Here is a 56227-nt window from a genome sequence, read left to right as displayed (position 1 = left end):
TGGCCCTGGTGGAGAAGCAAGCCGCCGCCCGGCAGATCAGCATCGAGAAGCAGCTGGACCCGCAAGCGGGCTACGCCCTGGGTGATGCGACCCGCATCCGCCAAGTGCTGACCAACTTGCTCAGCAATGCCATCAAGTACAACGTTCAGGGCGGACGGGTGCAGCTGAGCTCGCGGCGAGCCGATGAAGCTTATGTGGAGCTGAGTGTGACCGATACCGGGCTGGGCCTGAACCCGGCTCAGCTCGCCGCCCTGTTCCAGCCCTTCAACCGGCTGGGCCGGGAGCACAGCGGCACGGAGGGCACGGGCATTGGCCTGGTCATCTGCCAAAGGCTGATGGAGCTCATGGGCGGGCGGCTCACCGTGAGCTCCAGCGAGGGCCGTGGCTCGACCTTCACCCTGCGCTTCCCCCTGGCAACGCCTGCCAGCCCCTTGCCCGCGGCGCCCGCCCTGGAGAGCGCCACGCCGACTGCCGTGCCGAGCCGGCGCGTGCTCTACATCGAGGACAACGCTGCCAATATCGAAGTCATGCGCGGCATCTTTGCCCAGCGGCCCCAGTTCTCGCTCCAGGTCTGCGAGGACGGTGCCAGCGGCCTGGCCGCAGCGCTGGACGCGCCCCCGGATCTGCTGCTGCTGGACATGCAGCTGCCCGATACCGATGGACTGGCCCTGCTGGCCCGGCTGCGCAAGCATCCGGCCTGCGCCAGGCTGCCTGTGGTGGCCGTCTCGGCCAATGCCTTGCCCGAGCAGATTGAACTCAGCCGGGCCGCCGGCATCCGGCATTACCTGAGCAAACCCCTGGACGTCCGTGAACTGTTGAAGCTGCTGGACCAACTGCTGGCATAAGCCACTGCAGGGTCGTGTCCAAGGCATGCACAATAGGCACTCAAGCCCTCCCGACCATCATGAGCTCCACCGAACTCGCCCCAGCACCCACGACCGCCTTGGTCACCACCGCAGCCACCGACACGGTACGGCAATGCCTGACCTTCCGCGTTGGCGCCGAGGAATACGGCATCGACATCCTGAAGGTTCAGGAAATCCGCTCCTACGAGAGTCCGACCCGGATTGCGAATGCGCCCCCCTTTGTGAAGGGCGTGGTCAATCTGCGAGGGGTGATCGTCCCCATCGTGGACCTGCGTCTGCGCCTGGGTCAGGCCGCGGAATACAACGGCTTCACTGTGGTGATCATCCTGAACGTGCTGGGCCGCGTGATCGGCGTTGTGGTGGATTCGGTGTCCGATGTGCTGGAACTGGGGGCCGACACCATCAAGCCGCCGCCGGAGATGGGCGCCGCTATCGATGCCCGGCACATCACCGGGCTGGGCCGCATTGGCGACCGCATGCTCATCCTGCTCGATATCGAGCGCATGGTGGCCAGCCCTGATTTCGGTCTGGTCGACTGAGCGCATGCCGGGCCCCCAAGCCCGCAGCCCTGGCAGATTTGGACCGAGTTCCAGCATCCATGCGAGCTAGCGCGTTAGTGAACACCAACGCGGCGGTCGTTCACATAACTTCACCTCGGGCTTGCATACCCGCATTTAGCACTCTCTTTGGTGGAGTGCTAATATAAGCATGTCGGGAGCCCTGAGCTCCCACTGGCTGGAGGATATGGAATGAGCAACCCCACCGCACTGGCTGTTCGCGACCCCTGGGCCCTGGTGCCCTCGCTGGGCAATCTGGACGCCTATATCTCGGCCGTCAACCGCCTGCCGATGCTGACGCCCGAGGAGGAGCTGTCCTTTGCCCGCCGGCTGCGCGAGAACGGTGATCTGGAGGCTGCGGGCCGCCTGGTGCTCTCGCATCTGCGTCTGGTGGTGTCGATCTCGCGCCAGTACCTGGGCTACGGCCTGCCCCAAGGCGATCTGATCCAGGAAGGCAATGTGGGCCTGATGAAGGCCGTCAAGCGCTACGACCCCGAGCAGGGCGTGCGCCTGGTCAGCTATGCCATGCACTGGATCAAGGCCGAGATCCACGAGTACATCCTGAAGAACTGGCGCATGGTCAAGGTCGCAACGACCAAGGCCCAGCGCAAGCTTTTCTTCAATCTGCGCTCCATGAAGCACAGCCTCAAGGAAGAGGCGGCGGAGGGCCAGACCCACCGCAACACGCTCACCGAAAGCGAGCTTGAGCATGTGGCGCGCGAGCTGAACGTCAAGCGCGAGGAAGTGCTGGAGATGGAAACCCGCATGGCGGGCGGCGATGTGGCCCTGGAGCCCCAGGGCGAGGACGACGGCGAGCAGGCCTTCGCCCCGATCGCCTACCTGGCCGATGAGCGTCATGAACCGACCCGCGTGCTGGAGTCCCGCAGCCGCGACGAATTGGCCGGCAACGGCCTTGCCCGCGCCCTGGATGTGCTGGACGAGCGCAGCCGCCGCATCGTCGAGGAGCGCTGGCTCAAGGTGAACGACGACAACTCGGGCGGCATGACCCTGCACGAGCTGGCGGCCGAATACGGCGTCTCCGCCGAGCGCATCCGCCAGATCGAGGTGGCCGCCATGAAGAAGATGAAGAAGGCCCTGGTCGCCGCCTGATTTCGGCGCCCTGCCCCACCCAAGAAAAAGCCCCGGCATGCCGGGGCTTTGTTCATTCCAAGGCGGCCTTACTTCTCAGCCAGAAGCAGCTTGATATCGTCCACCAGGGCCTGGGCGCCCGAGCCATAGCGCGAGAACACGCGCACCCGGCCCTGGGTGTCGAAGATGAAGCTGGCCGCCGTGTGGTCGATGGTGTACGACCCTTCGGTCTTGCCCGGCACCTTGGAATAGAAGACCTTGAACTCCTTGGCCACGGCCTTGGTCTGCTCCTCGCTGCCGCGCAGGGCCACAAAGCTGGGGTCAAAGCTCTGCAAATAGGCCTTGAGCAGCTCGGGCGTATCGCGCTCGGGATCCACCGTAACAAAGATGCCCTGCACCCGCTCACCATCCGGCCCCAGGGCCTTCTTCACCTGGGCCAGTTCGGCCAGGGTGGTCGGGCAGACATCCGGACACTGGGTGAAGCCGAAGAACACGACCAGGACCTTGCCCTTGAAGTCGCCCAGGGTGCGCTCGCGACCATCCTGATCGGGCAGTTTGAGCTCGCGCGCATAGGCCGCACCGGTGAGGTCGATGCCCTTGAAGGCAGCTTGGCTGGTCCGGTCGCAGCCGGCCAGCAGGGCCAGAAGCCCGGCCGCGGCGGCCGAGAGCATGAGCCGGCGAGCCGGCTGGAGGGCGGAGTTTTTCATGGCATCAGGCCCACAGGGGCGTCAGATAGTGGTCCAGCAGCAGGGCAGCAAATAGCAGCGAAAGATGCCAGATGGAGAAACGGAAGGTGGCACGCGCCAGCTCGTCCGAGTACTGGCGCCACAGCCGCCAGGCGTAATGGCAAAAGCGCAGTCCCAGCACCAGGGCCGCGGCCAGGTAGATCCAGCCGCTCATGCCGGTCAGGAAGGGCAGCAGGGTTGCGGCCAGCAGCACCCAGGTGTAGAGCAGCACCTGCAGCCGGGTGAACTCCGAACCGTGAGTGACCGGCAGCATGGGCAGGCCAGCCTTGGCATAGTCCTCGGTGCGGTACAGGGCCAGGGCCCAGAAGTGCGGCGGGGTCCACAGGAAGATGATCAGGCACAGCATCAGGGCCTCGGGGCCCACCTCGCCCCGCAGGGCGGCCCAGCCCAGCACCGGCGGCATGGCCCCCGAGGCGCCGCCGATCACGATGTTCTGGGGCGTCAGTGGCTTGAGGATCACGGTGTAGATCACCGCATAGCCCACGAAGGTCGCAAAGGTCAGCCACATGGTCAGCGGATTGACCCAGACCCACAAAATGGCCGAGCCCACTGCGCACAGCAGGGCGGAGAAGGCCAGGGTCTGTGGCCGGCTGAGCTCCCCCTTGGCCGTGGGCCGCCAGGCGGTGCGTTTCATCTTGGCGTCGATCTGCTCTTCGATCAGGCAGTTGAAGGCGGCGGCCGCACCGGCCACCAACCAGATGCCTGCCGTGGCGGCAAGAATCACACCCCACTCGGGTCCGCTGGGCCAGCCGGGAATGGCCAGGGCCATGCCGATCACGGCGCAGAACACGATCAGCTGCACCACGCGTGGCTTGGTGAGCTGGTAGAACTGGCGCCAGCGCGAGGCCTGCGTCGCAACAAGAGAAGCTTGATTCATAGGGGACCGGGATGCACGGCGCCCTGCCTGAGGCGCGCCAACAGAAAACTCAGCAAGGTGAGCAGCGCCGCAGCGCCGCCGGTGTGGGCCAGGGCGGCCAGCAGGGGCCAGTCCAGCACCACATTGGACAGGCCGCTGAGCAGCTGCCACGCAGCAAGCCCCAGCAGCCAGACGCCCCAAGGCCGGGCCTCGGCGCCGCGGCGCCAGAGGCCGCAGGCCACCGCGACCAGCACCGCCAGCAGAACCACAGCCCCCAGGCGATGCGCCATGTGGATGGCCGTCAGCGCGGCGAACGGCAGCAGGCCACCCTCGGCGTTCTCGCCCAGTGCGCGCCAGAGCGTGAAGCCCTGTTCAAAGTCCATGGCCGGCCACCACTGGCCGGCATGGCACTGCGGAAACGCGTCGCAGGCGAGAACGGCGTAATTGGTGCTGACCCAGCCGCCAAGGGCCACCTGGGCCACGGTCAGCACAAACAAGACCAGCACCGCGCGACGCAGGCCCGAGCCCAGCCGCAAGGGCCGCGGCGCATAGGCCTGCGCCTGCCAGGCCAGCAGGACGAGCAGACCCAGGCCGCCCAGCAGATGCAAGGTCACAATGGCTGGAAACAGCTTCATGGTGACCGTCAGCGCGCCAAACGCGCCCTGCATGCAGACCCAGACCAGGGTCAGCGTGGACCACCAAGGCGAAACCAGGCTCGCGGCCTGACGACGCTGACGCCAGCTCTGGATGCAGAGCACCAGGATCAGAAAGCCCACACCGCTGGCCAGGTAGCGATGGATCATCTCGATCCAGGCCTTGCTGTGGGTGACCGGCCCGGTGGGCATGGCCGTCTGGGCGGCCTGGATCTCGCCACGCGCCCCCAGGGGGCTGAACTGCCCGTAGCAACCCGGCCAGTCCGGGCAGCCCAGACCCGAGTCGGTCAGGCGGGTGAATGCGCCAAAGATGACCAGATCAAAGGTCAGGAACAGGGTCAGCAGGGTCAGGGCGCGCAGGCGCTCCGGACTGCCGGCATGGGCCCGCGAGCGCAGGCGCAGCCACAGCAGGGGCGCGCCGCCCACCAGGGCGCCAAAGGCAAGCAGCTGGGCCAGCGGCGCCAGGTTGACCAGATCGACGGAAGCATCCATGAGAACCTCAGCGCCCCGGCAGGTCCCAGGAAGCGCTGGCCTTGAGCAAGCGGCTCAGATCGCGCTTGAGCTTGGAGGGCTCGGGCTCCGAAGGGGCTCTCAGCATCCAGCGCCCCATGGGGTCCATCAGAAAGAAGTGATCCTGCAGCCCCTGCCCCGCGGCCGGCTTGAGCCAGGCCTGCAGCTGTTCGCGCGGCAGGCGCAGCACCGTGACGCCCACGCCCTGGGCCAGCGCCTCACGCAGGGCGGCCGAGGGCTCAGGCGCGTCGTGAGGCAGCAGCAGCAGCTTGTCGACCTTGTCCCGCTCCTTGCCCAGCATCTCGCGCAGCTGCCGCTGGGTGTAGAGCCGCCCCTCGCAGGCGCTGTCGCAGGCCTGTTCCTGGACAAGGGTGAGCAGCCACTGGCCCTTGAGGCTCTCGGCGGGCACGCCCTGGCCCTTCAAGTCCTGCAGCTGCAGCATCGGAAGCTCGATCGGCGGATGGATCAGCTCGCCATAGGCCTTGCCCTGAGGCTTGAGCACATAGAAGGTCAGATAGGAGGCCACCACCGGCGCAGCGCAGGCCAAGACAACCAGCAGCATCCACAGGCGGCCGCGCAGCGTTCGCTGCGAGTCCGCCATGCTTGCGGGATCGGGCAGGCTGTGCACGGTCAGGGTCAGGCCCTGATCAGCGAGCTTGTCGGCGACGGGGACGGACGAGTTGGAACCAGACATAAAGACCCAGGATCAAGGCGCCTAGCGCGAACCATTGAAAGGCATAGCCGTAGTGTTTCTGCACACCGGCATCGGGCGCCGGCCAATCGCGGAGCAGGCCATCCGTACCCGCCAACGCATCCCCTTGTTGCAGCACGGTCAGCGGCAGCAAAGGGCGACGAATCTCGTGGGCAAATGCCACGGCGTCGAGATTCTGCCGGATACGTCCGCCCCCTGCCTCGCCAAGCTGATAAAGCCGGGTCGGGGCCTCGATCAGACGCCCCTCGATTTCCACCTCGGCGGGCTGCTGGGGCAGCTCGGGCAGGCGCTCGCGATCCCGGACGTCCCGCGGCAGCCAGCCGCGCTGTACCAGGACAGCCTCGGTGCGACCCGCCAGTTGCAGGGGCGTGATCACATAGAAGCCGGTGCGTCCGGCCATGGGCCGGTTCTCCAGGTAGACGGTATGCGCATCCAACCAATGGCCGCGCAAGCGCACCCGCCGCTGCAACTGCTCGCGGGCCAGCTGCGGCGCCGCGGCCAGCTCGACAGCAGACAGCGGCGCCCGCTCGGCCTGGGCTTGTTGTGACTGCAGCAGGGCGGTTTTCTGCGCGGCCCGATCCAGCTGCCACCAACCCAGCCGCAAGGCCAGCCCCAGGCCCAGCACGGTGGCCAGCAGGATCAGGGCTCGCCCCCTCATGCCTGATCGACCCTGGTGGAATAATCCAACGCCATGAAATTCGTCCTTCTGCTTGCCTTGCTTGGCATTGTCGGCGCCCTGGGGGCGGCGGGCCTGTTCATGCTGAGGCGCAGCAAGGGCCGCAACAGCATGGCTCGCGCCCTGGCGCTGCGCGTGGCCCTGTCGGTGGCGCTCTTCCTCTTCATCCTGCTGAGCTACTACATGGGCTGGATCAAGCCCACCGGCGTGCCTCTGGGCCGCTGAGCAAGGGCGTCGCTGAAACAAGAAACGCCGCGCAATGCGGCGTTTGCTTTATCACCCCCTCGACTCGCGAGAGCCCGGCAAAGCCGGCAGGGGGCGCGGCGCTTACATCCAGTAAACGACGATGTACAGGCCGAGCCAGACCACGTCCACGAAGTGCCAGTACCAAGCTGCACCTTCAAAGCCGAAGTGGCGCTCGGGCGTGAAGTGGCCCTTGTGAAGGCGCAGCGTGATGAAGAGCAGCATCAGCATGCCCACGAACACATGGAAACCGTGGAAGCCGGTCAGCATGAAGAAGGTGGAACCAAAGATGCCGGAATTGAGCTTGAGGTTCAGGTCGTTGTAGGCATGGGCGTACTCATAGCCTTGGACGACCAGGAAGACGGCGCCCAGGATCACCGTCATCCACATGAAGGCGATGGTCCTGCCCCGGTTGCCGGCGAGCAGCGCGTGGTGCGCAATCGTCAGCGTCACGCCCGAGGTCAGCAGCAGGGCCGTGTTGATGGTGGGCAGGGGCCAGGGACCGATGGTGCTGAAGGCCTCCACCGTGCCGCCAGGCGCGGCCGTTGCGCCGGCCGAAACGCTGGGCCACAGGGCCTTGAAGTCGGGCCACAGCAGGGCATGCTCATGGTTGCCCAGCGTGGGCACCGAGTGCACCCGCGCCCAGTACAGCGCACCGAAGAAGGCGGCGAAGAACATCACCTCCGAAAAGATGAACCAGCCCATGCTCCAGCGGAAGGAGACGTCGATGCGGTCGCTGTAAAGGCCGCCCTCGCTCTCGCGGATGGCATCACCAAACCACTGCTTGAGCACAAAGGCCCACCACAGCAAGCCAAAGAGCAGCGAGTAGGCACCCCACTGGTGGCCGTTGATCCACTGGCCCGCACCCAGGATCACGAAGAACAGACCGATAGAGGCCATCACCGGATGCCGCGAAGGGCCGGGCACGAAATAGTAGGGGGTTGCTCCGTGGGGAGTCGCTGCCGACATCTGTTTCTCCTCGAACTAAATCAATCAGTCCTGCTAGATCCTCGATCCGCTCATGCCCCGGCAATGCCGCTACCGATCACCCAGTTGACCAGCAGCACCAGCACCAGCACGAACAGCGCAGCCCCAATGACGCCGGTGATGATCACATGCACTGGGTTCAGTTGGGCCACATCCCTGTCATAGTCGGCGCGCTTGCGCACACCGAAAAAGGCCCAGGCAATTGCCTTGACCGTCTGCAAGAAGGAGCTCGGCCGAGCCGCGGCCTCCTTCAGATCCTGTCCCGGCCTCATAGCCGGGGCTCGGCCACCACCATGGCGGCCTGCTTCTGTCCCTTGCCGGCCACCTCGAAGAAGGTGTAGGACAGCGTGATGGTCTTCACATCCTTGGGCAGCTTGGGGTCGATGACAAAGGCCACCGGCCACTGCTTCTTCTCACCCGGCGCCAGGGTGTATTCGTTGAAGCAAAAACACTCCAGCTTGTTGAAGTGGGCCGTCGCCTGCTTGGGTGCATAGCTCGGTATGGCCTGCGCGGACATGATCTTGTTCTGCACATTGCGGAACTCGTACATGACCGTAGTCAGCTCGCCCGGATGCACTTCCACATGGTTCACGGCGGGCTTGAAGTCCCAGGGGCCGCGGGCATTGGCATCGAACTCCACCGTGATCTTGCGGCTGTAATCGATCTGACTGTTCTTCAGATCACTGGCCTTGATCGCGTGCTGACGCTCGGAGAGCGACAGCACATTGATGCCCAGCGCCGTGCAGATCGCGGTGTAGATCGGCACCAGGGCGTAGCCGAAGCCGAACATCAGCAACACGATCACACAGAGCTTGCCCACCATGAGCCGGTTTTCCCGGCGCAGGGCCAGAGACATCCAACCGGGTTTGGGCGTGCTGCTCATGCAAGAACCTCAGGCCCCCAAGAGGGCAATTTTGGCCACGAAGCCCAGAGCAAACACCGCGGCCACCGAGGCCAGAACCAAGGCAAGACGCAGATTGCTCTTGCGCTGCTGCGGATTGACTGCCATGCCCTGCTCCTCAGCCCACAACCTTGGTCGCGGTGGCGTCCAGCTTGGGCGGGTTCTCGAAGGTATGGAAGGGGGCCGGCGAAGGCACTTCCCACTCCAGACCCTCGGCCGCTTCCCAGGGCTTCTGCGGCGCCTTCTCACCCTTGCCGCGCATCATGGGCACAACCACGAAGAGGAAGAAGTAGACCTGCATCAGACCGAAGCCGAAGGCACCGATGGACGCGATCATATTGAAGTCGGCGAACTGCAGCGGGTAGTCGGCGTAGCGGCGCGGCATGCCGGCCAGACCGAGGAAGTGCATGGGGAAGAAGGTGATGTTGAAGAAGATCAGCGAGCCCCAGAAGTGGATCTTGCCGCGGGTCTCCGAATACATCACGCCGGTCCACTTCGGGCCCCAGTAGTAAACACCGGCAAACAGCGCGTACAGGGAGCCGGCCACCAGCACATAGTGGAAGTGCGCCACCACGTAGTAGGTGTCCTGGATCTGGATGTCGATGGGAGCCACCGCGCAGATCAGGCCGGTGAAGCCACCCATGGTGAACACGAAGATGAAGCCCACGGCCCAGAGCATGGGCGTCTCGAAGGTCATGGAGCCGCGCCACATCGTGGCCAGCCAGTTGAAGATCTTCACGCCCGTGGGCACGGCGATCAGCATGGTCGCGTACATGAAGAACAGCTGGCCCGTCACCGGCATGCCGGTGGCGAACATGTGGTGGGCCCAGACGATGAAGGACAGGATGGCGATGGAGGCCGTGGCATACACCATGGAGGCATAGCCGAACAGGCGCTTGCGGGCGAAGGCCGGCACGATCTGGCTGATGATGCCGAAGGCCGGCAGGATCATGATGTAGACCTCGGGGTGACCGAAGAACCAAAAGATGTGCTGGTACATCACCGGGTCACCGCCGCCTGCGGGGTTGAAGAAGGCGGTGCCGAAGTGGCGGTCCGTCAGCGTCATCGTGATGGCGCCGGCCAGCACGGGCATGACGGCGATCAGCAGATAGGCCGTGATCAGCCAGGTCCAGGCAAACATCGGCATCTTCATCAAGGTCATGCCCGGGGCGCGCATGTTCAGGATGGTGACGATGATGTTGATCGAGCCCATGATGGACGAGGCACCCAGGATGTGCATCGCGAAGATGCCGGCATCCATGGAGGGGCCCATCTGCAGGGTCAGGGGTGCATACAGCGTCCAGCCAGCAGCCGGTGCACCGCCGGGCATGAAGAAGCTGCCCACCAGCATGATGGCCGCGGGAATCATCAGCCAGAAGCTGAAGTTGTTCATGCGCGCGAAGGCCATATCGCTCGCACCGATCTGCAGCGGGATCATCCAGTTCGCGAAGCCCACGAAGGCCGGCATGATGGCGCCGAACACCATGATCAGGCCGTGCATGGTGGTGAGCTGGTTGAAGAGCTCGGGGTTCACGAACTGCAGGCCGGGCTGGAACAGCTCGGCGCGGATCAGCAGCGCGAGGATGCCCCCGACCATGAGCATGGTGAAGGAGAACAGCAGGTAAAGCGTCCCGATGTCCTTGTGGTTGGTGGCGAAGACCCAGCGGCGCCAGCCCGTGGGGGCATGGTGGTGGTCGTCATGGTGGTCGTGAACGCCGCCGTGGCCGTGGTGGTCAAGCACTGCACTCATCTTGCTTTCCTCTTTCTGGACGTTCAGACGCTTACTTGCGGGCAGCCACGATCTCGGCCGGCTGCACAAGCTGACCGGTCTTGTTGGACCAGCTGTTCTTGGTGTACGTGATCACGGCAGCGATCTCGGTATCGGACAGCTGCTTCCAGGCCGGCATGGCGCCATTGGCAGCACCGTTGAGCATGACCTGGATCTGCTTGCTCTTGTCGTCAGACAGGACCAGGGCCGACTTGTCCAAGGCTTTGATGGGGCCGGCGCCGGTGCCATCGGCCTTATGGCAAGCAGCGCAGTTGGCGGCATAGACCTTCTGGCCGCGGGCCACCAGGGCGGCCAGTTCCCAGACCTTGCTCGGATCATCGGCCTTGGCGGCCATTTCCTTCTTCTTGCCATCGACCCACTTGCTGTAGTCCTCGGCTGAGACCACCTTCACGTGGATGGGCATATAGGCGTGTTCCTTGCCGCAGAGCTCGGCGCACTGACCGTAGTAGTCGCCCACCTTCTCGGCCTTGAACCAGGTGTCGCGCACAAAGCCGGGGATCGCATCCTGCTTGACACCGAAAGCCGGCACCATCCAGGCGTGGATCACATCATTGGCCGTGGTGATGATGCGCACCTTCTTGCCCACGGGCACGACCAGGGGGTTGTCCACCTTGAGCAGGTAGTTGTCGCCCTCGGGCCTGCCGGCATCCGACATCTCGCGCTGGGCCGCGTCGAGGGTGGCCAGGAAACCGATGCCCTCGCCCTCGCCCTTCAGATAGTCATAGCCCCACTTCCACTGATAGCCGGTGGCCTTGATGGTGAGGTCGGCGTTGGTGGTGTCCTTCATGGCCACCACCACCTTGGTGGCCGGCAGGGCCATCAGGATCACGATGATGAAGGGCACCACGGTCCAGGCGATCTCGACCTTGACGCTCTCGTGGAAGTTGGCCGGCACCGCGCCGCGGCTCTTGCGGTGCTTGAAGATGGAATAGAACATGACGCCGAAGACGGCGATGAAGATGACCAGGCAAATGACCAGCATCATGTTGTGCAGCCACATCTGATCCGCGGCAATGCGGGTGACCGGCTCATGCAGGTTCAGCTGATTGACCTTGGGCCCACCCGGCAGGTCATTCACGGCCAGGGCAGCCTGGCTGGCCAACGTGGCTGCGAGGCCTCCCGCCAGTCGGCTGATACAGCGCCCCAGCGGATGCACTCGTGCGTTCATCATCGTCATGGTCGTCACTTCTGTTTCAAATTCAGCCCATGGGGTTCACGGCGCCGCATCACAGTGCAGCGCCACAAGCCCCTTCGCGTTTTCCACCGAGATCTGATCCATGTACACACCCGCGGGTGCTACATACAACTGTCGCGCCAGTCATCAGGACCTCTGACCTGCGTCAAGCACGAACCACAGATCAGCTGGCAGGGATCCGATCGATGCGGAATTTTAGCCCCTGCCCCCCTGATATCCCCGTGGTCTTTGCCCCGGCTAGGTGCATGTACTGATTAGGGTTTGGCCGAGCCCCGCACCATGTTGCGCATCTGATCCAGCGAGACGCGGGTTTCCCCGCTCACCGCCAGCCGTGGGGCCGGTTTAAAGGCGTGACCATAGACCAGTTCCAGACTCAGACGCAGGCGCCCGTCGGGCCCGCGCAATGACTCCAGCGCGTCCAGCAGACGATTGCGCCAGGCCCGGCCGCGCAGGCCCTCGAATCGCAGGGGCGAGAGATTGCCGCCCAGGGCGCGCAAATCCGCCAGGGCCTTGGCCGGATCGCCCCAGGTCAGGCTGATGCGCTCCTGGTCCATCACCGGGTCGGCAAAACCGGCATGCACCAACATATCGCCCACATCGTGCATGTCGATCCACTCCGGCCCGGCGCTGGCCCAAGCCAGGCGCTCGTAAAGCTGACGCAGCTCGCGCCAGCTGTCGGGCCCCAGGCAGGAGAACATCACGAAACCGTCCACGGCCAGGGCGCGCTGCCACAGGCGCAGCAGGGCCTCGGGATCCGGACTCAGGTGCAGATACATATTGGCCCAGAGCAGCTCGGCCGTGCCCTCGGGCACCTCACCGGGCAGCCAGACCTCGACCGGCTCGCGCCCGCGCAGGGCGGCCCAGAAGCCCCCCTTGCCTTGGGTCGCCTGGCTGCGCTCACGCAGGGCCGGCAAAGGCTCGCTGCGCAGCTGACGCGCCTGGGGATAGGCCTCGCGCAGCAAGGCCTCGCTGGCCCCCAAATGGGCCGACCACTGCAGCACCCGCTGCGGCTTCAACTTGATCAGGGGCAGGCGCTCGGCCATGCGGCGGGCGATATCGGCATGCAGCCAGGGCGGTTCAGCCAGGGTCGCAAGCCGCCGCAGATGGCGACTCAGGGCGGTGGCATCGATCTGCTGACTGGGCGGACGCTGGGCGGGCGCGGGGGCGGGGGACGACATGGGCGCCGAGTATATTGAGCCATGGAGCCCAGCGCCCTTCGCCCCTCCAAACCCTCGCTGCTCGAGCGGGCGCTGGCTCGCTGCCCTGGCCAATGCCTGGTGTGCCGCAGCTGGTCGAGGCAGCGCGTCTGCCAGCTCTGCCTGGATCGCTATGCACGCCCCGCCCTGCGCTGCACGAGCTGCGGTCTGCGCCTACCGGCGGCAACCCGGGGCGGGATCGAGCATGCACCCCCGCAATGCGGCCGCTGCCTGCGGCACCCCCCACCCCTGGACCGTTGCATCGCGGCCCTGGACTATGCCTTCCCCTGGGACCATCTCTTGCTCCGCTACAAATTCCAGCAGGCCCTGTCTCTGGGCCCGGCTCTGCTGCAATGCCTGGAGGCTGCGCTCGATCGCGAACAGGCGCAGGCGCCCGATCTGCTGCTGCCCGTGCCACTCTCGGCAGAACGCCTGCGTGAGCGCGGCTACAACCAGAGCCTGGAACTCGCCCGGCCTCTGGCGCGGCGGCGAGGCCTGACCTGCGAAGCCAGGCTGGTGCTGCGCCTGCGCGATACTGCGCACCAACTCAAGCTGCCCGCCGAGCAGCGGGCCGCCAATGTGCGGCACGCTTTTGCGCTGGAGCCGCAACAAGCCGGGCGGCTGCGCGGCGCCCATGTGGCCCTGCTGGATGATGTGATGACCACCGGGGCCACCCTGCACGAGCTGGCCCGCCTGCTCAGGAGAGCCGGCGCCACCCGCATCCAGGCCTGGGTCCTGGCGCGCACCGCTGAGTAGGCCTGCCCCCAACAACTCACGCCATGTTCAACATCGTTCTGGTCCAACCCGAAATACCGCCCAACACCGGCAATGTGATCCGCCTGGCCGCCAACACCGGCTGCAGCCTGCACCTGATCGAACCGCTGGGCTTCTCCATGGAGGACAGACTGCTGCAGCGCGCCGGTCTGGACTATCACGAGTACACCCCGGTCAAGCGCCATGCCGACTGGCAGAGCTTTCTGAGCGAGGCCAAGCCAGACACCGAACGCATGTTTGCCTTCACGACACGCGGCAGCCAATCTTTCGCCAAGGTGGCATGGCGCCCCGGCGACTGGTTTGTCTTCGGCTCAGAGACGGCTGGCCTGCCGCCGGCCCTGCGCGACAGCTTCCCGACGGCACAGCGGGTGCGCCTGCCCATGCGCCCGGATCAGCGCAGTCTGAACCTCAGCAACAGCGTGGCCGTCACCGTGTTCGAGGCCTGGCGCCAGAACGGCTACGCAGGAGGCGTCTGAGCCTTACTCGGCTTGCACACCGGCCGCCTTGATCATCTGCCCCCAACGCTCGCGCTCGGTCTTCATCAGACTCGCCAGGCCTTCGGGTGAACTCGCGGCGGCACTGAAATACTGACTCAGCATCTTGGCTCGCACCTCATCGCTCTTGATCACCTTGACCAGCTCCGCGGAGAGACGCTGCACGATGGGCGCCGGCGTCTTGGCGGGCGCCAGCATGGCTTGCCAGGAGATGGCCTCAAAGCCGGCGTAACCCAACTCCGCCAAGGTCTGCAGCTCGGGCAGGGAAGCGACGCGCCCCGCGCTGGTCACAGCCAGTGCCTTGAGCTTGCCGGCACGCACCTGCCCCATGGCAATACCCGGCACCATGAAACCGGCTTGCACCTGCCCGGCCAGTATGGCGTTCACCACCTGTGGGAAGCCCTGGTAGGGCACATGGGTCATTTCGAAACCGGCACGGGTGCGGAAGGACTCCATGGCCAGATGCGCCGCACTGCCATTGCCCACGCTGCCATAGTTGAGCTGACCCTTCTTCTCCTTGGCGATGCGCACAAAGTCCGCCACGCTGTTGACGCCCAGCTTGGGGTCGACCACCAGCACATTGGGGCTGGTTGCCACCAGACCAATAGGCTGCAGATCCTTGGCCGGGTTGTAGGGCAATTGCTTGCTCAGCAGGGGCGCGGTGACCAGGGGCCCTTGGATGGTGAACAGCAGGGTGTAGCCATCCGGCTCGGCCTTGGCCACGGCACCGGTGCCGATATTGCCGCCGGCCCCGGGCTGGTTGAGGATGACCATGGGCTGACCCAGGGCCTGTCCCAGAGGCTCGGCCACGGCGCGGGCCATGATGTCGGGCGAGCTGCCACCGGGGAAGGGAACGACCAGCTTGATGGGCCGGGCCGGCCAGGCCTGGGCCAGGACGGGCAGACTGGCCGCAAGAGGCGCAAGCGCGGCGGCCTGCAGCAGGGATCGACGTTGCATCGGGGGCACCTTCTTCATCACATCAATGTTCGGATCGGGATTCGCGGCTCATCAGACGCTCAAGCGCCGCCACCGGACCCAGCCGGCCCTGCAGCACCTCGACAACCGCCGCCGTGATGGGCGTCTCCACGCCCAAGGCGCGGGCGCGCTCCAGCACGGTCGGCGCGCTGTAGACGCCTTCGGACACATGGCCCAGTTCGTTCAGGATCTGGGCCAGGGGCTTGCCAGCCGCCAAGCCCAGGCCGACCTGGCGGTTGCGTGAGAGATCACCAGTGGCCGTCAGCACCAGATCACCCATGCCCGAGAGCCCCATAAAAGTCTCGGTACGCGCCCCCAGGGCCAGACCCAGGCGCAGCATCTCCGCCAGCCCACGCGTGATCAGCGCGGCGCGGGCATTCAGACCCGGCACACCGTCCAGCTCCGCGCGAGCGGAACGCTCGGCCTGCAGCCGCAGACCGTCGGCAATGCCCACGGCAATGGCCATCACGTTCTTGACCGCCCCGCCCACCTCAACGCCCACCGGGTCGGCCGAGGTGTAGACCCGCAGTCGCTCGCTATGAAAGGCCTGCACGGCGCATTGCGCCAGTCCGGCATCGCCACAGGCGGCCACCAGGGCCGTGGGCTGACCCGCGGCCACCTCCTGTGCAAAGCTCGGCCCCGACAAAATGCCCGCCGCCAGATCAGGACGGATCTCGCGCACGATCTCGTGACCGAGCCGTCCACTGCCGGCCTCGAAGCCCTTGCACAGCCAGAACACCCGCGCACCCGGCGGCATCTGCGCCAACATGCCGCGCAGTCCGGCCATGGGCGTGGCGATCACGATCAAGCCCTGGGAGCCGTGCGCGAGCGCCAGGTCCAGCTGGTGCTGCAGCGTCAAAGCTTCCGGCAGGGGAACACCCGGTAGATAGCGGCTGTTGCAGCCCTCTCGCTGCATCTGCTCGCAGGCGGCAGCATCACGCGCCCACAGCAAGACCTCATGCCGCGCCGCGGCCTGTATAGCCAGCGCCGTACCCCAGGCTCCGGCGCCAAGAACTGCAATCTTCATTTCCGGCTCGCTCGATGGCAAAACGCCCCCGCCGCTTGCTGCAGCCAGGGGCGTTGCATGACAGCTCAGACCTACAGGATCAGTTGACGGCGCCCTGCGCCTCGCGCTGTGCCTGCTGGGCCTCGAACATGGCCTGGAAGTTCACCTCCGACAGGATCACGGGCGGGAAGCCAGCACGGGTGCAGACGTCCGAAACCACGGCACGCAGATAGGGGTAGATCATCTGCGGGCAGACGATGCCGATGATGCCTTCCAGCTGTTCCTGGGGCAGATTGCGGATTTCGAAGATACCGGCCTGCTTGGCCTCGATCAGGAACAGGGTCTTGTCGCCGACCTTGGTGGTCACGGTGGCGGTGACGCTGACCTCGAAAAAGCCCTCGCTCACCGGCTCGGCCGCCAGTGCCAGATTGATGTCGACCTGGGGCTGGGTCTGTTCCAGCAGGATCTGGGGCGCGTTCGGCTGCTCCAGCGACAGGTCCTTCAGGTACATGCGCTGAATCTGGAACACGGGGGTGTTGTTGCTCTCGTCGGCCATGATGGTGAGTGTCGGTTCGGTTGGACCCGCCGGCCAATTGCCGCGGGCAGCAGGGCGCGATTATGGCCCAGGCGCAAGACCGCTCTGCTCAAGCACTGAAGGGCGCAAGCAAGCCCCCCAGCCCGGGGGTGCCGGGCCCGGGTCTCAGGCGCCCTGCAGCAGGGGCATCAACCCGCCACGTTGGTCCAGGGCGACAAGGTCGTCGCAACCGCCCACATGGGTGTCGCCGATGAAAATCTGCGGCACGGTGCGGCGCCCGGTCAGGGCCATCATGGACTCGCGTTCAGCGGGGTTCAGGTCCACCCGGACCTCATCGATGTTCTCGACGCCGCGTTGCTTGAGCAACGCCTTGGCCCGCACACAGTAGGGGCAGACCTGGGTGGTGTACATCTTCACGGCTTGCATCAGCCTGGCTCCTGCACAAAAACAAAAGGCGCCGGTCCCCGCAGGGCCACCGGCGCCATTGGGCCTCAAGCGGTCTTTTCGACCGGCAGATTGGCCTCACGCCATGCGGCCAGACCGCCGGCCAGCGGCTGAGCCTTTTCATAGCCCAGCTTGCGCAGCATGCCAGCCGCGCGGCCGGCGCGTGCGCCGGTGGCGCACAGCACCACAATGGGCAGGGACTTGTTGGCGGGCAGTTGCTTGGCGCCGGCTTCGATGCTGCCCAGCGGCAGATTCTTGGCCCCTGCCACATGCGCGGCCGCGTACTCGGCGGGCTCGCTGATGTCCAGCAAGACGGCCTTCTCGCGGTTGACCAGGCGCACGGCCTCGGCGGTCGACACCGCCGCGCCAGCGGCGCCGCGCACCAGGCTGGGCCACAGCAGCAAGCCGCCGGACACGAGGGCGGCCAGCACCAGATACCAGTTTTCGATCAGGAAATTCAAGATGTGGGGCCCGGTAAGGATTGATGGAAGAGGCGGGATTATAAAAACAGCGCGGCCGCCGGATGAGACCGGCGGCCGCGCAAGGGAAATGCAGGTCCGTGCTTAGCGCAGCTTGAAGGTGGAGACTGCGGCCTGCAAGGCCTGGGCCTGCTGTTCCAGGCTGCTCGCCGCGGCCGCGGCCTCCTCCACCAGAGCAGCATTTTGCTGGGTCATCTGGTCCAGCTGTCCGACCGACTGGTTGACCTGCGCGATGCCGTCCCGCTGCTCGCTGGCGGCGGCGCTGATCTCGCCAATGATGTCGGTCACCCGCTGCACGCTGGAAACGATCTCGTTCATGGTGCTGCCGGCGTCCTGCACCAGACGGCTGCCGGACTCCACCCGCTCCATGCTGGCGCCGATCAGGGTCTTGATCTCGCGCGCGGCCTCGGCACTGCGCTGGGCCAGGGAACGCACCTCGCCGGCCACCACGGCAAAACCGCGACCCTGCTCGCCCGCGCGCGCCGCCTCCACGGCCGCGTTCAGCGCCAGGATATTGGTCTGGAAGGCGATGCCGTCGATCACGCCGATGATGTCGCCGATCTTCCTGGAGCTGCTGTTGATGTCCTCCATGGTGCTCACCACCTGGGCCACCACCTCGCCGCCCTTGGCGGCCACGGCGGCGGCAGAACCCGCCAGCTGATTGGCCTGGGCCGCCGCGTCGGCGCTCTGGCGCACCGTCTCCGTCAGCGTCTGCATATGACTGGCCGTATGCTCCAGGGAGCTGGCCTGCTTTTCGGTGCGCACAGAGAGATCGTTGTTGCCCACCGCGATCTCGCGCGAAGCCACGGTGATGGAATCCGTACCGCTGCGCACATTGCTGACGATGCCGGCCAGCCCCTGGGACATGGCCCGCACGGCGGCCAGCAAACTGGCCTCGGCGCCAGGCGCTACCGTGATCTGTTGGGACAGATCACCCTCCGCCATCTGGCGCATCACGTCTCGGGCGTACTCGGGCTCACCACCCAGCTGGCGCCAGACATTGCCGATCAGCATCCAGGAACCCAGGCCCAGAGCCAGCACCACCAGCACGGCACTGATGACGATGGCCGTCAGGCTGGACGAAACGCCGCCATGGGCACGCTGCAAGCCCGCATCAAAGCCCTCGCTGGCCTGCACCCGCGCCGCCTTGAGCTCGGTCTCGAACGCCTTCAGGGCAGCTTGCATCTTGGGCACAGCCGCGGCCTGGTCGCCCTGCTTGATGCCCAGGAAGAGCTGGGCGGTGTCCACCGCCGCCGCATGGTAGGCCTCGAAGGCCGACTTGAGCTTGCCGCCCACCTCGGCCTTGCCCTCGATGCGTGCAATCGCATCCAGCAGCTTGCGCATGGATGCGGCTCGTTCGTTGGCCTCGTCCAGGCGCTTCTTCTCGCCCTCGGCCACAGCACTCTGGATGGTGGCCCCCAGGGCTTCCAGGTTGGACGCCAGCTGAGTGGTGGCATCCAGATACGGAAAATCGACCTCGCCGATGGCGCTGATCGCGGCCGAGGTGCGAGATGAAAAACTCCACACCACCGCAATCCCCACGGCAAAAATCAGGACCGCAAAGGCCGGCAGCAACCAGATCCGGGTACGGACATTCATAAGTTCAACTCCAAAACCGACGCACCCGGCCACTCGGGACCCGGCACGCCGTGAAGGCTCCCAGCACGGTCTTCTTCTTGTTCTTCTTGAGCAGGGCGGCACGAGGCCGCCCCTCAGACTCAGTCCACGGTCAGCACGGCCTTGACGCTCCCGTCCACCGCCGACTTCTCCACATAGCCGATGGCGTCGGGATTGGCCGCCACGAATTTCTTGACCTCGGCGCTATTGGCCAGCTCCTTGGGCGGCGTGGCCTTGCCGGAGAAGACCAGACGCGACCAGGCCGCCTTGACCTGGGCAGACTGCTTGCCCGTGACCTTGGTGTAGAACTGTTCCCGGATGGCAGCACTTTCGGCCTGATCCACAGCGGCGGCCGTGCCCCCGCTGGGCAGGGCGTTGCTCTTGCCCAGGAAGATGTTGGACACCTGCTCGGCCGTCATGCTGGCGGCCGGGTTCTTGGGGTTGACGATGACCGCCACCTGGGCGGCAGCGCTGGTGATGAAGCCCAGACCCAACAGGGCAGCGGCCAGGACCTGCGTGTTCAGCTTGCTCTTATTCATGTTTGGGTCCCCCGCCTCAGAACACAAAGTCCACGGCCAGGCTGTAGACGTTCACGCTGTCGCCCCCGAATCCGGGCTGTGCGCCGGTGAACAGACCATCGCCGCGCTTAGGCGTGACGCGATCGTACTGAGCCTTGAGCGCGATATTGCGCCACGCGTCCCAGCGCAGGCCGAAAGCCGTGGTGTTCTGCTCGGTGGACTGACCCGCCACCACCAGATTGACCCCGCCACGCAGGGTCGGCAGCGCGGCATCGATGGCCGGCACGCCCACGGCGGTCGGCAAGGCGCCCACATTGCTGCTGTCCACCTTGAGGCGCGACACCGTCACATAGGGCGTGAACTTGCCATGGCGCATGCCCAGGGTGCCGTACCAGCCCGTGGTGTCCGGCACATAGGAATCGGTGCGGCGCATGGTGTACTCGAAGTTGGCCAGCCATTGGCCACGATCCACGGCCAGGCCGATGCCGGTGAAGCTCGCGTCCTTGCCATCCGCCGCAAGCTGATTGCCCACGGCCGAGATGCTGGGCACCGGAATGCCGCGCAGGGTTCCGACCAGGCCATTCAGGGTGTTGTTATAGACGTGGAGCTTGCCCTGCACATGACCCAGGCGCAGGGTGATGCCGCCGTCCAGCTCGGCCGTGGCGTTGAAGCCCACCATGTTCTTGAGCTTGACCTTGGTGCCCTCGAAATGCGAACCCGCGACACCACCGAACAGCTGGGCGCTCAGCGTGGTGGAGCCCAGACTCTTTTGGTAGAGCGCATCTGCGCCATCAAAGTTGCTGATGGGGACCTGGCCGTAGACATCGAGCGGCGGGCGCAACCAAGTGTTGGCGTAGCCCACGTCACGGAAATCGGAGACGGCAAACAGCGGTGCGCCCATGCGACCGGCGCGCAGGGCCAAGCCCGGACTGAGCTGGGCCTTGACGAAGGCCCACTCCAACTCCGGCGTCCAGTTGCCCTTGCCATTCTGCTTGGTCAGCAGCTGGCCCGTGGCCGAGAACATGGGATTGAAACGGCCGGTGAGCTGCAAGCCCAGCTTGCTGTCCACCTCGCCGCTCCAGGACTTGTCGCCCCCACGCAGCTGGCCAGGGATGACGTACTGCGCCTTGTCGCTGCTGGTACCAACCAGGCCGGCAGTGGCGAAACCCGAAAAGCTCCAGGCCGACTGCTGATTGGCCTGTGCCTGCGCACCGAAACAGCTGAGAGCGGCTGCCAGCGGCATCAAGCGCTGAGCAATCTGAGGCAACGACACCATGGTATTGGTCCTTTATGGTTTGACAACTTGATGGCGACTTCGGCGGCAGAAGCAATAGCTGTGCGCCTGCCGCCCCAGGCCACCAGCGAATGATCGACCCTTGGACTGGATTCTTGAACCCAAGTTGGGGCCAACTTGCCTACTTTTTGTGCTTTTTGCCCCTGAAATGGGGCTGCTACCAGCACCACGGACTGAGGCCACCGAGAAGTGACGCGCGACCGCTACAGGCCACAATAGAACCGAAGAAATACCAATACAAGAACGAGGTGAATGCTCGGGCGCCCTCGTACATCAACGGGGCTCAGCGCCCGAAGGCATGACCTCCTGCATACAGTGGGGCCACGCGCCGCCACTGGGCGGGGCCCCTGCCAACAAGGCTTCGGTGCGGCTCAGAACCTGCTGCGCAGTCCACCAGCCGGGATGCTGACGCATGACATCGACGCGGCTCCCCCAGGGGGCCCAGTGCTCCGGTTCCGTGGGCCCCAGCACGCTAAGCAAACGCGCACCCACGGCCGCAGCAAGATGGCCGGGCCCGGTGTCATTGCTCACCACCAGGGCGGCCCGGCGCTGCAGGGCTGCATACACGCCGAGATTGAGCCCGGGCAGGCTCAGCGCCTGCGGGAAGCGTTCGGCCGCCACGAGCTCCTCACCCGGTCCGGGACAAACCAGCAGACGCAGCCCGCGCGCCGCAGCCAGCCTGGCGAACTCAGCAAAATAGGGCCAGGTCTTGCTCAAGGCATCGAAGTCACCCGCCGCAAAGGGGCAGATCAGCACATAAGGCTCATGGACGCCATGCCGCGCCAGCAGCTGCTCCGCGAGCTCCTGCTGGGCCAGGCTGGGTGTGAGCCCGATCTCGGTGGGCGGCAGAGGCCGCTCAATGCCCAGAAAGCGGCAGGCCAGATCCCAGTAGTTCAGCAGGGCATGACTCTGCGCCGGCATGGGCCAGCTGCGTGACAGCAGCAAGGAGCGCGCCTCATGCCGGTAGCCCACGGCCCGCAAGCCGGCTAGGCGCATCTCCAGGGCGGAGCCAAAGGACCAGGGCAGGACCAGCGCATTGAGCCGCGTATCAAACGAGGGGTCGCCAGCCTGCGCCTGCACCCGCAATGCCCGCAGCTGTGCGGCACGAGCCCTCGTCCCCTTGGCCAAGACATTCACCGACCAGGCCTGCCCCTCCAGCAGTGCAGGAGCCCAACCCTTGCCGACAAGCACGGGCGTGTAGCCGTGCTGCTCCAAGAGATGCAGCGCCGGCATGCCGAGCACCACATCGCCCACGAAATTGCGCAGCCGCACGATCACGGTCCTGGTGGCGGCGTGAGGAACCTGGGTCATTGATTTTTTGGGCCTCGCAGGACACCGTTTATGGATTCAAGGAAAATTCTGCCAGCCAGCGCCGAGCCAGCCGACCTCCCCCGGGAAAAAACAATTCATGACCAGCATCGCCCCCCTGCCCGCTTCCAAGGAACTTGCCCAGCTCCACGATCAGGCCTTGCAAGACCACGATGGGCTGCAGGAACCGCCTGTCGATCAGGTGGACGAACTCCGGCTCTGGATCGCGCGCAACCACTTCTACAACAGCAAGCTGTGGGCCGAAGAGGACCTGGCGCGCCGCACCCAGGTCACCGACAGCGAGATCGCCGCCAACAAGCGCGCCATCGACCGCTACAACCAGGCGCGCAATGACGCCACGGAGCGCGTGGACGAGCTGATGCTGCTGCGCCTGGGCCTGGTCGACGCTCAGTCCGCACGCAGCGACACGCCGCGCTCCCTGGCGCCCACCGGTGCCCGACTCAATAGCGAGACTGCCGGCACCATCATGGACAGGCTGTCCATCCTGGCACTCAAAATTCACGCCATGCGCCGGCAGGTGGAGCGCCGCGATGTGGATGAATCGCATCGCAGCAGCAGCCGTGCCAAGCTGGGACAGCTGCTGCAACAGCGCGAGGATCTGGGCAGCTGCCTGGATGCCTTGCTGGCCGATGCCGCCGCGGGCCGGGCCTTCTTCAAGGTCTATCGCCAGTTCAAGATGTACAACGATCCGCGCTTCAATCCGGCCCTGGTGGCCGAGGCCGCAGCGGCGGGCGGCTGACGCCGGCGTCAGTGCTGCAGCAGCCGGCGCAGGGCCTGGGCCAGCAGCGGCACCACGCTGAGCGCATTGCTCTCGTGCGGCACGCTGGTGCTGCTCCAGATGTGGCGCACGCCCGCCGCGCGCAGCGCCGGCAGGGCATCGCCGTTGAACAGCGCATGGGTCACGGCGACATCGACCGAGGCCGCGCCGCGCCGCAGCAGCTCGGCGGCCGAGCCGATCAGGGTGCGGCCGGTGGAGGCCATATCGTCCAGCAGCACCACGGCACGCCCAGCCACCGGCAGCTCGGGCAGGGCCAGGCTCACATCATGATCGCCGTGCCGCAGCTTGCGCCCCACGGCGTACTCCAGCCCGCCCGCGCGGGCCGCTTCGCGGACCCACTGGGAGGACTCCTCGTCCGGCCCGATCAGCAGACCGTACGGCACGCGCTGCGCGATCCAGGCCCCGAGCAAGGGGGCGGCCGACAAGGCAAGCCCTGCCCCCGGCGGCATCACCTCGTCCAGGCTGGCAATGCGGTGCAGATGCGGATCGATGGTCAGCACATGATCGAACTGTTGGGCGAGCAGTCGGGCGATATGGCGCTGGCTGACCGCCTCGCCGGGCGTGAACTCCATGTCCTGGCGCATATAGGCCAGGTAGGGCGCCAGCAACAAGAGCTGACGCGCGCCCAGCTCCCGCGCCGTGGGCGCCGCGATCAGCAACTCCACCAGCTTCTCGTTCGGTTGCTGCAGTCCGCGCAGCAGCAGCACATGCGGCGGCAGGGGCTTGGGCAGCACAAGACGCAACTCGCCGTCGGGAAAACGGTGCCGACCCACAAAAGCCAGCGACACCGCCAGGGCTTCACTCAACTCGCGCGCCAAGGGCGCCTCATCCTCGAACGCCAGCAGCAGAGTCTGCTCCATGGACTTCTCCTTTTTCGCAGCAGGCAGCGGTGTCACAGCCTCAGAACAGGAAGGGGCTGCCGCTGGCAAATTCGCGCGGCAGTTCCTGAGCGCTGCCCAGGGCATAGCCCGAATCCTTTTGCGCATGCGCCAGGGCAAAGCGCAGATCGGCCTCGTACTGGGCATGGATGCGGTAGAGCGGCTCGCCCTGGGTCACCCGATCACCCAGCTTCTTGAGCAGGTCCAGGCCCGCTGAGGGCACCTGGGGCGCACCGGCCAGACGGGCGATGCGGGCAATGCGCAGATTGTCGGTCGCAATCACCACCCCATCGCTCGCGGCGCAGACCTCGGCCTGCAGCTGCCCCGGCTGCAAGACCTGCTCGCGGCGCCCCTGGGCGTCGATGATGGCATTCATCTGCGCCAGGGCTCGCCCGGAGTCCAGGATGTCGCGCGCGATCTGGAAGCCCTCGCCACCCCGCACATCGGGGTCGAACTCGATCATGCGGCCGGCCAGGCGCAAGGCCTTCTGGCGCAGATCCTGGGGCGCGGATGGATCGCCCTGCAGCACCTGCATCACATCGCGCGCTTCCAGCACCGGCCCTATGCCCCGGCCTATGGGCTGGCGGCCGTCGGACAGCACCACATCGAGCTGCAGACGCAGATGCTTGGCCACGTACTCGAACAGCTTCTTCAGACGCTGAGCCTCGGCGATGGAGCGCACCTTGGCGCTGGGGCCCACCGGAATGTCCAGCACCAGATGGGTGGAACCGGCGGCGATCTTCTTGGACAGGATGGACGCCACCATCTGGCCCGGCGAATCGATGGAGAGCGGGCGCTCCACCGAGATCAGGATGTCGTCGGCGGGCGAGAGGTCGGCCGTGCCGCCCCAGGCCAGGCAGGCATGGGTCTCGCGCACGATTTCGACCATGCGCTCAAAGGGCAGCTCCACGCGCGCCAGCACCTCCATGGTGTCGGCCGTGCCCGAGGGCGAGGTGATGGCGCGTGAGCTGGTCTTGGGGCAGGTCATGCCGTGGGCCGCCACGATGGGCACCACCAGCATGGAGGTGCGGTTGCCCGGAATGCCGCCGATGCAATGCTTGTCCACCACCACCCCATGACCCACCTGACGCTGCCAGTCCAGGCGGCGCCCCACGGCAATCATGGCCTCGGTGAGGTGCACGATCTCCTCGCGGTCCAGCTCGTACTGGTTGGTGGCCACCACAAAGGCCGCCAGCTCCACCTTGGAGTAGCGGGCCTGGGCCACGTCGCGGATGATGGCGTGGATCTCTTCCTTGCTCAGGCGCTCGCCCGCGATCTTGCGGTGCAGGGCCGCGATGGACTGTGGCGGCTCGGCATGGCTGACGCTGGCGCTGTGGCCATCGTTGACCCCCAGGCGGGCAAAGGCGTCTTCACTGACCCCCAGCTCGCAGCCCTTGACGATGTGCTCGTCGCTCACCACATTGAGCACGGCCAGGATGGTCTGCCCATTGGCATGAACCTCGACCTTGGACAGGGCCTGAAAGCCCGCGGCACGCACCACGGGACAGTCGCGGTGCATATAGACCACGTTCTCGCGCCAGGTGTCGATGCCGACACGGCGGATCTTCAGGGTCTGGCTGGCGGGGCTGCTGCAATCGCTCATCGCCCCAATGTAGCCCAGGCCCTGGTACTAGCGCATGCCCGCGATCAAGGCCGCGCCAATCTGTTCGCGCAGATGCTCGGCCAGCGCGCGCCGATCCGCATGGGCCGTGGCCTGGGCCGTCAAGACCTCCACCCGCACGGCCAGGTCGCGGGCGCTGGCAATGCGCCACAGGCTCTGGGCCAGGCTGGTGTCACCGATGAAGCGCGCCGCCGTGCTGAAGGACTCATGCGGCTCGTGCCAGCGCAGCACCACGGGCTGTATGGGTTGCTCGGTGGCAATGGCCGCCTGCAGCAGATTGGCATGGAAGGGCAGCAGCTCGGGACCGGCCCCGGTCGTGCCCTCGGGAAAGACGGCCACGGTGTCCCCGGCCTTGAGGGCGTCGGCCGTCTGGTGCACCACGCGCAGCGCATCGCGCTTGCTGGCACGCTCGATGAAGAGGGTGCCCACGCCGACGACCAGGCGCCCCACCAGCGGCCAGTGCTGCACATCGCCCTTGGAGATGAATCGCGCCTCCGGGAGCACCGCATGCATGGCCGCGATATCCAGCCAGGACACATGGTTGGCCACCAACAGCTTGGCGCCGGGACGCCCCTGACCCACGGCCTCCAGACGCACGCCCAGCAGCTGCAGCAGGCGGCGCGACCAGGCACCCACATGGGCGTGACGCTGGGCGGGCCTCAAGCTGCCGAAGCGCAGGCTGATGATCAGCAGGCCCCGCAGCACATGCGCAAAGACGCGGGCGAGGCGCCAGACAGCGATCAGGCTGCGCATTCGTGGGCGATGTGGCCGGCCACCAGGGTGTAACGCACGCGGCCGGGCAGCTCGAAGCCGCTCACGTCCGCCGCAAACGGCGTGTACTTGCCCTGGCTCAGCAGGGCCTCGGGGCGCACGGCCCAGCGGGTCTGGGCGTCGAAGACGCAGACGTCCGCCACCCCGCCTTCCACCAGACGGCCGGCGCTGGCCGCCAGCGAGCCCAGGGCCGGACCCAGCACGCGCACCGGCTCGGCCGTGACCGTGGCCAGGGCGCGCGCCAGAGGCTGCTTGTCGTCCTCGGCCCATTTGAGCGCCAGACTCAGCAGCAGCTCCAGGCCGGTGGCGCCGGGCGTGGCCTCGGCAAAGGGCAGCATCTTCTCGTCCTCGTCCACCGGCATATGGTCGGAGACCAGGGCGTCCAGGGTGCCATCGGCCAGGGCGGCGCGCAGGGCGTCGCGGTCGCGGCCCTGGCGCAGCGGCGGGTTCAGGCGCATCGCGGAGTTGAAGAAGCCGATGTCCATATCGGTCAGGTGCAGGGAGTTGATGGACACATCGGCCGTGACCGGCAGTCCCTCCTGCTTGGCCGCGCGCAGCAGGGCCACGCCGGCCGCGCTGGAGAGGCGGCACAGATGCACGCGCGCGCCGGTGGCCCGCACCAGCTCGAAGATGGTGTGCAGGGCGATGGTCTCGGCCGTCACCGGCACGCCGGCCAGGCCCAGGCGGGTGGCCACGGCGCCGCTGGCGGCCACGCCGCCGGACAGCCAGGGATCCAGCGGGCGCAGCCAGACCGCGTAGTCATAGGTGGCGGCGTACTGGAAGGCGCGGGTCAGGAACTGGGTGTTCTTGATGGGGCGCTCGGCCTGGCCGAAGCCCACGCAGCCGGCCTCGGTCAGCTCGGCCATCTCGGTCAGCGCCTCGCCGGCCAGGCCACGCGTGAGTGCACCGAGCGGGAAGAGCCGGCACAGGCTGAGCTTGCGGGCGCGGAACTTCAGCATCTCGACCAGGCCCGGCTCGTCCAGCGCCGGGTCGGTGTCGGGCGGGCAGACCAGGCTGGTCACGCCACCAGCCGCGGCCGCGGCCAGCTCGCTCTCCAGCATGCCGCGCTGCTCCAGACCCGGCTCGCGCAGGCGCGCCGCCAGGTCCACCAGGCCGGGGGCCACCACCAGGCCGCTGGCGTCGATGACACGGTTGGCCTCGAAGTCCGCCGGCACATGGCCCAGGGCCACGATGCGGCCGGCCGCGATGGCCAGATCGCCCTGCTTGTCCAGGTTGGATGCCGGGTCGATCAGCCGGCCGTTCTTGATCAGGATCTTCATGCTTCGTTCCCAGCGAGGATGCTCATGACGGCCATGCGCACGGCGATGCCGAAGGTCACCTGCGGCAGGATCACGCTCTGCTTGCCATCGGCCACGGCGGAGTCGATCTCCACGCCGCGGTTGATCGGGCCCGGGTGCATCACGATGGCGTCGGGTTTGGCCAGGGCCAGCTTCTCGGGCGTGAGGCCGAAGTTCTTGAAGAACTCACCGGCGCTGGGCAGCATGGCGCCGCTCATGCGCTCGTTCTGCAGGCGCAGCATGATGATGACGTCGGCATCCCGGATGCCCTCGGCCATGTCGTGGCAGACGCGCACGCCCATGTCCTTGAGGTCGCCCGGCACCAGGGTCTTGGGGCCCACGGCGCGGATCTCGGGCACGCCCAGGATGTTGAGCGCGTGGATGTCGGAGCGGGCCACGCGCGAGTGCACGATATCGCCCACGATGGCCACGGTCAGATTGCGGAAGTCCTTCTTGTAGTGCCTGATCGTGTACATATCGAGCAGGCCCTGGGTCGGGTGGGCATGGCGGCCGTCGCCCGCATTCACCACATGCACATGGGGCGCGCAATGCTGGGCGATCAGATAGGGCGCACCGCTCTCGCTGTGGCGCACCACGAACATGTCCGCGTGCATGGCGCTCAGATTGGCCACCGTGTCCAGCAGGGTTTCGCCCTTGGCGGTGCTGGAGCGCGCGATGTCGAGATTGATCACATCGGCCGAGAGGCGCTTGGCCGCGATCTCGAAGGTGGTGCGGGTGCGGGTGCTGTTCTCGAAGAACAGATTGAAGACCGACTTGCCGCGCAGCAGGGGCACCTTCTTGACCTCGCGGTCATTGACCGAGAGAAAGGTGCCGGCCGTGTCCAGGATCTGGTGGATCACCGCCTGCGGCAGGCCTTCGATGGAGAGCAGATGGATCAGCTCGCCGTGCTTGTTCAGTTGGGGGTTTCGTTTGCTCAGCATGGTGTGTTCTCTCCCCGGCCTCACTTCACGTCGAAGCTGAAACGGCCCTCGGCGTCGCGGGCCAGGCGCAGCTTCTGCTCCACGGCCAGCGTGACGCGCGCGGCCGAGAAGGCCGGCTCGATGGGCAGCTGACGTCCGCCTCGGTCCACCAGCACAGCCAGGGTCACGCTGGCGGGGCGGCCGAAGTCGAAGAGCTCGTTGATCACCGCGCGCGTGGTGCGGCCGGTGTAGAGCACATCGTCGATCAGCAGGATGGGACGGCCCTCCACCTCGAAGGGCAGCTTGGTGTGGTCGGCCGCGGCGCTCATGCCCTTGGAGCCGAAGTCATCGCGGTGCAAGGCGCTGGAGATCACGCCGGGCAAGCCCGCCAGGCCCAGGTCCTTCTGCAGGCGCTCGGCCAGCCAGGCGCCGCCCGACCAGATGCCCACCAGGGCCGTGTTGGGCTGCAGCAGCCGCTGCACACCGCGCAGAAGGTCGGTGTAGAGCGCCTCGGCATCGAGGAGAAGTGTGCTCATGGGTGTTCCCGGAAGAATTGTTCAAGAATCAGCGCGGCCGAGGCCGCGTCGATATCGCGCGCGCCCTGGCTCTCGGCCTCGACGCTGGTGTAGCGCTCGTCCACCTCGTAGACGGGCAGGCGGAAGCGGCTTCTGAGCTGGCGGCCGAACTTGCGCGCCCGCAGCGTGACCTCGTGCTCCGCGCCATCGGGGTGGAAGGGCACGCCGATCACCAGGGCATCGGGCTGCCACTCCTGGACCAGGCGGGCAATGGCCTCGAAGCGCGCCTCGCCCTCCTGCTGGATGCTGCGCAGGGGCTGGCCCGTGCCGCTGAAGCGCGTGCCCGTGGCCACGCCCACCCGGCGGGTGCCGAAATCAAAAGCCAGAAGGGACTGCGCGGTGGCCGGTGTGGCGGCAGAGAGGGGCTTGGGGGCAGCCGGCATCATGCGTGACCCGCGTCCATGCTGAGCATGCGCGGGTCGATGCCCAGCAGGGACAGGGCCTTGTCGTAGCGCTGCTCGACGGGGGTGTCAAAGATGATGGCTGGCTGAGCGTCCACGGTGAGCCAGCCGTTGCGGCCTATCTCCTCCTCCAGCTGGCCGGCGGCCCAGCCGCTGTAGCCCAGGGTCACCAGCAGCCTCTTGGGGCCGGCGCCGTGGGCCAGGGCCTCCAGCACATCGCGGCTGGTGGTCATCTCCAGGCCGCCCGGCACGGCCAGGGTGGCGTTGTAGTGGCCGCCCTCCTCGTCCAGGGGCTCGTGCAGCACAAAGCCGCGCTCGGTCTGCACCGGGCCGCCATAGAACACCGGCCGTGCGGCCAGTTCCTCGTCGGGCAGGTTCAGGTCCACCTTCTCGAAGAGATTGCCCAAGGTCAGGGAGATGGGCTTGTTGATCACCAGGCCCAGGGCCCCCTTGTCGTTGTGCTCGCACAGGTAGATGACGGTTCCGGCAAAAGCATCGTCCGCCATGCCCGGCATGGCGATCAGGAACTGGTTGGTGAGGGCCATCTGGTGCTTGGACATCCGGGCATTTTATTCTCTGCCCATGAGCAGCAAGACTTTGGACCAAGCCCTGGTCTGGTTCCGGCGCGATCTGCGCCTGGACGACCAGGCCGCCCTCTACCACGCCCTGCGCCAGGCACGCCGGGTTTTCTGCGTTTTTGTGCTGGACAGGGCCATCCTGGACGCCCTGCCCCGGGCAGATCGCCGGGTGCAGTTCATCCTGCAGGCCCTGCAGGCCCTGGACGCGCAGCTGCGCGCGCAAGGCGGCGCCCTGATCGTGCGGCATGCTGCGGCCGCCGAGGAGATCCCGCGCCTGGCTGCCGAGCTGGGCGTGCAGGCCGTGTTTGCCAACCATGATGACGAGCCCCAGGCCCTGGCCCGCGACGCCGCGGTGGCCCAGGCCCTGGCCGCCCAGGGCCGCGCCTGGCACAGCTTCAAGGACCATGTGATCTTCGAGCGCAGCGAGCTGCTCACCGGCGCCGGCAAGCCCTATGCCGTGTTCACGCCCTACAAGAACGCCTGGCTCAAGAAGGTGGACGAGTTCTATCTGCGCGCCTATCCGGTGGCGCGCTACGCCGAGGCCCTTGCCCCCCACGCCCTGGCGCAAGGCGTGCCCAGCCTCGCGGACATCGGCTTCCAGGACGCCGGCCTGGCCGAGCATCTGGCGGCCGACAAGGCCGAGACCTTGCTCGAGGACTTTCTCCAGCGCATAGACCGCTATGACCAGGCCCGCGACTTCCCAGCCGTCAAGGGCCCCAGCTATCTGAGCGTGCATCTGCGCTTTGGCACGCTCTCGATCCGCCGTCTGGCGCGCGAGGCCTGGCAGCGCATGACCGCGGGCGAGCGCGGCGCCGAGGTCTGGCTCTCGGAGCTGATCTGGCGCGACTTCTACCACCAGGTCATGCACCACTGGCCCCATGCCATGGGCAGCGCCTTCCGCCCCGAGTACGACAAGATCGTCTGGGAGCGCGGCCCCGAGGCCGAGCGCCTGTTCGCCGCCTGGTGCCGCGGCGAAACCGGCTACCCCCTGGTGGATGCCGCCATGCACCAGCTCAACAGCACGGGCTATATGCACAACCGCCTGCGCATGGTGACGGCCAGCTTCCTGATCAAGGACCTGGGCGTGGACTGGCGCTGGGGCGAGCGCTACTTCGCCGAGAAGCTGCTGGATTTCGACCTCGCCGCCAACAACGGCGGCTGGCAATGGGCCGCCTCCAGCGGCTGCGATGCCCAGCCCTATTTCCGCATCTTCAACCCCGTGAGCCAGAGCGAGAAGTTCGACCCCGAGGGCCGCTTCATCCGCCGCTACCTGCCCCAGCTGGCCGAGCTGCCCAAGAAGCTGGTTCATGCCCCCTGGCTGGCCGGGCCGCTGGAGACGCCGGCCGACTACGCCCCGCCCCTGGTGCGCCACGACGAGGCGCGCCCGCGCACGCTGGCGCGCTACGGGGTGGTCAAGTCACGCGCCGTCTCCGACTGAGGCTCGGGCCCGCGTCGGCGCGGGCGCAGGCGCTGCACCAGATCGTCCACATAGGTGAAGACGATGGGCACCACCAGCAGGCTCAGGAAGGTGGAGGTGATCAGACCGCCGATCACGACGATGGCCATGGGCGCGCGGAAGCTCGGGTCCACACCAATGCCCATGGCAATAGGCAGCATGCCCGCGCCCATGGCGATGGTGGTCATCACGATGGGTCGTGCACGCTTGTGGCAGGCGTCCAGCACGGCCGCCATGCGGTCCAGCCCATGGTCGCGGCGCGCGATGATCACATAGTCCACCAGCAGGATGGAGTTCTTGGTGGCGATGCCCATCAGCATGATCAGACCGATCATGGAGGGCATGGACAGGGCCGTGTGCGTGATGAAGAGCGCGAAGAAGGCGCCGGGCACCGAGAGCACCAGCGCCACCAGAATGGTGAGGGGCTGGACGAAGTCCTTGAACAGCAGCACCAGCACGATGTAGATGCACAGCACCCCGGTCAGCATGGCCAAGCCGAAGCTGGCAAAGAGTTCCTCCATGGCCTCAGCATCACCCACCGAGGTCTGGATCACCCCCGGCGGCAGGTTCTGCAGGCTGGGCAGGGCCAGTGCCTGCTTGGCCACCTCGCCCAGAGGCTGCTGGTTGAGTTCGATCTCGAAGTTGATATTGCGCTGGCGGTCATAGCGGTCGATCTGGGCCGGACCGCTGGCGATCTCCAGCGTGGCCACATTCGACAAGGGCACCGGCCCGCGGCTGCCCGGCACGGGGAGTCGCGACAGGTAGTCCAGATCGCCGCGCACGCTGGTCGGCAGCTTGACCACGATGGGCACCTGACGTTCGGCCAAGTTGAGCTTGGGCAGCTCCTGCTCGTAGTCGCCGGCCGTGGCCACGCGCAAGGTCTCGGCAATGGCCGCTGCACTGACGCCCTGCTCGGCAGCGCGCGCGAAGTCCGGACGCACGATCAGCTCGGGCCTTGTCAGGCTGGCCGTGGAGGTCACGGCCCCGATGCCCGGAATGCCGCGCAGCTCGCGCTCCACGAGCTGCGCATGCTCGGCCAGCACGCGGCCGTCCTCGCCCGCCAGCACCAGCACATACTTCTCTGAAGAGCCACCGAAACCCACCTTGATGCGCACACCCGGAATGCGCTCCAGCGACTCGCGCAGCTGCGACTCGATGTCCTGCTTGCTCAGGCCCGGACGCTCGCCGCGCGGGCTCAGGTTCAGGGTCAGCGTGGCCTTGCGAACCTCGGGTGAGCCGCCCACCGCAAAAGGATCGGAACCGGCCGCCCCGCCGCCGATGGCGTTGTAGATCAGGCGCACATGGGGGTGATCCTTGACGATGGCGCCTGCGGCCTCGGCCGCCTCGGCCGTCTGCTTGAAGGTGCTGCCCGGCGGCAGGGTGATGTTGACCTGGGTCTGGCTCAGATCATCCGGCGGGATGAAGCCGGTGGGCAGCAAGCCCACCAGGCCCAGGGAGCCCAGGGTGAAGAGCGCGGTGGCCAGCAGGGTCTTGACCCGATGCTGCAGGCACCAGCGCGCCCAGCCCGTGTAGCGCTGCAGCCAGCGCGGCTCATGCTCGGGGCCGCGGGGGGGCTTGAGCAGATAGGCCGCCATCATGGGCGTGAGCATGCGCGCCACCACCAGGGAGAAGAAGACCGCGATGGCCGCCGTCCAGCCGAACTGCACGAAGAACTTGCCCGCCACGCCGCTCATGAAGGCCGTGGGCAGGAACACGGCAATCAGGGTGAAGGTGGTGGCGATCACGGCCAGGCCGATCTCATCCGCCGCCTCCATGGCCGCTTGGTAAGGCGTCTTGCCCATGCGCAGATGGCGCATGATGTTCTCGATCTCGACGATGGCGTCATCCACCAGGATGCCCACCACCAGGGACAGGGAGAGCAGGGTCACGATATTGATCGAGAAGCCCAGCAGCTCCATGACAAAGAAGGTCGGAATCGCCGAGAGCGGCAAGGCCGTGGCCGCCACCAGGGTGGCACGCCAGTCGCGCAGAAAAAACCACACCACCAGCACCGCAAGAAAGGCGCCCTCGTAGAGCAGGTACATGGAGCCCTCGTAGTTCTCCTGCACCGGGTCCACGAAGTTGAAGGCCTCAACGATCTCCACCTCGGGGTGGTCGCGCCGGAGCTCTTCGAGCGCCAGCTTCACACCCTGGGCCACCTCGATCTCGCCGGCGCCGCGGCTGCGCGTGATCTCGAAACCCACGACCGGCTTGCCATTGAGCAGGGCCGCGCTGCGCTGCTCGGCCACGGTATCGCTCACCGTGGCCAGCTGGTCCAGGCGCAGGCGCCGGCCATCTGCCAGGGCGATGTCCATGGCGGCCAGCTCCTGGGCACTCTGCACCGTGGCCAGGGTGCGCACCGACTGCTCGGCGCCGCCAATATCGACCCGACCGCCCGAGGCCTCCTGCTGGAACTGGCGCAGCTGGCGCGAGACCTCGGCCGCCGTGGTGTTGAGCGCCAGCAGCTTGATCGGGTCCAGCTCCACGCGCACCTCGCGCGTGACGCCGCCCACGCGGCTGACCGCGCCCACGCCCCGCACCGCCAGCATGCGCTTGGTCACCTGCTTGTCCACGAACCAGGACAGGGCCTCGTCATCCATGCCCTCCTTGCGCAGCGAAGCCACGGTGTAGGTCAGGATGGGCGTGCCGCTGAGTTCCAGCTTGTTGACGATGGGGTCGCGCAGCTCGCCCGGCAGGTCGGAGCGCACCCGCGCCACGGCGGCGCGCACATCGTCCAGCGCCTCCTGGGTGGGCTTCTCCAGGCGGAACTCCGCGGTCACCGTGACCGTACCGTCCTGGATGGTGGTGTAGATGTGCTTGAGCCCCTGCAGGGTGGCGATCTGGTTCTCCAGCTTGCGTGCCACCTGCGATTCCAGCTGCGCCGGCGAGGCGCCGGGCAGGGCCGCCGACACCGTCACGGTGGGCAGGTCGATGTCCGGGAAGTTCTGGATCTTCATCCAGCGAAAGCCCAGCAGACCCGCCAGGGTCAGCATGATGAAGAGCAGGATGGCCGGCGTCGGATTGCGGATCGACCAGGACGAGACGTTCAGCATGGCTTACTTCCCCGCGGCCGTGGTCGTGGTCGTGGTGGGCAGCACCTTGACCAGGTCGCCATCGGAGAGGAAGCCCACGCCGCTGGCGACCACGCGCTCCCCGGCCTTGAGGCCCGCGAGCAGCTCGATGCGGTCCCCCACGCGCCGGCCCGTAGCCACCTTGGTCTGCTGCACCTTGCCCTGCGCGCCGACCTTGAACACATAGCTGAAGCCGTCGCGCAGCAGCACCGCCGTCTGCGGCAGGCTCAGCACCCGGCCGCCGCCCAGCTGGATCTCGCCACGCACAAAGCTGCCGGCCCGCAGCCCGGCCTCCATGGCGCTGGCGGGCAGATCCACATAGACCAGGCCGTTGCGCGTGGCGCTGTCCACGGTGGGCGCCAGCATGCGCACGCTGCCGCGCAGCGGCGCCGTGCCGGCCCCCGGCAGGCTGATCTGCACCGCCTGACCGGGCTTGAGGCGCGGCAGCTCGGCGGCCGGCACCTCGGCCCGCCATTCCAGGCGCTTGCCGCGGATCAGGCGGAACAGCTCCTGGCCCTGCACCACGGCGCCCAGGGTGGCGGCGCGGGCCGAGATCAGGCCGTCGTCCGGCGCCAGGATGCGGGTCTGGGCCAGGCGCAGCTCATCGCTGCGCACGCGGGCCTGGGCCGCTTCCGCACGGGCCTTGGCGGTCTGCTCGGCGGTGAGGTATTGCTGCAGCTGCTGGGCGCTGAGCGCGCCGCTGCCGCTGGCCTGCAGGGCGCGGGCGCGCTCGGCGTCCAGGCGAGCCCCCTCCAGCGCGGCCTGGGCCTCGGCGGCGGCGGCGCGGCTTTGCGCCAGCTCGGCCTGCACCGTGTCGCTGGAGAGCTGGGCCAGCAGCTGGCCGCGGCGCACCGCATCGCCCACATTCACCAGCACTTGCGAGAGGCGCAGGCCCGAGATTTCGGCGCCCACCACCGCCTCCTGCCAGGCCGCCACCGTGCCGCTGGCGCTCAGGCTCTGGGGCCAGTCCTGGCTGTCCACCGCCACCAGCTGCACGCTCAGCGCCGGCCGGGCCTTGGCCGCCGCCGCAGCGCCGTCCTTGCCCGAATCGGCCGCCAGGGCCCATCCGCCCACCAGGGCCGCGGCCAGGGCCGTGACCATCCACTTGCTGTGCTTGTTCATCTGCATCATTGCTGCTTCCTTGTTCTCCGGGCGCGAGGGGGCTCAGGGCTGCTGCCAGCCGCCACCACCGCTGGCCTTGTAGAGCGCGATCCAGGCGCTCTGGCGCTCTCGCTGCACCTGCAGCAGCGTGGCCTGGGCATTCAGGGCCAGGCGGCGCGCCTCCTCCAGCTCGGCCGCGCTGGCCAGGCCGCGCTGCCAGCGTGCCTGCGTGGCCTGCAGCGAAGCCTCGTAGCCGCGCGCGCTGTCCTGGGCATGGCCCTCGCGGGCCTCGGCCGCGTCCAGGCGCACCAGCACCTCCTCCACCTCGCGCACCGCGCCCAGCAAGCGTTCCTTGTGCAGGGCCAGGGCCTCCTCGTAGCGGGCCTGGGCGGCGTCCAGATTGGCGCGGCGCGTGCCGCCATCAAAGAGCGGCAGGCTCAGCGTGGGGCCGAGAGACCAGCCCTCGCCGCTATCGCGCAGGCCGCCGACCCGCAGGGCGCCGCGCGAGAAGGCGCCCGTGAGGCGCAGCTGCGGGTAGCGCTCGGCGTCGGCGGCGCCACGCTCGGCCCAGGCCGCCAGCACCTCGCGCTCGCTGGCGGCCAGATCGGGGCGCTGGGCCAGCAGGTCTGCGGGCAGGGCCGGCACGGCAAAGCGCGCGCTCTGCGGCAGGCGGGCCCGGCCCTCGGTCAGGCGAGCGCGCAGGGCCGGCTCGTCCAGCACGGTGAGCGCCACCAGGGCCTTGATCTGCAGATCGCAGTCGGCGCGCTGGGCCAGCACGCGGCCGGCAGCCTCGGCGGACGAGGCTTGCAGCAGGGCAGCAGCGGCGGGTGACTCCAGGCCCACGCGGGCCTTGTCCTGGGCATAGCCGGCAATCAGCCTCATCGACTCGGCGTCGCGCTGCACGATGTCCAGCAGGCGCTCGCAGCTGCGCAGGCCCAGGTAGTTCTGCGCCACCTCCGCCGCCAGGCTGATCTTGGCCTGGTGCCAGGCCAGCGTGGAAGCCGCAGCGCGCTCGCTGGCGGCCTGGCTCTGCAGGCGCTGGCGCGAGAAGAGATCCAGCTCCCAGCTCGCGTCCAGGCCCACACTGCCCAGGCTGCGCGTGCCCTCGCTGCTGGGCACGGCGGCCCGGCTGCGGTTCAGCGAGCCACCGAGCCCCAGCTGGGGCAGGGCTGCGCCCTGGGCCGCACCGGCCGCGGCACGCGCCTGGGCAATGCGCGCCACAGCCTGCTGCAGGCCCGGATTGGCGGCCTCGGCCTGGCGGACCAGGGCCGCCAGCAGGGGGTCGTCAAAGCGCGCCCACCACTGGCCCAGCTGCTCGCTGCTGCCCCCATGCGGCAGGCTGGCCTGCCAGGCGGCGGGCTGGGGCAGCTCGGGCCGCGGTGCCGGCCCCAGGGCACAGCCCGTCAGCAACAGAGTCAGCAAGAGGCCCGGCAAAGACCTGCGGGCGGGGGTAGTGGGCACTTTCACGACTTGGCGGACTTTCTGGTCTTGGAGGCCGGGGCCTCGGCGCGCTGGCGCAGCGCGATCTCGCATTCGATCAGGGCCTGGCCATAGGCCACCAGGCGGGCGAGCACCCGCTCGTAGGCTCCGGGTCCGCGGGCCACACCCGGGCTCAAGGACTCCATGAAGTCACTGGACATCCAGTAGTCATGGGCCATGGCGGTCAGCGCATGGGCCAGATGCTGCAGGCCCATATCGGCCTGGGCCAGGCCGCAGCGCTGGCGCAGCATCTCCACCAGGCCCTCGTGCAGGGGGGCGATATGGCGGCTGCAGAGCTCGTCGTAGACGGCGCTGGGCTCCATCATCTCGCGGCCCATCAAACGCATCAGATGGGCCAGGTCGGAGTCGGCCATGCGCAGCGGCAGCAGCAGGGCGCCGAAAAAATCACGCAACCACTCGGGCAGAGGGCGCCCAGCCTCGGGCACCGGCATATGGGCCAGCACCTCCAGCATGGGCTGGATCAGGGCCTCGCGGTACAGGCCCTGCTTGTCACCGAAGTAGTAGTGGATGGAGGCGATATTGACGCCGGCCGCCTGGCAGATCTCGCGGGTGCTGGCCTTGTCAAAGCCCTTGCTGGCAAAGATGCGGGTGGCCTCGCGCAGCATGCGTTCGCGGGCGCCGGGCTTGGGGGTCTCGGATGCGGACATCCGCCCATGCTAGCGAATTCAATCAAGCGATTGATTAAGACCTCATGAAGACCAAGGGAAATCCCGCAGCCTCCCCCTGCCCGTCGGTCTCAGAACAGCTCGACGGCGCTGACCTGGCGGCTCTCGCGCATCTGCCCCTGCTCCACCAGGATGGCATGGCTGCGCACCTGGTTTCGGCCATGCGCCTTGGCATGGTAGACGGCGCGATCGGCGCGCTCGAAGGCACCGGCCGGCGCATCATCGGCACGCACCTCGGTAAAGCCAATGCTCACGGTGATGCGTCCGACCTGGGGGAATCCGTACTGCTCGCAGTTCAGACGCAGGCGCTCGAAGGCCTGAGCCGCATCATCATCGTCCTCGCAGCGCATCAGGACCACGAACTCCTCGCCGCCGAAGCGGTAGAGCAGGTCATGAAAGCGGAAGCTGTTGCGCATGAGGCGCGAGAGCAGCAGCAGAACCTCGTCACCGATGAGATGGCCGTGCCTGTCATTCACCGACTTGAAGTGGTCGATATCGATCACACCCAGCCAGTAACGCGGCTGGCGGCCCGCGGTGGGCCCGGCCAGGCGGCGCCCGTCCTCGGCCAGGCTGCAGGCCTGCCGCTGCGGCGCGTTGAGCTCGCTGAGGGCCTTGAGAAAGCTCTCGTCAAAGGTCTTGCGGTTGAGCAGGCCGGTCAGGGTGTCGCGCTCGCTGTAGTCCAACAGGCCCTGGAAGTTGTGATAGATGCGCAGAATGCTGCCGACCATGCGCTGGGCCGAGTTTCGCAGCGGTGCATCCGTGCCCAACTCCAGCACACCCACCACTTCGCGGTCGGTGGCCAGAGGAAAGAGGGTCAGCCACTGCTCGCCCTGGCGGTTCTGCAGCACATGGCGCTCGCGCATGCACTCCAGCCGGGCCGGCTGTGTGTGCAGGGCGGGCAGATGCTCGGCCTCGGTCCAGAACGCATCGGCGCTGGCCACGGCTTGCTCACCCTCCAGCCGGGCCCGCGTGAGCCAGCGCTCCTGACCGGACTCTCCGACGATGCGGTAGATCGCCACGGAGCGCGGCTCCAGCAGGTCGCGCAAGGCGGAGACCAAGGTCACATCCATGACGTCGCGGTCCCGGAATCCGGTCAGCTCCGCGAGATGCTCGACGACTTCAGACATAGCACCCTAAAACGCAAGCAAGGGCAGGCCCGCTGACGCGGGTCCGCCTTGATGAGATTCATGAGGGCCCGGGGCGGATGCTGCAATGCCAGCCGGGCATGTCTCGGCCGCTAGGCCGGTTCGGCTGCAGCGAGAGTGCCCGAAGTGTATCTGGCAATCAGGCTCAGCAACTGCTCTTCGTCATAGGGCTTGCCCAGGTAGTGCTCCACCCCGAGTTCCAGGGCATAGGCACGGTGCTTCTGGGCTGTGCGCGAGGTGATCATGATCACGGGCAGACCGGACAGGCGGCTGTCGGCCCGGATATTGCGCACCAGATCAAAGCCATCCATGCGCGGCATCTCGATGTCCGAGAGCACCACGGCAGGCAGTTCGTCGCCGGAGAGCTTCTCCATGGCATCCATGCCGTCCTTGGCCAGCAGCACGCGATAACCCTCGCGGTCCAGCAGGCGCTGGGTGACGCGACGCACGGTCAGCGAGTCATCGACCACCATCACCAGCGGCGCCAGCACCTCGGGCACATCGGCGGGCGAGATCAGCTGCGCGCTCTGCGCGTTCTGCGCATGGGCATGCGCAGCCGCGCCATAGGACTGCGACAGGGCCACGGGGTTGTAGATCAGGGCCACATCGCCCGAGGCGAGCAGGCTGATGCCCGCAAGACCTGGCACGCGGCCCAGCTGCGGCCCCAGGTTCTTCACCACCACTTCCTGGTTGCCCAGCACCTCGTCCACATGCAGGGCGATGCGCTGATGGGCACTCTTGACCAGCAAGACGGGCACGCTGCGACCAGCCAGCACGCCACGGCTGCTGTCGCTCATCAGGCCGCCCAGCCAGTAGAAGGGCAGCTGCGCATCGCCGACGCTGATATGCCCCTCGGCATAGGCCCGCTCCACCCGCTCCAGCGGCATGCGCAGCACCGACTCCATCAGACTGGCCGGCACGGCCACCTGGTGTTCACCGTAGCGCAGCAGCACGACCTGGGTCAGCGCGGTGGTCAAGGGCACATGCAGCGCGAAGGAAGCCCCCTGCCCCGGCGTCGAGCTCACATCGATATAGCCACCCAGGGTGTTGACCTCGGAGCGCACCACATCCATGCCCACGCCGCGGCCGGCCAGCTCGGTGACCTCGCTGGCCGTCGAGAAGCCGGGCGAGAAGATCAGCTCGCTCAGAGCCTCTTCGCTGAGCTCGGCCCCCTGGGCGATCAAGCCCTGCATCTCACCGCGCTCGCGGATGCGGGCCAGATTCAGGCCTGCACCATCGTCGCTGAAGGTCAGCAGCACCTCATTGCCTTCCTGCGCCAAACGCAGGGTGATCAGGCCCTGCTCGGGCTTGCCGGCGGCCAGGCGCTCGGCCGGGCTTTCGATACCGTGACTCACGCTGTTGCGCAGCACATGCTCGAAGGCGCCGGTCAGACGCTCCAGCAGACTGCGGTCCAGTTCGATATGACCGCCCACAATCTGCAGCTGAGCCTGCTTGCCGGCCTCGCGGGCCGCCTGTCGCACCACACGGTGCAGACGCTCGGCCAGGCTGGCATCGAACTCCACCATGCGGGTACGCAAGAGATCGTCCTGCAGCTCGCGGGTCAGTCGCGACTGGCCGGCCAACTCGTCCTCACCCAGCTGCACATTGCGTTGCAGGGAGCGCTGCAGGGTGGCGACGTCGCCCACCGACTCGGTGAGCAAGCGGGTCAGTTCCTGGAAACGCGTGTAGCGATCGAACTCCAGGGGGTCGAAATCGCGGCCGGCCTGCTTGGCGGCTTCCTGTTGCTGACCCAGCTGCGCCTCGGCCTGCAATTCAAGCTCGCGCAGCTGGCTGCGCAGGCGCTCCAGGTTGTCGTCCAGATCCAGCAGGGAGGTCTCCATCTGCGAGAGTTCGGACTCCAGGCGGGCGCGACGTATGCTGATCTCGCCGGCTTGGACGGCCATGCGCTCCAGCAGCGCGCCACGCACACGCACCATGCCGCCGCCCACCGGGCCGGCCACCGCTTCATCGCCTTGCGCAAGCGCAGGCAGCGCGCCATCCTGGAAGCGCGACCAGTCGATCTGCGGGCCCGATTCCTGCAGCGGCAGAGTTTCGATGTCATCCGGGCGAGCTTGCTGGTCCGCAAGCACGTCCGCAGCCGGCACAGGCTCAGCGGGCAAGGAGGCAGGCACCAACTCGACGCCCGGCTCCTGAACTGAGGCCGGTGTCTGCTTGAGTGCGGTCTGCAAGGCTTCGAAGCCGGCCTGCAAGGCATCGGCCAGATCCTGCAGCACATGCAGATCCGGCGCGGCGAGCGACTCACGCTCCAGCAGAAGCTCCACCTGAGATTCCAGCTCATGGGCCTGCTCGCCCAGGCGCATGGCACCGGCCAGACGCGCGCCGCCCTTGAAGGTGTGCAGGGTGCGCATGGTCGCCGCGGCATGGCTGCGCGCCTGAGGCTGCGCCACCCAGTCGCGCAGCTGGGCATGCAACTCGACCAGCAGTTCCGCAGCCTCTTCCTCGAAGAACGGGAACAGGGTGGGGTCGATCTGGTCGGGCGTACCGGGCTCCACGGTCTCGTGACCGGCCTGCACGGCACGCTCGGCAAAGGCCGACAGCGCCGGGACCTGCGCTGGAACGTCCAGCAAGTCCATGGGCTCGGAGTAGCCCTGGGTCTCGCCATCGCGCGGCTCCAGCGGCTCATAGGCCTGCAGGCGCTCCAGCCACTGGCGATCCACGGACTTCAGGAAGCCGGCCGCAAACTGGTGCAGCAGGCGCCGCAACTCGTCCGCAGCCCCAACGAAGAGCTGGGCGTCCTGTTCGCTGTAGCGCCCGGCACGGGCGGCGCGGCCCAGGGCATGTTCCAGCTCACGGGCCAGGGCCGACAGATCCTCGAAGCCCACGGTGGCGGCATTGCCCGCCAGGGAATGGGCATGCGCCTCGGCATTGGCCGGGACCGGCGCCGCCAGCTCCAGCGCCCACTCGGCCAGGGCCGTGGACAGACGGCGCGACAACTCGTCGGCCTCGTTCAGGAAGATGTTGAACAGCGCGATGCCTATGCGCAGCGGGCCGATGACCTTGAATTCTTCCTCGCGCTCCTGCTCCGAAGCAGGCTCGGGCTCGGGCGCGGTCTCGGGGACGACCAAAGTGAGCTGCGGGACGGCGGGCACCGGCTCCGGCTCGTGCTCGTGCTCGTGCTCGGGCAAAGCCTCAGCCTCGGGCAGCTCCAGCAGCACCTCGCCGAGCTCAGGCGACTCGCCGGCCGGCAGCTCGGGCACGTCCACGGCCTCGCCGGGCTCGCTGCCCATGTCCAGATGCAGCTCGAACTCGGGCAGTTCGGCATAGGCCGCGGGCTCCGCCGCCACAGGCGTCTGCAGATCAAGCTCCAGCGGCAGCTCGACCGACTCGAGCACCTCGGGCAGCTCCAGCAGCTCGGTCAGGCCGGACGGCTGATCGACTTGCGGGGCAAGCTCATGGTCCAGGCCCACCGGCTCGGTCGGCGCAAAGGCCGGCACAGCCGGCGCCACCCACTCGGGCTCAGCCGGCTCGATGGGCGCATCGCCGGGCAGCGCATCAGGCAGGAAGTCCAAACGCAAAGAGAGCTCAGGCTCTGGCTCGGGCTGCGCCTGCTCCGCTTGCGGCAGCACTGCCGGCACGGACTCAGCGAAGCCCGGCTCCAGCAGGTCCGGAACCGGGGCGGCCGGCAGATCCTGCACCTCGGGCAGGGCCAGGGCTTGCGGCTCCTCGCTGAGCTGCGGCTGCGGCTGCGGCGCGGACTCGGCCAGCGGCCAATCCAGGGGCAGCACACGCCCCTCCAGCCGCAGGGCATCCGCGCTGCGGCGCAGGCCCTCGGGCCTGTGCATGGCGGCGCGGTGTTCCGCGATGGCGGCGCACCAGTCGGCCAGATAGTCCAGTGCCTCGGCGCTGAAAGCCAGCAGGGCCGGGTCGGCCCCGGTCTGGGCGCTCAGTCGGTCGTTGTAGAGCTGCTCACAGGCCCAGGCGCCCTCGCCAAAGGCATTCAGGCCCACCATGCGCGAGCTGCCCTTGAGGGTGTGGAAGGCACGGCGCACCGTGGTGAGCTCGGCCACATCCTGCGGCTGGGCTTCCAGGGCCGCCAAGGCCGCGCGTGCGGTGGCAAAGACCTCCTCCGCCTCCTCCAGGAAGATGGACAGCATGTCCTCGTCCAGCACGTCCTCGGACGCCTGGGGAAGCGGCGCGGGCGCCGGGGCGCGGGCCTCCAGCAGCTCGTTGAGCGACTGCAGGGCCTGGGCCGGCGCCTGGGCGGGATCTTCCAGCAGGCGCTGGGCCTGCTGGGCGGCCTGCGCCAGGCCGGTATCGTCCTCGGCTCGCGCCTGCAGCGACAGGCGCTCCATATCGCGCGCCAGCTCATCAGCAGGACGGTCTTGCACGTCCTGCACCACGGCCTGGGCCTGGCTCAGCAGACTGGGCTCGGCCTTGGCCTCCAGCGGCGGCAGGCTCACGGCATCGCTGCGGCGGCCCATGAGCGGCGACAGCACACCGCTGGCCTCGTCGAAGTGGAACATGCGCTTGGCCAGGGCCGGCTGCACGCTCAACATATCGATCAGGAAGCCCAGGGCACCCAGATTGGTGGCCAGGCGCTCAAAGGCCTCGCGCGGCCCGGGGAGGCTGGGATCGACCTCGGTATTGGCCAGCGCGTCCACCTCGTCGCGCATGCGCAGCGCGGCCTGGGCGGCCTGCGAGAGGCCCAGCACGCTGAGCACGCCGCGCATGGCCTGCAACTGGCCCGGCACCGGAATCAGCACCTGACGCTGACTGGGGTCGCGGAAATACTGGTCGGTCTCGCGCTCCACCTCCGAGAGGCTGGCGCGCAGCTCATGGACCACACTGCCCAGGGTCTGGCGGTCAGAGACCCGGCGGTACAGGTCCTCCATCCAGGCCTCGAGCGGAGCCGGCGCCTCGCCATGGGCCACGCTCTCGACCCGGCGTGCCAGCTGACGCACGCGTTCGGCCTGTTCGGGCTGGTCGAAAGCCGCGTCCTCGAGCGCCGCCTCCACATACAGCAGGCAGGTGGCCACGTCCATGGCCATACCGGGCTTGGGCGCCTGGCCCGAGCGCAGGGTGGCCACCACGGCGCGCTGCAGGGTCTGGCCCAGCACCTCACCGCTGGGGAAGAGCCGCCCCAGGGACTCGGACAGGGCGGCAAACTGCTCGTCCAGGCCCGCCAGGCGGTGGTTCTCGCCTTCGGCGGCGGAGGACCAGCTGTCCTTGGCCACCGACACCCGGCGCTTGGCCTGACTGACCCAGGCCGGGTCGATGCGCCCCAGCGAGTCGTCTTCGTAGTCACCCACGCTCTCGGCGGCCAAACCATAGCTCTGGCGCACGGCCTCCAGGCGGGGCGCCTGGCCGGGGGCTGGAACCTGGGCTCGGGCGCAGAAGAACAGCAGGTCCTGGGCCAGACGCTGGGAGGGCAATCCGCCGGCGCGCAGCTGGGACAGCAGGCGCGAACCCAGACGCTTGGCATAGGTATCCGGGGGCAGCAGGCCTAGCGCCTGGGCCTGGAACTGAGCGGCGGCCAGCTGCCACAGGCAGCGCACCTGCATCTCGGAATGCGCGGCCGCCAAGCCGGCGCAGAGATCGCTGAGCTGGCTCGCGGGCTGCGGACCGGGCTGGCGCATCTGCCGCAGCAGCGCGGTCTCGAAGGCGCCTCGCAGCGACTCCGGCGCCAGGGCCGGGCTGGCCTCTTCAACGGGCAGGGCACGCCAGCTGAACTCCTGGGGCCAGAGATCGGCCGGGTGAATGCGATCCACGCCATTCCAGGTCTGCAGCGCGCGGTAGGCCGGGAACAGTGCGAGGGCCGAAGCCTTGTTGCCCGCCAGCAGACGGGCCACATAGGACAGCAGGGCAAAGTCGGCCTGCTCGATCAGCTCGACCACCGCCGGCTCCACGCTCTGTGGCGACTGGGCCAGGCGCAGCACGGCCGTCTCGGCCGCACGCAGCAGGGTGGCACCGGCGGGCAGGCCCACCAGGGACAACACGCCGGTGACCTGGTGCAGCTGCGCGGCGGCCGCCGTCAGCGGACCATGGCCGGCGCCCGACGCCGGCTCTCCGCCCAGCGCACTGAAGCTGGAGCCGCGCTGGTCGCCGTCGCGCAAGAGGCGGCGCAGGGTCTTGTGTACCGACTCCAGCGAGCGACGCAGCTCTTCCTGAACCCAGGCCAGGGGGCTCAGGTCGGCCGGAAACTCCGAATCGCGCGGAAGGTCCATCCTCGAATCGATGCTCGCTGCCATGAATATGTCCCGCTCAGGAGACCTTGAATCGGGCCACCGAGGCGCGCAGGGCTTCCGCCGAACGCGACAGCTCGTGAACCATCTGGGCGGTAGAGCGTGTGCCCTCCGAGGTCTGCTCGGTCACCGCGAAGATGTGCTGGATATTGGCGGCCACCTCGTTGGCAGCCTGCGCCTCGGACAGGGCCTGCGCCGAAATCTGCGCGATCAGCTCGTCCAGGCGACGCGACACCTTGTCAATCTCCTCCAGGGCCGAACCGGCCGCATCGGAGAGCTTGGTACCCTTGACCACACCCACGGTGGAGCGTTCCATGGCGGCCACCGCATCCTGGGTGTCGGTCTGAATGGTCTTGACCAGGGCGGCAATCCGGCGCGTGGCATCGCCCGAGCGTTCGGCCAGGCGCTGCACTTCTTCCGCCACCACCGAGAAGCCGCGACCGGCCTCACCGGCCGAGGCCGCCTGAATGGCCGCATTCAGCGCCAGCACATTGGTCTGCTCGGTAATGTCCGAGATCAGTTCGGTGATCTCGCCAATCTCCTGGGAGCTCTCGCCCAGACGCTTGATGCGCTTGGAGGTCTCCTGGATGGACTCGCGGATGGTGTTCATACCGCCGATATTGTTCAGCACCGCCTGGCGGCCGGTCTCGGCGGCCTCACGCGATACGCGGGCCACCTCGGCGGTCTGCTGCGCCTGGGCGGACACCTCGTTGATTCGACCCGCCATCTGCAGCACCGCCTCGCCGGTGGCGCGAATCTCATGCAGCTGCTCGGTCGAGGCCGCGAGCAGCTCGGTGGAGGTCTGGTCCACCTGGGCCGTGGTCTCGTTCACGCGAGCGGCCGTGCCCTGCACCTGACCCACCAGGCTGCGCAGTTCTTCCACGGTGTAGTTCACCGAGTCGGCGATGGCGCCGGTGATGTCCTCGGTCACGGTGGCCTGCTGCGTCAGATCGCCCTCGGCCACCGACTGCAGCTCGTTCATCAGTCGCAGAATCGCGGCCTGGTTGGCGTCGTTAACGCGCTTGGCTTCCTGCTCCTGGGCCTCGGCCTCGCGCTTTTGCGCCTCGGCCAGCAGGGCGCGCTGGGCCTGGTCGGCCACATACAGGCGCAGGAAACCCAGGGCACCACCCACCAGGGCGGCCAGCGAGGCCAGCATCAGACCGATCAGCCACCAGCTGGCGCCGCCCGAGCTTTCCAGATCGGCCGCGATCTGCTCCAGATGGCGGCGCATGGGCTCGGAGTCGGCCAGGATGGAGGTCTGGGCCTCGCGCACCGAGACCAGACCCTGCAGATTGGACAGAATGGCCGAGGCTTGGACGCGCGTATCCTCGTACTGCTTGAGCAGCACCTCGATGCGCTCGCGCAACTGGGCGTCGCGTGCGCCGGGCAGGCGCAGCTCCGGGTTGCCCTTGAGCAGACCCTCGGCGATCTCCTTGAAGGTGTTCAAGTCCTTGCCCAGCAGGAACACGGCCTCGGGGCTCACGCCTTCCTGGGTCAGGAACTCGTTGGCGCTCTTGCCGATACGCTGGGTCAGCATCACGAGCTGGCCCACGGCCGAGATCTCGGCCACGGTATTGCCCTGCTGCAGGGCCAGGGAGGACACGGCCTCGGCGCTTTCCAGCAGGTCCGAGCTCTGGCGGTTGATGGAGCGCAGGGCCTGGCCCACCTGGGTCAGCACCTTCTCCTGGGCCAGCACGGTCTTGCCGTTCTTGTCGGCCTTGGCGATCAGGGGCTCCACCTTGTCCAGCTCGCTCTGCACCGCGGCCACACCGCTGGCGCCCTCGCGCAGATCGGGCGGCAGGGCCGTCAGCACCGCCACCGATTCACGCAACTCGGCAAAGGCGCCGGCATTGCCCACCAGGGCGGCCGACACGGACTTGGCCAGACGCTGGGACTGCATCAGGGCCTGACCGGTGGCGCGGACCTGGGCGGCCGAACGGTTGGCGCTGATCAGAGCCACGCTCACCGTCACAGCCGAACCCACCAGACCCGCTGCCACCAAGGCGGTCAGCAGGCGCTGACGACGCAGACGCGCCGCGCCCTGATCGACCTCGGGGCGCTCGCTGCCCGCCGTCACGGTGCTGGCCCCGAAGGCGCTGGCCGTCTCGGCAAACTCCTGTGGCGCGATCTCGGTGGGCACGGCTTCCGAGATGATGGAAGCCGACTGCGTGGTCGGCTGGTCGCCTGGCATGGAGCCGCGGCCATAGGCATTGGCCGCGGACGAGTCGGCCAGCGCACCCGCCGCCGCCTCGTTTTTGCCCAAGTTCTTGATCTTGTCCAGGAAGCTCATCTCACCCTCTTGTCATCTTGACTGCCCACCCCTCGCTGATGGAGGGCCGGGACTGGCCTTGTCAGGCCACTATCCGCAGGAACTGCTCGTGTCTGGCCAGGGATTCCAGGTCCAGCGCCTGCCAGCGCCGTCCCTGGGCATCCCGCCACTGGCCACCCGCAAAGCGTGGCCGCGTACCGTCATGCGCCGGCGTCTCCAGCGCTTGCAACTGCTCGTCGGAACGCAGGCCCAGCAGCCGGTCGACCAGCAGGGCGCAGTTCACGTTCAGATCCGGATTCAAGGTCACCAGGCGCGCACCGTCGCTGCGCGTCGCAGTGGGCTCTCGCAGGCCCAGAAAGGCCGCCAGATCGACCACCGTGTGCAGACCGCCCCGCAGATTGGCCACGCCCAGCAACCAGGGCTGGGCATAGGGCACGGCGCGCAGGGGCACCGGGGTGAAGATCTCGCTGGACTGGCGCAAAGGCAAGAGCAGCGCAGCGCCACCCGCCTCCACGGCCAGCCAGTTGGCGGACTGAGCCTGCTCTCGCGCCGCCTGCATGCGCTGCGCGAGGCGCTGTTGCAGTTCGCGCAGGGCTTGCTTATTGCTCATGGGGTATCAACCCAGGGCCTTGATCTTGGCCAGCAAGTCTTCGGCCTTGACCGGCTTGACCACATAGTCACGCGCGCCCTGGCGCATGCCCCAGACCCGGTCGGTCTCCTGATTCTTGCTGGTGCAGATGATCACCGGCACATCAGCAAAGCGCTCGTCGCGCGTGATGGTGCGGGTGAGCTGGAAACCATTCTGGCCGGGCATCACCACGTCCATCAGGATGAGGTCGGGCTTTTCCTCGTCAAGGCGCTTGAGCGCCTCTTCGCCGTTTTCGGCAGTGCGCACTTGATAGCCGCGCTTGAGCAGCATCTCGCTGAGATGGTGCAACTCGGTCTTGGAATCGTCGACCAGGAGAATTTTCTGTATAGACATTCGGGTTCCTCGCTGGGCCTCTTTAAGGGCGTTCGGGGAAAAAAGGGGTTCAGGCGCCGCGGCGGTGCTGACGCACCGCTTGCAGAAGCTGGTCTTTGGTAAAGGGCTTGGTCAGGTAGTCCTGCGAGCCCACCATGCGGCCGCGCGCCTTGTCGAACAGGCCGTCCTTGGAGGACAGCATGATCACGGGCACGGCCGAGAAATTCGGGTTGCGCTTGATGATGGCGCAGGTTTGATAGCCATCCAGCCGGGGCATCAGGATGTCGCAGAACACCAGATCGGGCCGGTAGTCGCTGAGCTTGGCCAGGGCATCAAAGCCATCTTCGGCCAGCACCACCTCATGACCCGCCTGCTTGAGAAAGATCTCGGCACTGCGGCGGATGGTATTGCTGTCATCAATGACCAGAACCTTGGCCGCGGTGGCCGGCTCGATCATGGAAACATCGGGAGCCTGCAGATCCAAAGAACTCTCCTCAGGGGTGGGGCTCAAGGCCCTCAGATGCGGACCATCTCAAAGTCTTCCTTGCGGGCACCGCACTCGGGGCAAGTCCAGTTCATGTCCACATCGGCCCAGGCTGTTCCGGGCGCAATGCCATGCTCGGGGTCCCCTGCAGCCTCGTCGTAGATCCAGCCACAGATCAGGCACATCCAGGTACTTGCTTCGGTCACGGTCGCCTTGTTCGCTTGCTCACTACAATGACCAATGATTGTAGCCAGCCCACCTCCCCCACTCAGGGGATGAATAGGCGCAGATGCAACAAGCAGTTTGAGGCATAAGCGGTGCTTAGTCACACATTGTTCGGGTCCTGAGTAACAGGATCTTTCACCCCCTCCTGACCATGAGCACAGCCGACTCTCCCCCCGACGCGCAGCACGACGAGCAGGAAGCACCGGCGCCGGCCTGTGTGATGAGCTTCAACGCCAGCGAACCCAGCGGCGCCGCCGGCTTGGCCGGCGATGTCGCCACCATCGCCGCCATGGGCGCCCACGCCCTGCCCGTGGTCACCAGCATCCTGCTGCGTGACACGGCCGAGATCTTCGACCAGCATCCCATCGACAGCGATACCGTGGTCGAGCAGGCCCGATCCATCCTGGAAGACATCAGCATCACGGCCTGGAAGGTCGGTTTTCTGGGTTCGGCCGAAGGCGTGAGCGCGGTGGCCGAAGTCCTTAGCGATTACCCGGATGTTCCCCTGGTCGCCTATCTGCCAGCCATCACCTGGCTGGACGAGGAACAGCAGCAGAGCTATCTGGACGCCTTCCGCGAGCTGGTCCTGCCCCAGACCCTGGTGCTGGTGGGCAACCACAAGACCCTGACCGACTTCCTGCTGCCCGACTGGGATGCCGACCGCCCCGCCTCGCCACGCGAGCTGGCCGTGGCTGCCGCCCAGCATGGGGCCGAGCATGTGCTGGTCACCGGCATCACCCTGCCCAACCAGTTCGTGGACAACGTGCTGGCAAACTCGCAAGGGCCCATCGCCGGGGAGCGGTTCGAACGTTTCGAAGTCAGCTTCGTGGGTGCGGGCGACACCCTGTCGGCGGCCCTGGCGGCCCTGCTGTCCGTGGGCGCCGAGGTGCACGACGCCGTCGCCGAGGCTCTGTCCTTTCTGGACCAGAGCCTGGACGCAGGCTTTCGCCCCGGCATGGGCAATGTCATTCCCGACCGCTTCTTCTGGGCCTTGCCACCGGGCGAGGACGAGGAAGCCGCAATGCCGGTCGCGGGCGAAGCCGCGGAAGCCGACTTCGCCGAACCCGAGCCCAGCAGCCGTCCGCCGCGACGCATGCACTGATCAAACCGTTCAGACCTCCATCGGAGCCTGAAAGCCCAGCGGCCCGGCAGCGGGCCGCAGCGCCTTGTGAGTCCAATCCCATGAGCAAGAACCAAGACCTGTTCGAACGCGCCCAGCGCGTCATTCCTGGCGGCGTGAACTCGCCCGTGCGCGCCTTCCGCGCCGTGGGCGGCACGCCCCGCTTCATCAAGCGCGGCGAGGGCGCCTACATCATCGACGCCGAGGGCAAGCGCTATATCGACTACATCGGCTCCTGGGGTCCCATGATCCTGGGCCATGGCCATCCGGCCGTGCTGGAGGCCGTGACGGCCGCGGCGCGCGAGGGCTTCTCGTTTGGCGCCCCCACCGAGCGCGAGATCGAGCTGGCCGAGGAGATCCTCAAGCTGGTGCCCAGCATGGTGCAGGTGCGCCTGGTCAGCTCGGGCACCGAGGCCACCATGAGCGCCATCCGCCTGGCCCGCGGCGCCACCGGCCGGCCCAAGTTCATCAAGTTCGAGGGCTGCTATCACGGCCACACCGACGCCCTGCTGGTCAAGGCCGGCTCGGGCCTGGCCACCTTCGGCCACCCCACCAGCGCTGGCGTCACGCCCGGCGCCGCCCAGGATACCCTGGTGCTGGAGTACAACAACGTGGCCCAGCTGGAGGAGGCCTTCGCCCAGCATGGCGCCGAGCTGGCCTGCGTGATCGTGGAGCCCATCGCCGGCAATATGAACTTCGTGCGCGCCAGCCTGCCCTTCATGCAGGCGCTGCGCGAGCTCTGCAGCCGGCATGGCGCCCTCTTGATCTTCGACGAGGTGATGACCGGCTTCCGCGTGGGTCTGGCCAGCGCCCAGGGCCACTACGCCCAGCTGATCCCGGGCTTCAAGCCGGACATCAGCGTCTTCGGCAAGGTGATCGGCGGCGGCATGCCCCTGGCCGCCTTCGGCGCCAGCCACGAGATCATGAAGCACCTGGCCCCGCTGGGCGGGGTCTACCAGGCCGGCACCCTGTCCGGCAACCCGGTGGCCACGGCCTGCGGTCTGGCCACGCTGCGCGAAATCCAGAAGCCCGGCTTCTTCGAGGAGCTCTCGGCCAAGACCCGGCGCCTGGTGGACGGCCTGGTGGGCGTGGCCCGCGACAACGGCGTGCCCTTCAGCGCCGACTGCGAGGGTGGCATGTTCGGCTTCTTCCTGATGCCCGAGCTGCCGCAGAACTACCAGACCGTGATGAGCACGGACAAGGAACGCTTCAACCGCTTCTTCCACGCCATGCTGGACGCCGGCGTCTACCTGGCCCCGGCGCTCTACGAGGCCGGCTTCGTCAGCGCCGCCCACAGCGAGGCCGACATCGTCGCCACCCTGGCCGCCGCCCGCAGCGCGCTGAAGTGAGCCCGCTTGCCGCGCGCCGCTTCGAGGCGGTGATCTTCGATATGGATGGTCTGCTGCTCGACTCCGAGCGGCCCATCCTGGAGGCCTGGCTGCGCCTGGCCCCCCAGCTGCGCCGCGAGGACTATCTGCTCACCGTGGGTCGCAACCGCCCCGACAGCCTGGCCGTGCTCAGCGAGCGCCTGGGCTCGGAGGCCGCCGCCCTGGCCCTGTACGCCCAGGTGGATGTGGAACTGACACAGCGCTTCGGCCCCGGCACCAGCGGCTTTGCGCTCAAGCCCGGCGCCCTGGCCCTGCTGCAGGCCCTGCGCGCACAAGGCATACCCCTGGCCGTGGCCTCCTCCACCCGTCATGCCAAGGTGCTGGAGCGCCTGAGCCTGACGGGTCTGATCGACTTCTTCGGCCCCATCCACGGCGGCGACCAGGTGGCCCGCGGCAAGCCCCATCCCGATCTCTTCGAGCTGGCCGCGGCCAGCCTTGGCATCCATCCTGCTAAGGCCCTGGTGTTCGAGGATTCCAGCTATGGCGCGCGCGGCGCGCTCACGGCCGGGGCCGGCGTGGTGCTGGTGCCTGACCTGAAGGCACCCGATGCCGAGATCGCGCCGCAGTGCCTGGTGCTGCAGTCCCTGGACGACGCCAAGGCCCATCTACCGAACTGGTTCTGACCATGCACATTCACATCCTCGGCATCTGCGGCACCTTCATGGGCGGTCTGGCGGCCCTGGCCCGCGAGGCCGGCCACAAGGTCACCGGCTGCGATGCCAACGTCTACCCGCCCATGTCCACCCAGCTGGAGCAGCTGGGCATTGAGCTGATCCAGGGCTTCGGCGCCGAGCAGATGGAGCTCAAGCCCGACCTCTTCGTGGTCGGCAATGTGGTCACGCGCTCCAGCGAGGGGCGATTCCCCCTGATGGAAGCCATCCTGGACGCCGGCGCCCCCTACACCAGCGGCCCGCAATTCCTGGCCGAGCAGGTGCTGCAGGGCCGCCATGTGCTGGCCGTGGCCGGCACCCATGGCAAGACCAGCACCACCTCCATGCTGGCCTGGATCCTGGAACAGGCCGGCCTCAAGCCGGGGTTTCTGGTGGGCGGCGTGCCGCAGAACTTCGGCGTCTCGGCGCGCCTCGGCGAGGGCAAGGCCTTCGTGATTGAAGCCGATGAGTACGACACCGCCTTCTTCGACAAGCGCAGCAAGTTCGTGCACTACCGGCCGCGCACCGCCATCCTGAACAACCTCGAGCACGACCACGCCGACATCTTCCCGGACCTGGCCGCCATCGAGACCCAGTTCCACCACCTGGTGCGCACCGTGCCGCCCTCGGGCCGCCTGGTGGTCAATGCCCGCGAGGACGCCCTGCAGCGCGTGCTGGACCGCGGCTGCTGGAGCGAGGTGCAGCGCTTTGGCGTGCGCAAGGAAGAGCCCGGGGCCCTGCGCGCGCGCGGCGAGCCCCAGGCCTTTGACGTGCTGCGCGGCGCCATGAAGGTGGCCCGTGTGGAGTGGAGCCTGCTGGGCGAGCACAACCAGCTCAATGCCCTGGCCGCCATCGCCGCGGCCGAGCATCTGGGCGTGACGCCGGAACAGTCGGCCGCCGCGCTGGCGGAATTCCAGAACGTGCGCCGCCGCCTGGAGCTGCGCGGGGAGGTCGGCGGCATCAAGGTCTATGACGACTTTGCCCATCACCCCACGGCCATCCACACCACGGTCAACGGCCTGCGCCGCAAGATCGCGCCGGCCGAGCGCATCCTGGCCCTGTTCGAGCCCCGCTCCAACACCATGAAGCTGGGCACCATGAAGGCCCAGCTGCCCTGGGCTCTGGAAGAAGCCGACCTCGCTTTCTGCAACCAGGCCGGCTTGACCTGGGACGCCAAGGAGGCCCTGGCTCCCATGGGCGCCCAGGCCCAGGTCTGCGAGGGCGTGGATGCCCTGGTGGCCGCCGTGCTGAAGGTGGCCCGCCCCGGTGACCATCTGCTGTGCATGAGCAATGGAGGCTTTGGCGGCATTCATGAGAAGCTGCTTGAGGGCTTGGCCGCCCAGACCTGAGGGTCTGAAGGCGGCATTCATGAGAATGCTGCCGGAGGGTTTGGCCAGCGCTCGCTCTACGCCAGTCAAGATGAAGATTCGCTGACAGTGAGCCCCCCGTGTTCGGGGGCACTGCACCGGCGATCGAAGCCCGGCTGCGGAGATACTGCCGGACTCGCCATGGATTTCCCGCTCGCGCGCAGCGCCCTCGCCTCTCCTGCCCTCCCGCCGCCGCCCAGGTTGTGCCTGCTGGGGGGCTGCGAGCTCTTGATGGGCGATGGCGCAGCTGTCGAGTTCCCCTACGACAAGACCCGCCTGCTGCTGGCCCTGCTGGCCCTGGAGGCCCGTCCGCTGCCGCGCGAGCGTCTGGCCGAACTGCTCTGGCCCCAATCCCAGGGTGAGCAGGCCCGCGCCAATCTGCGCCGCGCCCTCTTCGACCTGCGCCGCCTGCTGCAGCAGCAGCCCGCCTCCGGCATGGAAGTGCTGCTCAGCGACAAGAAGCAGATCGCCCTGAACCCGGAGCTGGGCTGGCGACTGGACTGCCAGGAATTCAGCGCCGCACCTCCCGCTTTTGCCACCGAACAGCCCCCCAGCGCTGAAGCCCTGCAAGCCCTGGAGGCTCAGCTCGATCTCTACCGCGGGCCACTGCTGGACGGGCTGGAACTCGATGGACTGCACAGCCTGCAGGACTGGCTGAGCCCCCGGCGTGAGGCCCTGGCTCTGACGGCCGGCCGTCTGGCGCGCCGCCTGAGCCAGGGCTGGGAGCTGGCCGGCCGCAACAGCCAGGCGCTGGGCGCCGCCCGCCGCGGCCTGCTGCTCGACCCCTGGAATGAGGCCTTGCTGCGCGCCTGCATGCGTCTGCAGGCCGAGCGCGAGCGCCCCGCTGCCCTGGCCCTGTTCGAGCAGTTCCGCCAGCGCCTGCAGGAGCAGTTGGGCCTGCCGCCCGAGGCTGAGACCCTGAGCCTGGCGGAGCAGCTGCGCCGGGCCCCGGTGGGCGGGAGCCCGAGCGCCTCGCTCAAGCATCCCTCGGAGCGCCGTCGCATCGTGGCCCTGGCCTGCGAGCTGGAGCCTGCGCCGGGCGTGGAGGCGGAAGCCCTGAGCCAGCAGCTGCCCGCCCTGCAGACCCGCTTGCGCGAGATGCTGCAAGCCCATGGCGGCTTTGTGCTGCGGGCCGAGGGCGGCGAACTGCTGGCCTTCTTCGGCCATCCCCGCGCCCTGGAGCAGGCCCCGCGGCGTGCCCTGGCGGCTGCCCTGGCCCTGCAGGCCCATCTGTGCGGCAGGCCACAGCACCCCGCCCTGCTCTGTCCACGTCTGGGGCTGGAGACCGGCTGGGTCTATGCCGATCCTCGCCAGGGCTCACCAGACAGCGCCGGTACGCTGAGCCGGCAGGCTAGGCGCCTGGCCCTGCTGGCCGAGCCCGGCGAGATTCGACTGGGCAGCGCCCTGGGCAGCCAGGCGCCGGCCGGCTTTCGCCTGGCCGCGCTGGCCGACGGCGGCGCAAGCCTGCTGGGCAGCGAAGGCCTCATGAGCCTGCCACGCCGCGCGCCCTTGGTCGGTCGCCAGCGCGAGCTGAGCGTGCTGCTGCAGGCCTGGCGACAACCCGAGCTCGGCCCCCAGGCCCTGCTGGTGCAGGCCGAGCCCGGCCTGGGCAAGACCCGCTTGCTGCAAGCCCTGCTGGAACACAGCGAGGCCACCGCGGCCCAACACCTGCTGCTGAGCTGCCTGCCGGAGTTCCAGCACAGCCCCTATCACCCCTTCATCACCAGCCTGCAGCAGCGTCTGAACGCCCTGCAGCTGGCGCATGGCGAGGATGGCCCGACCAGCCAGCGCCGCCTGCTGGCGGGCGTGGCGCCGGCCTTGCAGGAGCAGCAGCCGCGACTGGAGCGTTTGCTGCAAGGCGGCGAAGGCACGCCATCGGGCCATGCCGAGCCGGACCGCCATGCGGACGAAAGCCTGCTGCTGGCGGCCCTGGGGCTGGGCCAGCCCGGTGGACCGGCCCTGCTGCTGGTGGAGGACCTGCACTGGGCCGACCCCTCCTCGCTCGGTTTGCTGGCGAGGCTGCGCCGCCTGGCCGCGGCGCCGCGCCTGATGGTGCTGAGCTCGCGCGAGCCCGCCCCCAGCGCCCTGCCCGAACTGCCCGCCTTGCTGCTGGAGCCCCTGCCGGCCTCGCAGATGCAGCGCCTGATCGCGCATCTGGAACTGCGCGATCCGGCCCAGGCCGAGGCCGTGCTGCGCCGCGCCGAAGGCGTGCCGCTCTATGCCGAAGAACTGGCCCGTGCCCTGCAACAGGCGCCCGAGGAACCCATGCCGGCCCGGCTCTGGGATCTGCTCGCGGCGCGGCTGGAGCGCGTGGGGCCGGCCTTGCAGGAGCAGCAGCCGCGACTGGAGCGTTTGCTGCAA

Annotated in this window: 53 protein-coding genes (1 of these 53 cut by a window edge); 13 read left to right on the top strand and 40 right to left on the bottom strand. The window is 67.7% G+C overall.

Annotation, left to right across the window (positions count from 1 at the left end; all coding sequences use genetic code 11):
- The 3 genes from ACK5F2_RS14235 to rpoH all read left to right on the top strand — a co-directional run.
- On the top strand, positions 1 to 845 hold the final stretch of the coding sequence (locus ACK5F2_RS14235) for an ATP-binding protein (RefSeq protein ID WP_409865663.1). Its footprint begins 2302 nt before the window's first position; the window shows 845 of its 3147 coding nt (coding positions 2303-3147); its start codon lies beyond the left edge, outside the window; the stop codon is at positions 843 to 845.
- Positions 846 to 904: 59 nt separating this feature from the next.
- Positions 905 to 1405, top strand: a complete 501-nt coding sequence (locus tag ACK5F2_RS14230; RefSeq protein ID WP_409865660.1) for a chemotaxis protein CheW — start codon at positions 905 to 907, stop codon at positions 1403 to 1405.
- A gap of 210 nt (positions 1406 to 1615) precedes the next feature.
- On the top strand, positions 1616 to 2533 hold the full coding sequence (rpoH, locus tag ACK5F2_RS14225; RefSeq protein ID WP_409865658.1) for an RNA polymerase sigma factor RpoH: 918 nt from the start codon (positions 1616 to 1618) through the stop codon (positions 2531 to 2533).
- 68 nt (positions 2534 to 2601) lie between these two features.
- Here rpoH and ACK5F2_RS14220 read toward each other — a convergent pair whose 3' ends face one another.
- From ACK5F2_RS14220 to ACK5F2_RS14200, 5 genes are read right to left on the bottom strand one after another with little or no spacing between them, the layout of a single operon-like run.
- Entirely contained in the window at positions 2602 to 3219 is a 618-nt protein-coding gene (locus ACK5F2_RS14220) for an SCO family protein (RefSeq protein ID WP_409865656.1), read from the bottom strand.
- A gap of 4 nt (positions 3220 to 3223) precedes the next feature.
- Complete coding sequence (gene cyoE / locus ACK5F2_RS14215) at positions 3224 to 4135, bottom strand: heme o synthase (protein WP_409865653.1); 912 nt, start codon at positions 4133 to 4135, stop codon at positions 3224 to 3226.
- A complete protein-coding gene (locus ACK5F2_RS14210) occupies positions 4132 to 5259 on the bottom strand; it encodes a COX15/CtaA family protein (protein ID WP_409865651.1) in 1128 nt (375 codons plus the stop codon). The genes cyoE and ACK5F2_RS14210 overlap by 4 nt, the downstream gene beginning before the upstream one ends.
- Positions 5260 to 5266: 7 nt before the next feature.
- Complete coding sequence (locus ACK5F2_RS14205) at positions 5267 to 5971, bottom strand: SCO family protein (protein ID WP_409865649.1); 705 nt, start codon at positions 5969 to 5971, stop codon at positions 5267 to 5269.
- Entirely contained in the window at positions 5925 to 6647 is a 723-nt protein-coding gene (locus tag ACK5F2_RS14200; RefSeq protein ID WP_409865647.1) for an SURF1 family protein, read from the bottom strand. Before ACK5F2_RS14200 ends, ACK5F2_RS14205 begins: the two co-directional genes overlap by 47 nt.
- Before the next feature lie 33 nt (positions 6648 to 6680).
- Here ACK5F2_RS14200 and ACK5F2_RS14195 point away from each other — a divergent pair, with 33 nt between their 5' ends.
- Entirely contained in the window at positions 6681 to 6890 is a 210-nt protein-coding gene (locus tag ACK5F2_RS14195; RefSeq protein WP_409865644.1) for a DUF2909 domain-containing protein, read from the top strand.
- A 102-nt stretch (positions 6891 to 6992) separates the two neighbouring features.
- On the opposite strand, the gene ACK5F2_RS14190 is transcribed toward ACK5F2_RS14195, so the two are convergent.
- The 7 genes from ACK5F2_RS14190 to ACK5F2_RS14160 all read right to left on the bottom strand — a co-directional run bounded on the left by ACK5F2_RS14190 (position 6993) and on the right by ACK5F2_RS14160 (position 12958).
- Complete coding sequence (locus ACK5F2_RS14190; RefSeq protein ID WP_409865641.1) at positions 6993 to 7877, bottom strand: cytochrome c oxidase subunit 3; 885 nt, start codon at positions 7875 to 7877, stop codon at positions 6993 to 6995.
- A gap of 50 nt (positions 7878 to 7927) precedes the next feature.
- Positions 7928 to 8116, bottom strand: a complete 189-nt coding sequence (locus ACK5F2_RS14185) for a DUF2970 domain-containing protein (protein ID WP_409865638.1) — start codon at positions 8114 to 8116, stop codon at positions 7928 to 7930.
- Positions 8117 to 8163: 47 nt separating this feature from the next.
- A complete protein-coding gene (locus ACK5F2_RS14180; protein ID WP_409865674.1) occupies positions 8164 to 8745 on the bottom strand; it encodes a cytochrome c oxidase assembly protein in 582 nt (193 codons plus the stop codon).
- 42 nt (positions 8746 to 8787) lie between these two features.
- Positions 8788 to 8904 carry a cytochrome oxidase small assembly protein gene (locus tag ACK5F2_RS14175; RefSeq protein WP_409865635.1) on the bottom strand — a complete coding sequence of 39 codons (117 nt, stop codon included), beginning with the start codon at positions 8902 to 8904 and terminating at the stop codon, positions 8788 to 8790.
- A 10-nt stretch (positions 8905 to 8914) separates the two neighbouring features.
- On the bottom strand, positions 8915 to 10546 hold the full coding sequence (gene ctaD / locus ACK5F2_RS14170; RefSeq protein WP_409865633.1) for a cytochrome c oxidase subunit I: 1632 nt from the start codon (positions 10544 to 10546) through the stop codon (positions 8915 to 8917).
- 31 nt (positions 10547 to 10577) lie between these two features.
- Positions 10578 to 11753, bottom strand: coding sequence for a cytochrome c oxidase subunit II (coxB, locus tag ACK5F2_RS14165; RefSeq protein WP_409865672.1), 1176 nt, complete (start codon positions 11751 to 11753; stop codon positions 10578 to 10580).
- A 281-nt stretch (positions 11754 to 12034) separates the two neighbouring features.
- Positions 12035 to 12958 (bottom strand): biotin synthase, encoded by a 924-nt coding sequence (locus tag ACK5F2_RS14160; protein WP_409865631.1) that lies wholly within the window; start codon positions 12956 to 12958, stop codon positions 12035 to 12037.
- Positions 12959 to 13276: 318 nt separating this feature from the next.
- On the opposite strand from ACK5F2_RS14160, the gene ACK5F2_RS14155 reads away from it, so the two are divergent.
- Both ACK5F2_RS14155 and trmL read left to right on the top strand, forming a co-directional pair.
- A complete protein-coding gene (locus ACK5F2_RS14155; protein ID WP_409865628.1) occupies positions 13277 to 13732 on the top strand; it encodes a ComF family protein in 456 nt (151 codons plus the stop codon).
- Between the two features lie 23 nt (positions 13733 to 13755).
- Entirely contained in the window at positions 13756 to 14226 is a 471-nt protein-coding gene (gene trmL / locus ACK5F2_RS14150) for a tRNA (uridine(34)/cytosine(34)/5-carboxymethylaminomethyluridine(34)-2'-O)-methyltransferase TrmL (protein WP_409865626.1), read from the top strand.
- A gap of 3 nt (positions 14227 to 14229) precedes the next feature.
- Here trmL and ACK5F2_RS14145 read toward each other — a convergent pair whose 3' ends face one another.
- From ACK5F2_RS14145 to ACK5F2_RS14105, 9 genes are all read right to left on the bottom strand, one after another.
- Positions 14230 to 15201, bottom strand: coding sequence for a Bug family tripartite tricarboxylate transporter substrate binding protein (locus ACK5F2_RS14145; protein ID WP_409865625.1), 972 nt, complete (start codon positions 15199 to 15201; stop codon positions 14230 to 14232).
- A gap of 22 nt (positions 15202 to 15223) precedes the next feature.
- Positions 15224 to 16246 (bottom strand): NAD(P)H-dependent glycerol-3-phosphate dehydrogenase, encoded by a 1023-nt coding sequence (locus ACK5F2_RS14140; RefSeq protein ID WP_409865623.1) that lies wholly within the window; start codon positions 16244 to 16246, stop codon positions 15224 to 15226.
- 79 nt (positions 16247 to 16325) lie between these two features.
- Entirely contained in the window at positions 16326 to 16781 is a 456-nt protein-coding gene (gene secB / locus ACK5F2_RS14135) for a protein-export chaperone SecB (protein ID WP_133604479.1), read from the bottom strand.
- A 144-nt stretch (positions 16782 to 16925) separates the two neighbouring features.
- The gene (gene grxC, locus ACK5F2_RS14130) at positions 16926 to 17186 is read right to left on the bottom strand and encodes a glutaredoxin 3 (RefSeq protein WP_409865621.1); all 261 of its coding nucleotides are present in this window, start codon (positions 17184 to 17186) and stop codon (positions 16926 to 16928) included.
- A 65-nt stretch (positions 17187 to 17251) separates the two neighbouring features.
- Positions 17252 to 17665, bottom strand: coding sequence for a rhodanese-like domain-containing protein (locus tag ACK5F2_RS14125; RefSeq protein ID WP_409865618.1), 414 nt, complete (start codon positions 17663 to 17665; stop codon positions 17252 to 17254).
- A 102-nt stretch (positions 17666 to 17767) separates the two neighbouring features.
- Positions 17768 to 19282: a methyl-accepting chemotaxis protein gene (locus tag ACK5F2_RS14120; protein ID WP_409865616.1), complete on the bottom strand. Its 1515-nt coding sequence runs from the start codon at positions 19280 to 19282 to the stop codon at positions 17768 to 17770.
- A 119-nt stretch (positions 19283 to 19401) separates the two neighbouring features.
- Positions 19402 to 19839 carry a substrate-binding domain-containing protein gene (locus ACK5F2_RS14115; protein ID WP_409865614.1) on the bottom strand — a complete coding sequence of 146 codons (438 nt, stop codon included), beginning with the start codon at positions 19837 to 19839 and terminating at the stop codon, positions 19402 to 19404.
- Positions 19840 to 19855: 16 nt separating this feature from the next.
- Entirely contained in the window at positions 19856 to 21094 is a 1239-nt protein-coding gene (locus ACK5F2_RS14110) for a hypothetical protein (RefSeq protein ID WP_409865612.1), read from the bottom strand.
- 291 nt (positions 21095 to 21385) lie between these two features.
- The gene (locus ACK5F2_RS14105; RefSeq protein ID WP_409865610.1) at positions 21386 to 22423 is read right to left on the bottom strand and encodes a glycosyltransferase family 9 protein; all 1038 of its coding nucleotides are present in this window, start codon (positions 22421 to 22423) and stop codon (positions 21386 to 21388) included.
- A 97-nt stretch (positions 22424 to 22520) separates the two neighbouring features.
- Here ACK5F2_RS14105 and ACK5F2_RS14100 point away from each other — a divergent pair, with 97 nt between their 5' ends.
- Entirely contained in the window at positions 22521 to 23180 is a 660-nt protein-coding gene (locus ACK5F2_RS14100) for a DUF4254 domain-containing protein (protein WP_409865608.1), read from the top strand.
- Positions 23181 to 23188: 8 nt separating this feature from the next.
- Here the strand turns inward: ACK5F2_RS14100 and ACK5F2_RS14095 are convergent, their stop codons facing one another.
- Genes ACK5F2_RS14095 through ACK5F2_RS14060 form a run of 8 tightly spaced genes read right to left on the bottom strand, consistent with a single transcriptional unit; the run spans position 23189 to position 30243 of the window.
- A complete protein-coding gene (locus ACK5F2_RS14095) occupies positions 23189 to 24079 on the bottom strand; it encodes a ribose-phosphate diphosphokinase (protein ID WP_409865605.1) in 891 nt (296 codons plus the stop codon).
- 40 nt (positions 24080 to 24119) lie between these two features.
- Positions 24120 to 25700, bottom strand: a complete 1581-nt coding sequence (locus ACK5F2_RS14090; protein ID WP_409865603.1) for a thymidine phosphorylase family protein — start codon at positions 25698 to 25700, stop codon at positions 24120 to 24122.
- 27 nt (positions 25701 to 25727) lie between these two features.
- Positions 25728 to 26471, bottom strand: coding sequence for a lysophospholipid acyltransferase family protein (locus ACK5F2_RS14085; RefSeq protein ID WP_409865600.1), 744 nt, complete (start codon positions 26469 to 26471; stop codon positions 25728 to 25730).
- Positions 26459 to 27769, bottom strand: coding sequence for a dihydroorotase (locus tag ACK5F2_RS14080; protein ID WP_409865598.1), 1311 nt, complete (start codon positions 27767 to 27769; stop codon positions 26459 to 26461). Before ACK5F2_RS14080 ends, ACK5F2_RS14085 begins: the two co-directional genes overlap by 13 nt.
- On the bottom strand, positions 27766 to 28728 hold the full coding sequence (locus ACK5F2_RS14075) for an aspartate carbamoyltransferase catalytic subunit (RefSeq protein WP_133604496.1): 963 nt from the start codon (positions 28726 to 28728) through the stop codon (positions 27766 to 27768). The genes ACK5F2_RS14080 and ACK5F2_RS14075 overlap by 4 nt, the downstream gene beginning before the upstream one ends.
- A 20-nt stretch (positions 28729 to 28748) precedes the next feature.
- Positions 28749 to 29243, bottom strand: coding sequence for a bifunctional pyr operon transcriptional regulator/uracil phosphoribosyltransferase PyrR (pyrR, locus tag ACK5F2_RS14070; protein WP_409865596.1), 495 nt, complete (start codon positions 29241 to 29243; stop codon positions 28749 to 28751).
- Positions 29240 to 29668: a Holliday junction resolvase RuvX gene (gene ruvX, locus ACK5F2_RS14065; RefSeq protein ID WP_409865593.1), complete on the bottom strand. Its 429-nt coding sequence runs from the start codon at positions 29666 to 29668 to the stop codon at positions 29240 to 29242. The genes pyrR and ruvX overlap by 4 nt, the downstream gene beginning before the upstream one ends.
- Entirely contained in the window at positions 29665 to 30243 is a 579-nt protein-coding gene (locus ACK5F2_RS14060; RefSeq protein ID WP_246030856.1) for a YqgE/AlgH family protein, read from the bottom strand. The genes ruvX and ACK5F2_RS14060 overlap by 4 nt, the downstream gene beginning before the upstream one ends.
- A gap of 22 nt (positions 30244 to 30265) precedes the next feature.
- On the opposite strand from ACK5F2_RS14060, the gene ACK5F2_RS14055 reads away from it, so the two are divergent.
- Positions 30266 to 31699 carry a cryptochrome/photolyase family protein gene (locus tag ACK5F2_RS14055; RefSeq protein ID WP_409865591.1) on the top strand — a complete coding sequence of 478 codons (1434 nt, stop codon included), beginning with the start codon at positions 30266 to 30268 and terminating at the stop codon, positions 31697 to 31699.
- Here ACK5F2_RS14055 and ACK5F2_RS14050 read toward each other — a convergent pair.
- From ACK5F2_RS14050 to ACK5F2_RS14000, 11 genes are all read right to left on the bottom strand, one after another.
- On the bottom strand, positions 31663 to 34770 hold the full coding sequence (locus tag ACK5F2_RS14050) for an efflux RND transporter permease subunit (protein ID WP_409865588.1): 3108 nt from the start codon (positions 34768 to 34770) through the stop codon (positions 31663 to 31665). The genes ACK5F2_RS14055 and ACK5F2_RS14050 overlap by 37 nt on opposite strands.
- Positions 34771 to 34773: 3 nt before the next feature.
- On the bottom strand, positions 34774 to 35919 hold the full coding sequence (locus ACK5F2_RS14045) for an efflux RND transporter periplasmic adaptor subunit (RefSeq protein ID WP_409865585.1): 1146 nt from the start codon (positions 35917 to 35919) through the stop codon (positions 34774 to 34776).
- Between the two features lie 33 nt (positions 35920 to 35952).
- Positions 35953 to 37311 carry an efflux transporter outer membrane subunit gene (locus tag ACK5F2_RS14040; RefSeq protein WP_409865583.1) on the bottom strand — a complete coding sequence of 453 codons (1359 nt, stop codon included), beginning with the start codon at positions 37309 to 37311 and terminating at the stop codon, positions 35953 to 35955.
- Between the two features lie 41 nt (positions 37312 to 37352).
- The gene (locus ACK5F2_RS14035) at positions 37353 to 38036 is read right to left on the bottom strand and encodes a TetR/AcrR family transcriptional regulator (protein WP_409865581.1); all 684 of its coding nucleotides are present in this window, start codon (positions 38034 to 38036) and stop codon (positions 37353 to 37355) included.
- An 89-nt stretch (positions 38037 to 38125) separates the two neighbouring features.
- A complete protein-coding gene (locus ACK5F2_RS14030; protein WP_409865578.1) occupies positions 38126 to 39181 on the bottom strand; it encodes a GGDEF domain-containing protein in 1056 nt (351 codons plus the stop codon).
- 110 nt (positions 39182 to 39291) lie between these two features.
- Entirely contained in the window at positions 39292 to 45384 is a 6093-nt protein-coding gene (locus ACK5F2_RS14025; protein ID WP_409865576.1) for an Hpt domain-containing protein, read from the bottom strand.
- A 37-nt stretch (positions 45385 to 45421) separates the two neighbouring features.
- A complete protein-coding gene (locus ACK5F2_RS14020) occupies positions 45422 to 47692 on the bottom strand; it encodes a methyl-accepting chemotaxis protein (protein WP_409865574.1) in 2271 nt (756 codons plus the stop codon).
- A 61-nt stretch (positions 47693 to 47753) separates the two neighbouring features.
- Positions 47754 to 48281: a chemotaxis protein CheW gene (locus tag ACK5F2_RS14015; protein WP_409865572.1), complete on the bottom strand. Its 528-nt coding sequence runs from the start codon at positions 48279 to 48281 to the stop codon at positions 47754 to 47756.
- Positions 48282 to 48287: 6 nt separating this feature from the next.
- Positions 48288 to 48653 (bottom strand): PleD family two-component system response regulator, encoded by a 366-nt coding sequence (locus ACK5F2_RS14010; RefSeq protein ID WP_409846289.1) that lies wholly within the window; start codon positions 48651 to 48653, stop codon positions 48288 to 48290.
- A 49-nt stretch (positions 48654 to 48702) separates the two neighbouring features.
- Entirely contained in the window at positions 48703 to 49089 is a 387-nt protein-coding gene (locus ACK5F2_RS14005; RefSeq protein WP_409865670.1) for a PleD family two-component system response regulator, read from the bottom strand.
- A gap of 59 nt (positions 49090 to 49148) precedes the next feature.
- Positions 49149 to 49301 carry a rubredoxin gene (locus tag ACK5F2_RS14000; protein WP_133604594.1) on the bottom strand — a complete coding sequence of 51 codons (153 nt, stop codon included), beginning with the start codon at positions 49299 to 49301 and terminating at the stop codon, positions 49149 to 49151.
- A 191-nt stretch (positions 49302 to 49492) separates the two neighbouring features.
- Between ACK5F2_RS14000 and ACK5F2_RS13995 the strand changes: the two genes are divergently transcribed.
- The 5 genes from ACK5F2_RS13995 to ACK5F2_RS13975 all read left to right on the top strand — a co-directional run.
- Positions 49493 to 50443, top strand: a complete 951-nt coding sequence (locus ACK5F2_RS13995) for a hydroxymethylpyrimidine/phosphomethylpyrimidine kinase (protein WP_409865570.1) — start codon at positions 49493 to 49495, stop codon at positions 50441 to 50443.
- An 80-nt stretch (positions 50444 to 50523) separates the two neighbouring features.
- Entirely contained in the window at positions 50524 to 51810 is a 1287-nt protein-coding gene (hemL, locus tag ACK5F2_RS13990) for a glutamate-1-semialdehyde 2,1-aminomutase (RefSeq protein WP_409865569.1), read from the top strand.
- Positions 51807 to 52472, top strand: a complete 666-nt coding sequence (locus tag ACK5F2_RS13985; RefSeq protein WP_409865567.1) for an HAD family hydrolase — start codon at positions 51807 to 51809, stop codon at positions 52470 to 52472. Before hemL ends, ACK5F2_RS13985 begins: the two co-directional genes overlap by 4 nt.
- Before the next feature lie 2 nt (positions 52473 to 52474).
- Positions 52475 to 53848 carry a UDP-N-acetylmuramate:L-alanyl-gamma-D-glutamyl-meso-diaminopimelate ligase gene (gene mpl / locus ACK5F2_RS13980; protein WP_409865566.1) on the top strand — a complete coding sequence of 458 codons (1374 nt, stop codon included), beginning with the start codon at positions 52475 to 52477 and terminating at the stop codon, positions 53846 to 53848.
- 159 nt (positions 53849 to 54007) lie between these two features.
- Positions 54008 to 56227, top strand: a 2220-nt coding sequence (locus ACK5F2_RS13975) for an AAA family ATPase (RefSeq protein ID WP_409865564.1), incomplete at its 3' end; no start/stop codon positions are given.

The organism is Roseateles sp., assembly GCF_046300915.1.
Taxonomy (GTDB): Bacteria; Pseudomonadota; Gammaproteobacteria; order Burkholderiales; family Burkholderiaceae_C; genus Kinneretia.
Note: the sequence above shows the minus strand (reverse complement) of the source record. Positions and strands in the feature narration are given on the sequence as shown.

Bases quoted from the DNA above. Each gene is read 5' to 3' on its own strand.
- ACK5F2_RS13995 (WP_409865570.1), top strand. From the start codon at position 49,493: ATGAGCACAGCCGACTCTCCCCCCGACGCGCAGCACGACGAGCAGGAA.
- trmL (WP_409865626.1), top strand. From the start codon at position 13,756: ATGTTCAACATCGTTCTGGTCCAACCCGAAATACCGCCCAACACCGGC.
- ACK5F2_RS14075 (WP_133604496.1), bottom strand. From the start codon at position 28,728: ATGCTGAGCAAACGAAACCCCCAACTGAACAAGCACGGCGAGCTGATC.
- ACK5F2_RS14115 (WP_409865614.1), bottom strand. From the start codon at position 19,839: ATGAATAAGAGCAAGCTGAACACGCAGGTCCTGGCCGCTGCCCTGTTG.
- ACK5F2_RS14010 (WP_409846289.1), bottom strand. From the start codon at position 48,653: ATGTCTATACAGAAAATTCTCCTGGTCGACGATTCCAAGACCGAGTTG.
- ACK5F2_RS14045 (WP_409865585.1), bottom strand. From the start codon at position 35,919: ATGATGCAGATGAACAAGCACAGCAAGTGGATGGTCACGGCCCTGGCC.
- ACK5F2_RS14195 (WP_409865644.1), top strand. From the start codon at position 6,681: ATGAAATTCGTCCTTCTGCTTGCCTTGCTTGGCATTGTCGGCGCCCTG.
- ACK5F2_RS14110 (WP_409865612.1), bottom strand. From the start codon at position 21,094: ATGGTGTCGTTGCCTCAGATTGCTCAGCGCTTGATGCCGCTGGCAGCC.
- ctaD (WP_409865633.1), bottom strand. From the start codon at position 10,546: ATGAGTGCAGTGCTTGACCACCACGGCCACGGCGGCGTTCACGACCAC.
- ACK5F2_RS14030 (WP_409865578.1), bottom strand. From the start codon at position 39,181: ATGTCTGAAGTCGTCGAGCATCTCGCGGAGCTGACCGGATTCCGGGAC.
- secB (WP_133604479.1), bottom strand. From the start codon at position 16,781: ATGGCCGACGAGAGCAACAACACCCCCGTGTTCCAGATTCAGCGCATG.
- ACK5F2_RS14035 (WP_409865581.1), bottom strand. From the start codon at position 38,036: ATGTCCGCATCCGAGACCCCCAAGCCCGGCGCCCGCGAACGCATGCTG.
- ACK5F2_RS14140 (WP_409865623.1), bottom strand. From the start codon at position 16,246: ATGAAGATTGCAGTTCTTGGCGCCGGAGCCTGGGGTACGGCGCTGGCT.
- ACK5F2_RS14025 (WP_409865576.1), bottom strand. From the start codon at position 45,384: ATGGACCTTCCGCGCGATTCGGAGTTTCCGGCCGACCTGAGCCCCCTG.
- grxC (WP_409865621.1), bottom strand. From the start codon at position 17,186: ATGCAAGCCGTGAAGATGTACACCACCCAGGTCTGCCCCTACTGTGTG.
- ACK5F2_RS14160 (WP_409865631.1), bottom strand. From the start codon at position 12,958: ATGTCGTCCCCCGCCCCCGCGCCCGCCCAGCGTCCGCCCAGTCAGCAG.
- rpoH (WP_409865658.1), top strand. From the start codon at position 1,616: ATGAGCAACCCCACCGCACTGGCTGTTCGCGACCCCTGGGCCCTGGTG.
- cyoE (WP_409865653.1), bottom strand. From the start codon at position 4,135: ATGAATCAAGCTTCTCTTGTTGCGACGCAGGCCTCGCGCTGGCGCCAG.
- ACK5F2_RS14020 (WP_409865574.1), bottom strand. From the start codon at position 47,692: ATGAGCTTCCTGGACAAGATCAAGAACTTGGGCAAAAACGAGGCGGCG.
- ACK5F2_RS14000 (WP_133604594.1), bottom strand. From the start codon at position 49,301: ATGTGCCTGATCTGTGGCTGGATCTACGACGAGGCTGCAGGGGACCCC.
- ACK5F2_RS14005 (WP_409865670.1), bottom strand. From the start codon at position 49,089: ATGATCGAGCCGGCCACCGCGGCCAAGGTTCTGGTCATTGATGACAGC.
- ACK5F2_RS14200 (WP_409865647.1), bottom strand. From the start codon at position 6,647: ATGAGGGGGCGAGCCCTGATCCTGCTGGCCACCGTGCTGGGCCTGGGG.
- ACK5F2_RS14015 (WP_409865572.1), bottom strand. From the start codon at position 48,281: ATGAGCAATAAGCAAGCCCTGCGCGAACTGCAACAGCGCCTCGCGCAG.
- hemL (WP_409865569.1), top strand. From the start codon at position 50,524: ATGAGCAAGAACCAAGACCTGTTCGAACGCGCCCAGCGCGTCATTCCT.
- ACK5F2_RS14220 (WP_409865656.1), bottom strand. From the start codon at position 3,219: ATGAAAAACTCCGCCCTCCAGCCGGCTCGCCGGCTCATGCTCTCGGCC.
- ACK5F2_RS14055 (WP_409865591.1), top strand. From the start codon at position 30,266: ATGAGCAGCAAGACTTTGGACCAAGCCCTGGTCTGGTTCCGGCGCGAT.
- ACK5F2_RS14050 (WP_409865588.1), bottom strand. From the start codon at position 34,770: ATGCTGAACGTCTCGTCCTGGTCGATCCGCAATCCGACGCCGGCCATC.
- ruvX (WP_409865593.1), bottom strand. From the start codon at position 29,668: ATGATGCCGGCTGCCCCCAAGCCCCTCTCTGCCGCCACACCGGCCACC.
- ACK5F2_RS14120 (WP_409865616.1), bottom strand. From the start codon at position 19,282: ATGAATGTCCGTACCCGGATCTGGTTGCTGCCGGCCTTTGCGGTCCTG.
- ACK5F2_RS14190 (WP_409865641.1), bottom strand. From the start codon at position 7,877: ATGTCGGCAGCGACTCCCCACGGAGCAACCCCCTACTATTTCGTGCCC.
- ACK5F2_RS14210 (WP_409865651.1), bottom strand. From the start codon at position 5,259: ATGGATGCTTCCGTCGATCTGGTCAACCTGGCGCCGCTGGCCCAGCTG.
- ACK5F2_RS14060 (WP_246030856.1), bottom strand. From the start codon at position 30,243: ATGTCCAAGCACCAGATGGCCCTCACCAACCAGTTCCTGATCGCCATG.
- coxB (WP_409865672.1), bottom strand. From the start codon at position 11,753: ATGAACGCACGAGTGCATCCGCTGGGGCGCTGTATCAGCCGACTGGCG.
- ACK5F2_RS14105 (WP_409865610.1), bottom strand. From the start codon at position 22,423: ATGACCCAGGTTCCTCACGCCGCCACCAGGACCGTGATCGTGCGGCTG.
- pyrR (WP_409865596.1), bottom strand. From the start codon at position 29,243: ATGAGCACACTTCTCCTCGATGCCGAGGCGCTCTACACCGACCTTCTG.
- ACK5F2_RS14080 (WP_409865598.1), bottom strand. From the start codon at position 27,769: ATGAAGATCCTGATCAAGAACGGCCGGCTGATCGACCCGGCATCCAAC.
- ACK5F2_RS14095 (WP_409865605.1), bottom strand. From the start codon at position 24,079: ATGGAGCAGACTCTGCTGCTGGCGTTCGAGGATGAGGCGCCCTTGGCG.
- mpl (WP_409865566.1), top strand. From the start codon at position 52,475: ATGCACATTCACATCCTCGGCATCTGCGGCACCTTCATGGGCGGTCTG.
- ACK5F2_RS14205 (WP_409865649.1), bottom strand. From the start codon at position 5,971: ATGTCTGGTTCCAACTCGTCCGTCCCCGTCGCCGACAAGCTCGCTGAT.
- ACK5F2_RS14085 (WP_409865600.1), bottom strand. From the start codon at position 26,471: ATGCGCAGCCTGATCGCTGTCTGGCGCCTCGCCCGCGTCTTTGCGCAT.
- ACK5F2_RS14145 (WP_409865625.1), bottom strand. From the start codon at position 15,201: ATGCAACGTCGATCCCTGCTGCAGGCCGCCGCGCTTGCGCCTCTTGCG.
- ACK5F2_RS14230 (WP_409865660.1), top strand. From the start codon at position 905: ATGAGCTCCACCGAACTCGCCCCAGCACCCACGACCGCCTTGGTCACC.
- ACK5F2_RS14175 (WP_409865635.1), bottom strand. From the start codon at position 8,904: ATGGCAGTCAATCCGCAGCAGCGCAAGAGCAATCTGCGTCTTGCCTTG.
- ACK5F2_RS14100 (WP_409865608.1), top strand. From the start codon at position 22,521: ATGACCAGCATCGCCCCCCTGCCCGCTTCCAAGGAACTTGCCCAGCTC.
- ACK5F2_RS14090 (WP_409865603.1), bottom strand. From the start codon at position 25,700: ATGAGCGATTGCAGCAGCCCCGCCAGCCAGACCCTGAAGATCCGCCGT.